Source organism: Streptomyces sp. CBMA291 (assembly GCF_014596525.1).
GTDB lineage: Bacteria > Actinomycetota > Actinomycetes > Streptomycetales > Streptomycetaceae > Streptomyces.
The window spans coordinates 57672-104686 of sequence record NZ_MSJP01000026.1 but is presented as its reverse complement, the minus strand read 5'-3'; the positions used below and the strand labels follow the sequence as shown (position 1 = coordinate 104686).

Here is a 47015-nt window from a genome sequence, read left to right as displayed (position 1 = left end):
CCGCCGCCGGTGCGCCCCTGCCCGGAGCCCGCGCCGACGCGGCCCGCGCGCTGCTGCCGCTGGTCCGACGCGACCGGACCGTCGGCGTGGCCCTGGTGGGCTGGCCGGGCCCCGCCGTCCTCGACGCCACGGTACGGCGGGCCGTCCTCGGGCTCCTGGACGTGGCGGGCACGGTCCTGGACGTCCCCGATCCCGGCCTTCCCCCGCTCCCCGTCCTCGTCGACGTACTCGACTCCCTCGGCCACCCCGCCGCGCTCCTGCACCTCAGAGACGGTTCCGGGCCGATCACCGTGGACCACCTCAACGCGAGGGCGGTCGCCGTGCTCGGCGCCATGGACCCCGCCGTCACCCTCGCCCGCGCCTTCCCGCCGGCCCACGCCGAACTCGCCCGCCTCGCCCGCGCCGCGCTGGCCGTCACCCGCGTCCAGCGGGCCGGACGGCTGCCCGCTTCGGCCGTACCAGGAGAGCCCCCGCCGCTGCTCGACGTACGCCTGCTGCCCGCCGGAGAGGACCGGGCCGTGCTGCTCTGGCACACCGAGGGCGCACCCGGTCCCGCCACCGCCCGCGCGGTCGCGGGGCTGCGGGACGTGGCGCCCTTCCAGGACAGCCTGACCGGCGCCGGGACGGTGTGGTCACCCCAGGCGTACGCCGTCTTCGGCCGGGACCGGGCCGAGCCGCCGGTACCCCTCCTGGGGCTGCGCGGTCTCGTGCACCCGGACGACGGCGAAGCCCTCACCCGGCTGCTGACCACGCTGACCCGGCGGCAGACGGGCGCGCGGGCGGTCCTGCGGATCATGCTCCCCGGGGGCGCCGTACGCCATGTGCGGGTGGCGGCCGAGCCGCTGATCGACGGGGGGACGGTCACCGGCTTCGCCGGGGTCTACCAGGACGTCTCCGGCAGCCGTCGCACCGAGGCCGCGCTGACGGCCACCTTCGACCGCCTCGTCGCCGTCCGCGACCGGGCGGAGCTGCGCCACCAGCTCGCGCTCCAGCTCCAGCAGGCGATCGTGCCCGAGTTCCCCGGTCTCCAGGAACTGCCCGGCGGACTGCTCGCGGCCGCCCGCTACCGGCCGGCCGCCGAGGAGTACCGGGTGGGCGGCGACTGGTACGACGTCCTCGCGCTGCCCGACGGCAAGGTCCTCGTCGCGGTCGGCGACATCGCCGGGCACGGCATCGACTCCGTCACCGGCATGGTCGCGCTCCGCAACGCCCAACGGGCCCTCGCCTTCACCGGCCACCCGCCCCGGCACCTGATGGGCTGGCTCAACGAGGTCACCCTGCGGACCGGCGGCGGCATCACCGCCACGGCGGTCTGCGCGCTGTACGACCCCGAGGACGGAGGGCTGCTCTGGTCGAGCGCCGGACACCTGCCGATGCTGCTCCTGCGGGACGGCCGGGCACGGGTCCTCGTCCCGCCGCACGACATCCTGCTCGGCGCGGTGCCGGACGTCGGATACCGGGAGCAGCGGGTCGGGCTGCGCCCGGGGGACACCCTGCTGCTGTACACCGACGGTCTGGTCGAGCGCCGTCAGGACGGCCTCGACGAGGGGGTGGCCCGGCTCGTCGCCGAGGCCGAGCGGCTCGCGGACCGGGCGCCGGACCGGCTCGTGGACGAACTGCTCGGCTCGGCCCGGGGCGACACCGACGACGACACCAGCATCGTCGCCGTCCGCGTCCTCGACCGGTCGTCCGAGGGGTCCGATCCGGACGGTCGGTTCGGCCCGCCGGATTCCTGAGGGCCCCGCGCCCTCAGAGCGCCAGCCAGGAACCGATCCTGGTGATCAGCTCGTTTCCGTCGACGGGTTTGGAGACGTAGTCGTCCGCGCCCGCGCGCAGGGCCTCGTCGCGGTCGCCCGGCATCGCCTTCGCGGTGACCGCGATGACGGGCAGACGCTCCCGGCCCGGCATCCTCCGGATGGCCCTGATCGCGCTGTAGCCGTCCGTTCCGGCCATCATGACGTCCATCAGGACGAGCCCGATCTCCCGGTGCGCGGCGAGGGCGTCGAGACCGGCCCGCCCGCCGTCGGCGGCGAGGACGCGCAGCCCGTGTCCTTCGAGGATCTCGGTGAGGGCGAAGACGTTACGGGGATCGTCGTCGACGACCAGCACGGTCCCGCCGTCGGGGGAGGAGCCGGACGTACCGGCGGAGGAGGGGGCGGGCACACCGGCCGCACCGCTCGTGCCCGTCGTGCCGTCGTCGCCTTCCGGGTCCGCCGGGCCCGGCTCCGGCCGGGCGGTGGGCAGATAGAACGTGAAGGTGCTGCCGCGCCCCGGACTGCTCGCGGCCTCGATGGCGCCGCCGAGGAGCCCCGCCACCTCCCGGCTGATGGAGAGCCCGAGCCCGGTGCCGCCGTACCGTCGGGCGGTGGTGCCGTCGCCCTGCTGGAAGGCCTCGAAGACATGGCCCAACCGCTCGCCGGGGATGCCGATGCCGGTGTCGGTGACGCGGAAGGCGAGCACGGGCCGGCCGTCGAGGAGCGCGGGAGGCGTCTCGTCGGGGGCGGCGGGCTCCATGGCGAGCGTCACCCGGCCCTCGTCGGTGAACTTCAGGGCGTTGGAGAGCAGATTGCGCAGGATCTGGCGGATCCTCGCCTCGTCGCCGTCCAGGACCTCGGGCAGGTCGTCGGCGAGGGTGACGGTGAACGCGAGCCGCCGTTCGTCGGCGACCGGTCCGAAGGTCGCCTCCAGATAGTCCGCGAGCCGACGGAGCGGGAACGGCTCGCGCCGGATGTCCCTCTTCCCCGCCTCGACCTTCGACAGATCGAGGATGTCGTTGATGAGCTGGAGGAGGTCGGACCCGGCCGAGTGGATGACCTCGGCGTACTCGACCTGCTTCCCGGTCAGGTTCCCGTCCGGGTTGCGGGCGAGCAGCCGGGCCAGGATCAGCAGGCTGTTGAGCGGGGTGCGCAGCTCGTGGCTCATGTTGGCGAGGAACTCGGACTTGTACATGGAGGTGCGGGAGAGCTGCTGGGCGCGCACCTCCAGCTCCCGTCGGCCCTGCTCGATGACGAGGTTCTTGGACTCGATGTCCTTGTTGCGCTGGGCGAGGAGAGCCGCCTTCTCCTTCAGTTCGGCGTTGGAGCGCTGGAGTTCCCGCTGCCTCGACTGCAACTCGGCGGACCGCGAGCGCAGTTCGTCGGCGAGGCGCCGGTACTGCGCGAGGAGTTCATCGGTACGCAGATGGGCGAGCAGGGAACCGAGGACGGCGCCCGCGCTGTCCACGAGCCGGTCGAGGAAGTCGCGCCGCACCCCGGCGAAGGGCTGGAGCGAGGCGAACTCCAGTGCCCCGATGACCTGTTCCTCGACGACGATCGGCAGGATGATCAGCGCGACCGGCTCGCCCGAGCCCGTACCGGAGGCGATGGTGGCGTATCCGGCGGGCACCCGGTCGACGAGGAGGGGGCGCCGGTCGCGGGCGGCCTGCCCCACCAGGGACTGGCCGAGCCGGAAGCGGCGCGGCGCGGCGTCCGGGGAGTCGGGCGAGCCGTAGGCGGCGGTCATGACGAGTCCGGTGCCGTCCTCGCCGTCCTCGGCGAGGAAGAACGCCCCGTACTGGGCGGCCACCAGCGGCGGCACCTCCGTCATGATCAGCCGGGCGATCGCGGGCAGGCTCCGGGTGCCCTGGAGGAGGGTGGTGATCCGGGCGAGGTTGGTCTGGAGCCAGTCCTGGTCCTCGTTGGCCCGGATCGTGGCGCGCAGCGACCCGACCATGGAGTTGATGTTGTCGCGCAGCTCCCCGACCTCGCCGGGCGCCTCGGCGGTGATCGAACGGGTCAGGTCGCCCTCGGCGACGGCGCTGGTCACCTCGGCGATGGCGCGGACCTGCCGGGTCAGGTTGTCGGCCATCGAGTTGACATTGTCGGTGAGGTCCTTCCAGGTGCCGGAGACCCCGTGGACGGTGGCCTGACCGCCGAGCGTGCCCTCCGTGCCGACCTCCCGCGCGACCCGGGTGACCTCCTCTGCGAAGGAGGACAGCCGGTCGACCATGTCGTTGTAGACCCCGGCGATCTCGCCGAGGACACCCTCGCCGTCGCCGGTGAGCAGGACGGAGAGGTCCCCGTCCCGTACGGCGGTGAGTCCGGCGAGCAGCCGGCGGAGGTCCTCCTCGCCCGGCTCCCGGCGCGTCGGTCCGTGGTCCGGGGAGGTTCTGCGCTCTGTCATGGGTGCCTCGCACGGGGCGCTCACGGTACGGGCCCGGAGCCGTGCGCCCCGGGCGTCCCGAGTCCCCCTCCACTGTAGGGCGGGGACGGTCCCGGGGCCCGCGCCCGCCCGTACGGGGCCACCTCCCTCGGGAGTGCGGCGAAGACCTCGCGAGACCGCGTCCGCCGGTGGACCGGATGTTCGAGATCACCGGTGCGCGGGGAGTGTTCCAGGTGTACGGACGCGTCGACGAGGCGCTGTCCGGGCATGGCCGCGACGACGGCGGGAGAGATGAACGAGAGCGGCACCGACCTCCCCCCGGCCCAGATCCGCAGGCTCGTCCTGAGCGGGACCCGGGGCGTGGTGGCACGCTGCCGCGACTTCACGGCCCAGGCCCTGACCGACTGGGGATGGCTCCCCCCGGAGAGCGAGGAGGCGGGACAGCGGGTGGAGGACGTCCTGCTGCTCGTCTCCGAGGTCGTCACCAACGCCTGTCTGCACGCCGGAGGACCGCAGGAGTTCGTCCTGCGCCACGAGCCGGGACGGCTGCGGGTCGAAGTGGCCGATGCCAGCCCCGTACACCCGAGTGCCCGTGTTCCCCGGTCACCCGCCCTGCCCGGAGGCCATGGGCTCATGGTGCTCGACCGGCTCGCGGGAGCCTGGGGCGCCGAGGACAAGGGGCCGGGAGCGGTGGGCAAGGTGGTGTGGCTGGAGGTCGGCCGCCCGTCCCGCCCGCCGTGGCGCCCTTCGGGGACCGGCCTCCGCTGAACGGCGGCCGCATCGACATGCGGCCACAGGGCGAAGGTTCGATTCGGGTGTGCGGGGGAACCCGCAGGGGTGCGACGCGACCGTGCCGGTCGTCGTCACCGGTTCCCCGACCCCGTGACGGAGCCGGGCGGGAGGAGGTGGCCGCGATGAACGAACCCCCGCTCTCCGCGCGTGAGCGACGCGTCCTCGCGGAGATCGAGGAGCAGCTGGAGCGCGACGAGACGCTTGCGCGCAGCCTGCGCACCATGCGCCGGAGCCGGAGGGACCGGCGTTCCCTGTCCGCCGGGGCGCGGCTTGGGCCTTCCTCGGACGGCGGAGCCCGTCACCGGCTGCCCCGGCTCGCCTTCGCCGGGCTCGGGGCGCTGAGCCTGACGCTTTTCGTCCTCGCCGTCGCCACCGAGGCGGCACCGCTGATCTGGCTGTTCGCGGGAGTGTGGATCGTGACCCTGGCCTCGCTGGCGCGCCTCGTCGGCCAGGCGTTCCGCCGCTGGTCGGCGGGGTGGGAAAGATCCGAGACCACGGAGAGGACCGAGAAAACGGACTGAGCGTGTTTGCGCCCCGGCGTACGGGGTGAGGCGCGGACACGGTGGATGTGCCCGTTCCCATGGAAGGAGACACGTCATGCGCAAGAGTGCCATGGACAAGGGCAAGGGCAAGGTCAAGGAGACCGTGGGCAAAGCCACGGGCAACGAACGGATGGAGGCCGAGGGCCAGGCCGACCAGGTGAAGGGCAAGATCAGGGAGATCGGGGAGAAGGCCCGCGAGCGGGCCCGGAAGACCCGCGACGACCTGAAGTGACCGCGCGCTCACCCGCGCGCCGGGGGCCCGTGGCGACAGGACGGGCCCCCGCCGCGTGCCCTGGACGGGGGTCGGGGCTCCGGGGGCGGCCCGGGACTCTGTGGCTGGACGGGGACTCCGTGGGCGTGGAGCCCTGCCCGGATGCCGGGGCCGTACGGGCAGGCGGGGTCGTACGGGCAGGCGGGGCCGCCCTGGGGTGGGGGCTCCCGCACGGGTCGGCCGGATCTGAGGAGTGAGGACCCGTACGGGGTCGGCCGGATCTGAGGAGTGAGGACCCGTACGGGGTTGGCCGGGTCTGGGGAGTGAGGACCTGTACGGGGTCGGCCGGGTCTGGGGGTGAGGGCCCCCGTACGGGTCAGCAGGACCTGAGGGCGAAGGGCCCCGTACGGGACGGGACGGCCGGGCCTGGGGTGAGGGTCCGCGCGGGTCAACCGGGCCTGGGGCGAAGGGCCCCGTACGGGACGGCCGAGCCTGGGGGGTGAGCGCCCCCGTACGGCTCGCCCCTGCATGGCTTTCCCCCCCGTACGGCTCGCCCCCGTCCGAGGACGAGCGCCCCCTACCGGTCGGCCGGGCCGGTCATCCCCGGCCGGGGCGGTCGGTCAAGCCGAGCCGTTCCCGCCGCATGGATCCGTTCGGAGCGGGAAGGGGTCCTCATAGGACGCTCGACCCGACGGACCTCCGCCGTGCACTCCGCGACGTGGGCCCCTGCCCCCGTCGAAGGAGCCCCATGTCCCGTACTCCGGCTCGCACGAGCCGTACCCCCCGCGCAGGGCCCTCCTCGGGGGCCGGGATGCGCCGGGCCGCTCTGGCCGGGCTGCCCGAGATCGACCGCCCGAGCCGGGTCTCCACGGACCGGGCCCAGTCCGTCTCCGTCGCCCTCTTCGCGAGGCTGGCCGAGCTGGAGCCGGGAACGCCCGAGCACGCCTACGTACGCAACACGCTGGTGGAGCTGAACCTGAGCCTGGTGCGGTTCGCCGCCCGGCGCTTCCGCAACCGGCGCGAGCAGCGGGAAGACCTCGTGCAGGTCGGCACCATCGGCCTGATCAAGGCGATCGACCGGTTCGACCCGACCCGGGGCGTGGAGTTCTCCGCCTTCGCACTGCCCACGGTCATCGGCGAGATGAAACGGTTCTTCCGGGACACCACCTGGGCCGTACGGGTGCCCCGACGCCTCCAGGAACTCCGGGTGGACCTCGCCAAGTCCACCGACGCCCTCGAACAGGACCTCGGCCACCGGCCGACCCGGGCCCAGGTCGCCGACCGGATGCACCTCTCCGAGGAGCGCGTCGCCGAGGGCGAGATCGCCGCCCACGGCTACACCGCCCGCTCCCTCGACGTGTCACCCGACGACGAGGACACCCCCCGCGTCTCCGCGCGGCGGCTCGCCGAGGCCGAACCCTGCTACGAGCTGATCGAGGACCTCGCCTCCCTGAAGCCGCTCGTGGCCCGCCTCGACGCCAGGGACCAGCGCATTCTCGCCCTCCGCTTCGGCCAGGACCTCACTCAGGCGCAGATCGGCGAACGCCTCTCCCTCTCCCAGATGCACGTCTCCCGACTGCTGAGACGCATCCTGGACGAACTGCGGGCGGGCCTCGCCGCCGAGGGCCCCGCGCCCACCCCGACGGGCTGAGTCCCGCACCCGCCGTCTCCTCTTCCCCCTCGCCACCGCCCCCGCCGGTCCGTACCGACGGGGACGGTGGCGAGGACGACCGCCCCTGCCACCGCCCCGGCCCCTTCGTCGGTGACCGGCCCCGTCGGCAGGCGTGGGCGCAGGGGCGGTGGCGGGCGCCCTGAGGCGCGGTCCCCGGCCGACGCGCGAGGCGGGTCCCGGGACCGGGTCCGTCGGGCGCACCAGAAGGATCCGGTGGTGTTCCGTGGCCGGCTCGCGGCCCTCGCCGTCGGTGAAGCGGCCGGTCACCGCGTACAGCCCCGGTACGCCTGCCCCATCGGCAGTCGCTCCGTCGGCAGCCGCACCTCGTACGAACCGCCGGGCCTGAAGCCCCCCAGTACCGTGCGCGCGGTCGACAGCACGGTGCCGTTCCTGGCCCGCACCTCCTCGAACGCGAGCCCGTCGATCTCCCGGCCCAGCCGGAAGGTGAGCCCGACGCTGACCACCGTGCCCTCCGGGAGCACCAGCGGCCCGCCGCCCTCCGCACCCCGCAGGGGCACGTCGAGGCGGCCGAGGCCCTCGGTGTGCGGGGAGACGGCTTCCCGCTCGAAACCGTTCACCACGGATCACCACCCTTCGCGGCGGGCTCCGGGACGGTATGCGCCCGGTCCCGGCCCCTGACCTGCGACGGCCCCGACGGCCGAGGAGCAAGCCCGTGCCGCCGCGCCCGGGTGGATTCCAGCCCTCGGGCAGTTTGTCGATACGGGAACGCGTGTCCTGTTCAATGGGGCCGCGACCCGTGGAGAAGACGCCGGTGCCGGGGCGTCACCGGCGCACGCGGTCGTCGGAACACTGAACTCGGGAGGCGCGCTATGCGTTTCGGTCTGCTCGGCCCGCTCACGGCACAGGGCTCCGCCGGTCCTCTGGTCATCGGCAGCGTCAAGGTCCGTACCCTGCTGGCCCTTCTGCTCCTGAGGCGCGGCCAGGTGGTCTCGTCCGACGAACTCAAGGCCGCCCTGTGGGGCTCCGCCCCGCCCGCGACGGCCGCGAGTTCGCTCCACAACCACATCACCCGGCTGCGCAGGGCGCTCGGCCCCGACGGAGCCGCCCGGCTGCGCTCCGTACCGCCCGGATACGTCCTGGACGCGGACCGGGGCACGCTCGACGCCGACGTCCACGAGGACCTGCTGAGCACCGCCCGCGCCGCACGCCGTCAGGAGGACTGGCAGGCCGTGCGCCGCGCCTGCGTGGCGGCGCTCGGGCTGTGGCGGGGGAGCCCGCTCGCGGACCTCCCCGGACTCTGCCTGAGCCCCCGGTACGCGCCGGGGCTCCAGGTCTTCGAGGAGGCCAGGCTCGTCGCGCTGGAGTGGCGCTGCGAGGCGGACCTGCGACTCGGCCGGTACGACGGGCTGGCCGCCGAACTGTACGCGCTGACCGAGCAGCACCCGCTGCGGGAGGGCTTCCACCGGCATCTGATGCTCGCCCTGCACCGCACCGACCGGCAGGCCGAGGCCCTGGCCGTCTTCCACCGGCTCCGGAGAACCCTCGCGGACGAACTGGGCGTGGAGCCCGCGCGTACCGTGCAGGAGGCGCTGGCCGAGATCCTGCGGGGCCCCGACGAGCCCCTGACGAAGCCCTTCCCGGCCTCGTCCCCCTCTTCCCCCGTCCCCGGTGCCGTCCCGCCCGTATCGGACCGGACCCGGAACCGGCCCCCGACGCCGACGACGAACCCGACCTCGACCTCGGCCCCGGCTTCGGCCCCGGATTCGCCCGAGAGTACGGCCGGGCGGTCGGGTCCGGGCCCGGCCGGTGGCCATGTGCCCGCCCAACTCCCGCCTGCCTCGCGCTACTTCTCGGGCCGCAAGGCCGAACTCGCCCGGCTCGACGCGCTCCTCGGCGACGCCCGCCGGTACGGAGGCGGCGGAATGGTCGTCCTCTCCGGTCCGGGAGGCGTCGGCAAGACGACCCTCGCCGTGCACTGGGCACACCGCGTCCGCGAGCACTTCCCCGACGGCCAACTCCACCTGGACCTACGCGGTTTCGGCCCCGAAGGGTCCGCCGTCACCCCGGACAACGCCCTGCGGAGCCTCCTCGAAGGGCTCGGTGTCCCGCGTGCCCGCGTCCCCGCCTACCAGGAGGCCCGCACCGCTCTCCTCCGCACGCTCACCGACGGGCGCCGGCTGCTGATCCTCCTCGACAACGCCCGCGACGCCGCCCATGTACGGCCGCTGCTGCCCGGCTCCGCCACCAGCCTCACCCTGGTGACCAGCAGGGACCAGCTCCTCGGCCTCGTCGCCGTCGAAGGCGCCCAGCCGGTGGCCCTGGACGTGCTGCCGCCCGACGAGGCACGCGAACTGCTCGCCGCCCGCGTCGGTCACGACCGGGTCGCCGCCGACCCCCGCGCGGCCGACGAAGCCGTCGAACTGACCGCGCGGCTCCCGCTGGCGCTGGCCGTCGTCGGCGCGCGGGCCGCCGTCACCCCCGCCCTCAGCCTGACCCGGCTCGTCGAACGGCTGCGCCGCTCCCGGGGGCTCGACGCCTTCACCGGAAGCGACGCCCTCAGCGACGTCCGCGCGGTCCTCTCCTGGTCCTACGAGACGCTGAGCCCCGAAGCGGCGGGCCTCTTCCGGATGCTGGCCGTCCACCCCGGGCCCAGGGTCACGGTGGCCGTGGCCGCCAGCCTCGCCGCCGTACCGCCGTCACGGGTGGAGGAACTCCTCACCGAACTGGCACGGGCCAACCTCGTCACCGAGGACGCCGAAGGGCGGTACGCCTTCCACGACCTGCTGCGCTCGTACGCGACCGAGCTGGGCGAACAGCAGGACTCCGGGGCACGACGGCTCTCCGCCCTGCGCCGCCTCGCCGAGCACTATCTGCGCACCGCGCAGGTGGCCAGCCTGTTCATGGACCCCTCGCTGAGCCCCGCCGGTCTGCCCGACAAGACGGGGCGCGGGGTGCGCCCGGAGGTGATCGCGGACGTCACGGCGGCCAGAGAGTGGTTCACCGGGGAGCACGCGGCCCTGGTGCAGACCGTCTCCCGGCTCGGCGACGCCGGACTCGACCTCGCCTGCTGGCAGCTGGCCCACCTCCTCAAGACGTACCTCTTCTGGGGCGGGCACTGGGACGACGGGGTCGTCGTCCAGACCGCCGCGCTGCGGGCTGCGGAGCGGCTCGACGACCCGACGGCCCAGGCGAAGGCGCTCAGGAGCCTGGCCTCGGCACTGCGCTGGAACGTCCGGGAGGCTGCGGGCGAGGCCCATCTGCGCAGGGCTCTCGCCCTGTTCACCGCCGAGGAGGACCTGTACGGCCAGGCGGACGTCCATCTCGACCTCGCGGGCCGGTACGAGCGGCGGGAACGCCCCGAGGAGGCACTGCACCACAACGAGCAGGCGCTCGCGCTCTTCCGGGCCCTGGGCAACCGCAGCGGAGAGGCCAAGGCCCTCAACAACGTGGGGTACTTCTACGCCCTGCTCGGCAACCACGCGGAAGCCCTGGCCATGTGCGAGGCCGCCCGGGTGGTCTTCGAGGAACTCGGCGACCTGCGCAGCCTCGCCCTCACCTGGGACAGCATCGGCGTGGTGCACCAGGAGACCGGCGACCTCGACCGGGCGGTGCGCTGCTTCCGCCTCTCGGCGGACGGTCTGCGCGAGGTCGGCGCCCCCCACTACGAGGCCCTCTCCCTGGACCATCTGGGCGACGCGGAACAGTCCTCGGGCCACCCCGAAGCCGCCCAGGACGCCTGGCGGCGAGCCTGGGAACTCCTGGACGCGCTCGGGCACGACGACGCGGAAGGGATCAGACTCAAGCTCAGGGAGGCGGAATCGTCCTGACGGTCCGGCGCCCGGAACCGGCGCCCGGTCCCGATTCCGGCCCCGATCCCGGCACCGGACCCGGCCGGGAGTGCGGGGTCCGGGGCGCCGTACCGCCCTCCCAGGGCGGAGCACCCGGTTCGGCCATCCGGCCGTCCGCCCTTCACGCGTGGCGGTGATGACGGGCCACGGGCGGATCAACACCGGTCACCGTGCGTGGTTCGGGACCCCTCGGGAACCGAGACTCGCGCCATGACACAGCACACCACCGAGCGCCGCCGTCGCCGTCGGCGGCCCGGCTCGGCCGTACTCTCCTCAGCCGTCGCCCTGGCGTCGCTGCCCGCGCTGCTTCTCGGGCCGGCAGCCCAGGTCGCCAGTGCGGCGCCGCTGCCCGGGGGACTCGGCCCCTGCGTCCCCGGGGACTGCCCCGACCCGTTCCCCGGGATCAACAACCTGCCGTTCGCCGGGCGGGACGACGCGATCAACGTCTTCGTCGGCGACGACTTCCTGGTCCGCAGCCGTGCCGCCGAGGCCGAGGGGCGGGTCGTCGTCCTCGACAACTTCGACCAGAACAAGGACCCCGAGGCCGGTCTCTACAACCTCGGCATCGTCGGCGTGGGCTCCCGCGTCCCCCCGTCCAGGGACGCGGACTTCCTCACCACCGGCGGGGACATCACGATCGCTCCGGAGCAGCGCCTGGAGACCACCGGCGGCCTTCCCGACGAGATCGGGACCGTACGGCACGCGGGCTCGGTCACCGGCACCGTGATCGGCACCCTCGTCCAGGACGCGAACGCCATCGTGCCGTACATCGGACTGCGCGACCAGCTCACCGCGGCCAGCCGCTGCTACGCGCGGGTCGACGGCGTGCCGAGGACCCCCACGGGCACCGCCGACAACCAGGGCGGCCAGACGGTCTTCACGGGTGACGGCACCTCGGCCCTCCAGGTCTTCAACGTCGACTTCGACCTCGCGGGGCCGACCGGCGGCCAGCAGGGTCTGGTCTTCGAGAACATCCCGGACGGGGCGACGATCCTCGTCAACATCCTCGGCACCGACCGTACGATCAACACCTACAGCGGTGGCATCGACGACGCCATCGACCCGCTGAACGCCTACCGCGAGCGGCTGCTGTGGAACTTCCCCGACGCCACGTCGATGACCCTTGAGGGCACGGGCCAGTTCCAGGGCAGCGTCCTCGTCGGCGAGCAGACGTCGATGTCGACGGTCTCGGTCCCGGGCTCCAACGGGCGCTTCTTCACGACGGGTTCGCTCACCCACACCAGCTCGGCCACGGGCGGCGGCGGCCAGGAGTTCCACGCCTACCCCTTCAACGGCGACCTGCCGGACTGCGGCACCCCCATCCCCACCACCGGTGACGTCCGTGTGGTGAAGACGGACGCGGGGACGGGCGCGGTGTTGCAGGGGGCGACCTTCCGTCTGTGGGAGGAGACGAACGGTGTGGCCGGTCTCCAGACGACCGGGGCGAATCCCGACACGCAGGTCGGTGCGGACTGTGTGACGGGTGCGGATGGTGTGTGCTCGCGGACGGTGGAGACGGGTACGTACTACTGGCAGGAGACGGCGGCTCCACCTGGGTACGATCTGCCGTCGCCCGCCGTGTTCGGTCCGCTGGTCCTGACGGAGGGCAACGCGGAGGCAGGGGTGTCCGTGACGGCGGAGGACACGCGTTCCGTCGTTCCGCCGACGACCGGTGACGTCCGTGTGGTGAAGACGGACGCCGACACGGGTGCGGTGTTGCAGGGGGCGACCTTCCGCTTGTGGGAGGAGACCAATGGTGTGGCCGGTTTGCAGACGACCGGGGCGAACCCTGACACGCAGGTCGGTGCGGACTGTGTGACGGGTGCGGATGGTGTGTGCTCGCGGACGGTGGAGACGGGTACGTACTACTGGCAGGAGACCGTGGCCCCGCCTGGTTACGAGCTGCCGTCGCCCGCGGTCTTCGGTCCGTTGGTCCTGACGGACGCGAACGCCTCCGAGGGTGTCTCGGTGACGGCGGAGGACACGCGTTCCGTCGTTCCGCCGGGCACCGGTGACGTCCGTGTGGTGAAGACGGACGCCGAGACGGGCGCGGTGCTGCAAGGAGCGACCTTCCGCCTGTGGGAGGAGACCAACGGCGTGGCCGGTTTGCAGACGACCGGGATCAACCCCGACACGCAGGTCGGTGCGGACTGTGTGACCGGTGCGGACGGTGTGTGTTCCCGGACGGTGGAGACGGGTACGTACTACTGGCAGGAGACGGCGGCTCCGCCTGGTTACGATCTGCCGTCGCCCGCCGTGTTCGGTCCGCTGGTCCTGACGGACGCGAACGCCTCCGAGGGCGTCTCCGTGACGGCGGAGGACACGCGTTCCGTCGTTCCGCCGGGCACCGGCACGATCGAGCTGATCAAGACCGACGCCGACAACCACGCCCCGCTGCCGGGCGCGACCTTCGAGCTGTGGGAGGAGACCAACGGAGTTCCCGGTCTCCAGACCGGCGGCGCCGACCCCGACAGCCGCGTCGGGACCGCGTGCACGACCGGCACCAACGGTCTGTGCACCTTCGACGACCTCGACCACGGCACGTACTACCTGCGCGAGACCGGTGTGCCGGACGGCTTCGTCCTGCCCGCCGACCCGGTGACGGGCCCGTACGTGATCGGCGAGGGCCACGAGGTCGTGGTCGCCCGCCTCGCCAACCGGCGCGAGGAGGAGCCCTGCGAGCCGGGTTACGGCGACGAGGGCTACGGCTCCCAGGGATACGGTTCCCACGGTCACGGCACCTGCCGTAAGACCGCCTGACCGGCACCCCGCGCAAGCCGGAAAAGCGCCCGCCCCGGACGGTTCGACCGTCCGGGGCGGGCGCCGCCGTTCCGCCACCCGGACTCAGCGGGGCTTTGCGGGTGCCGGAGGGCCCGACGTGGCGGGGGCGTCGAGGAAGCCGCCCGACTGGTGCCGCCACAGACGCGCGTAGGACCCCTCGGCGTCCAGCAACTCCTGGTGCGTGCCCTGCTCGACGATCCGGCCCCGGTCCAGGACGACGAGCCGGTCCATCGTGGCGACGGTACTGAGCCGGTGCGCCACCACCAGCGCCGTACGGCCCTCCATCAGCCGCCACAGCGCGTCCTGGACCAGCACCTCGCTCTCGGAGTCCAGGGCGCTGGTCGCCTCGTCGAGCAGCAGCACCGGCGCGTCCCGCAGGATCGCGCGGGCGAGCGCGACCCGCTGGCGCTGGCCGCCGGACAGCTTCACGCCCCGCTCGCCCACCAGCGTGCCGAAGCCCTCGGGCAGTCCGTCGGCGAACTCCGTCACATGCGCCGCCTCCGCCGCGCGCCGGACCTCGGCGTCGGTGGCGTCGGGGCGGGCGAACGCGATGTTGTCCCGCAGCGTCCGGTGGAACATCACCGGCTCCTGCGGCACATAGGAGATGAGCCCGCGCAGATCCGTCTGCCGCAGCCGGCTGATGTCCTGCCCGCCGATCAGGATCCGCCCGCCGTCGACGTCCGTCATCCGCAGCAGCAACCGCGTCAGCGTGGTCTTGCCGCCGCCGGACCGCCCGACGAGCCCCACCCTCGTACCGCTGGGCACGTCGAGTTCCAGACCGTCGAAGAGCTTCTTCCCGCCGTACGAGAAGCGCACCGTCTCGAAGCGGACGTCGGCGGGGCCCTTCCGCAGCGGATCGGGCGACGGCGGGTCGACCACGGTGGGCGGGTCGAGCAGCAACTCGGTGAACTGCGCCGCCTCCGTCACCGAGCTTTCGAGCCGCCGGTAGATCTGGTTGAACTCGAACATGATCCGGGTGGCGTTGGCGTAGTACGTGAAGGCCACGATGACCACCTCCACGCCGTGGTCCGCCGCCCCGAGCCCGAGCGCCAGGACGAGCCCCAGGACATTGGTGAGGACCGACATCGGGGCGACGATCGTGTCGATCCGCAGATTGCCGTAGTCCCACGAACGCAGCGTCAGACGCCGTGACTCCGCGACCCGTGAGCGGTGCTCGGCCGCCTCCTGCCTCTCGGCGGCGAACGCCCGTACGGTGTCCATGTTCGTCAGACTGTCGGCGACGTGCCCGGAGACACGGGCGATCGCCTGTTCGCGCTCGGCGACCAGCCGTTGCCGCCGCCGGATCAGCGGCACCACGCAGAGCGCCGTGAGCGCGATCAGCGTGAGCAGTCCGGCCACCAGGACGGGGTCGTAGCGCCACAGCACCACCGAGGCGAACAGCAGCGGCACGAGACTGCCGAGGACGGAGAACGTCAGCGTGTCGACGACGTCCTCGAAACGCCCGGCGAAGCTCAGGACCCGCTTGGTCAGCGACCCGGCGAAGTTGTCGTGGAAGAAGGCGGCGTCCTTGGCGAACAGCTCGTCCATCCCCGTCACGTACAGGTTCTCCAGACCCCGCGCGTCGAGCCTGTTCAGACAGTGGAAGCCGAGCCGCCACAGCGCCTCCCCGAACAGCAGGACTCCCGCGAAGGCGAGGACGTACGGCAGGAGCGGACCGAGGGCGAGGGCGCCGCCCCCCTCGGCGATCCGGCCCACGAGCTTGGCGACGATCAACGGGGAGACGTAGCCGAGGAAGATGTTCCCGACGGCGGGCAGCAGCATCGCGGGCACGGTCAGCCGGCGCAGCCGGAGCAGCTCCCGCCCGTAGAAGCGCAGGGCGAGGGCCACCGAGCCTTTCCTGGGGGCCCCTTCGAGTGAGGCGGGGGGTTCGTCCGATCCGGTGGCCGTGTCGGATGCGGCGGGGGAGTCCGATCCGGTGGGGGCGGTGGATTCGGTGAGGGTGTCGGATCCGGAGGAGCGGGATTTCTCTGGTGTTTCAGGAGATTCCATACCCAACCCTGAGGTGTCGGTCTGGTCGGAGAATCCTCGGAGTCTCCCGCGACGACCCCCGCCCGGTCCAAGCGTTTTCCCCCTCCGCAACCCGGGGGGCCGGGGCCCGTGGTCACAGCGGCTGGTCGGGCCAGTCCAGGAGCCGGGCGCCGATGACGGCCGTCTGAAGGGTGTACCGCTGCACCGGATCGGCCGGATCCGCGCCGGTGAGACGGTAGATGCGGTCGAGCCGGTACGTCATGGCCCGGACGCTCAGACTGAGTTGCCGCGCCGCCTGCGCGCTGACGCAGCCCGTGTCGAAGTACGCCGTCAGCGTGTCCAGAAGCGGCCGCGCGCCCCCGCGCGCCCCCTGGAGCGGGCCGAGCACCGTCCGTACGAGGTCGGCCATGGCCTGCCGGTCGCGGGTCAGCACCGGATAGACGAGGAGGTCGGCCGCGTACAGGACGGGGGCGTCCAACTCCATGCGGGCGGCGAGATCGAGCGCGTTCAGGGCCTCCTCGTACGAGTGGACGACACCGCCGGGACCCGGGTGCGGACGGCCCACCGCCACCTGGCCGCCGTCGGTCGCCGCGTACGCCTGCTTCGCGAAGTGCGTGAGCACCTCGGGCTCGTCGGAGGGCGCCACGCAGATCAGCCGCCCGTCCTTGGTGGTGAGCAGGATGCGCCGGTTGCCGAACCGCGCGAGCAGGGAGGACTCGACCCGCCGGGTCACCTCGTAGCCGTCGCCGTACGGCTCCGCGCCCTGGGCGACGGCCACGGCGTGCGCGTGGGAGAGGAGCAGCCCGAAGTGCTCGGCGCGCTCCGCTATCCGCCCCGGGCCGCTGCCGCCGTGGAGCAGGTCGTCGATGAACTCGCGCCGCGCCGCCTCCTCCTGGCGCACCGCGAGGCGCTGGGCGCGCTCATGGCCCTCGGCGAAGGCGTCCACGGCCTGTTCGACGGCGGCGAGGAGATGTTCGGCCTCGGTGCGCCGCAGACCGGCCCGGACCTCCTGCGCGGCGGAGAGCAGATCCCGTACGAGGGCGCGCAGCCCGAGACCCCGCTCGGCCGCCCGCTCGCCGCGTGAGCGCAACGACTCCCGCTCCTCGCGGGTGAGCCCCCGGCCCGTCGCGCAGATCCCCGCCAGGATCTCGGCGTACCCCTCCAGGTGGTCCGCCGCCCTCTCCTGCTCCTTCACGGTTCCTCCCCGCTTCCCGCCTTTTTTCTTGACTTCCCCTTGACGTTCTCTTGACGTCCGGCACCAGCGTGCCATGCGGCTCCAGGGTGCTTGCCACCGGCATCGGAGAGGTGCCGAAGACTGCCGGATTCCGGCAGTGAACAAGTGCGCCTGAGAGAACAGAATGGCATCGCGGCAGGACGCGGGCCGAGCCCCGGTGCCGGGACACGGAAAAGGCCCCGGTGCTCTCCGGAGCGATCCGTGTCCACGGCGGCGACCGCCCGCCACGCCGTCCGTCCCCGCCCGAACCGCGTGCCCCTCTCACGCGTCCTCTCTCCTGCCTGTGCTCGTCCTCGATCGATAACGGGGTTCTCCATGGATTTCCTGACCGTGGGTGTCGGCGTCCTCGTCGCCGTCGTCCTGCTCGTCGTCGCCGTACTGCTCCTCGCGGTGAGCCGGCTCTTCCGGAAGGTCGAACAGGGCAAGGCCCTGATCGTCTCCAAGACGCGCACCGTCGACGTGACCTTCACCGGACAGATCGTGCTGCCCGTCCTGCACAAGGCCGAGGTGATGGACATCTCGGTGAAGACCATCGAGATCTCCCGCACCGGCCGGGACGGTCTGATCTGCCGTGACAACATCCGTGCCGACATCCGGATCTCGTTCTTCGTACGGGTCAACAAGACCGTCGAGGACGTCATCAAGGTCGCCCAGGCCATCGGCACCGAACGGGCCAGCGACAAGGCCACCCTCCAGGAACTCTTCAACGCCAAGTTCTCCGAGGCGCTGAAGACCGTCGGCAAGCAGCTGGACTTCACCGACCTCTACACCAAGCGCGAGGAACTCCGCTTCCGGATCATCGAGATCATCGGCATCGACCTCAACGGCTACAGCCTGGAGGACGCGGCGATCGACTACCTGGAGCAGACCCCGCTCAGCCAGCTCGACCCCGGCAACATCCTCGACGCCCAGGGCATCCGCAAGATCACCGAGCTGACCGCCGTCGAGAACGTCCGCACCAACGAGTACCGGCAGAACGAGCAGAAGGAGATCACCCGGCAGAACGTCGACGCCCGCGAGGCCATCCTCGAACTGGAGCGCCGTCAGGCCGACGCCGAGATCAAGCAGAAGCGGGAGATCGACACCGTACGGGCCCGCGAGGAGGCGGAGACCGCCCGGGTGGTCGAGGAGGAGCGGCTGCGGTCGCAGAGCGCCTTCCTCAGGACCGAGGAACAGCTCGGCGTCCAGCGGGAGAACCAGGCCCGCGAGGTCGCCGTCGCCCAGAAGAACCGCGAGCGCGTCATCGCCGTCGAGAACGAGCGCATCGAGAAGGACCGCCTCCTTGAGGTCATCGCCCGCGACCGGGAGACCCAGCTCACCCGGATCGCGGCAGAGAAGGAAGTGGAGTCGGAGCGCCGGGACATCGCCGAGGTCATCCGCGAGCGGATCGCGGTGGACCGCACGGTCGCCGAGCAGGAGGAGTCCATCAAGCGGCTGCGTACCGTCGAGGAGGCCGAGCGCGACCGGCAGGCCCTCGTCATCGCCGCCGAGGCCGAGGCGCAGGAGCGGCTCGTCAAGGACATCAAGGCGGCGGAGGCCGCCGAGCAGGCCGCCGTGCACAGGGCGGCCGAGGAACTCACCCTCGCCGAAGCCCGCAGCAAGGCCGCCGACATGGAGGCCCGCTCCAAGATCCGCCTCGCCGAGGGCATCAAGGCACAGGCCGCCGCCGAGGGCCTGGCCGCCGTGGAGGTACGGGACAGGGAGGCCGACGTCATCGGCAAGGCGGGCCGCGCCGAGGCCGAGGCAGCCGAGGCCAAGCTGCGCGCGGAGGCCGAGGGCCTGCGGGCCAAGGCGCTCGCCGAGGCCGCCGCGATCGGCGAGAAGCTGAAGGCCGAGGCCGCGGGCCTGACCGAGAAGGCCGCCGCCATGGCCGCGCTCGACGACGCCTCCCGGGCCCACGAGGAGTACCGACTGCGCCTGGAAGCCGAGAAGGACATCCGGCTCGCGGGGCTCGACGTGCAGCGGCAGGTCGCCGAGGCACAGGCCACCATCCTGGCCACCGGCCTCGAACAGGCCGACATCAACATCGTCGGCGGCGAGTCCGTCTTCCTCGACCGCCTCGTCCAGTCGGTCTCCCTCGGCAAGTCCTTCGACGGCTTCGTGGACCACTCGCGGACCGCGCAGGCCCTCGCCGGTCCCTGGCTGAACGGAGAGGGCTCCTTCACCGAGGACCTCACCAGGATCCTGGGCTCCCTGGGCAGCGGCGACATACAGAACCTCAGCGTCTCCGCGTTCCTCGCCAAGCTCGTGAAGTCCGGCGCCCTCGACGGCGCGGACCCGGCCCTCGTCGCCGCCCTCGGCGCGGCGGCCGGACCCCAGGCCACCGGACCGAAGGCCGTCGCGGCCACCGGCGCCACGCCCAACGGCACCGCACCGCACGGCGCCACCGGGAACTGACCGCCGCGGGGGAGCGGCCACCACGGGCCCGGTGCCGTGCCACGAGCACGGCACCGGGCCACATCACCACATCACAGGGGAGCGGAACGGACATGAACGCCGGAATCGACGGGGACACGTACACCGTGCTGCGGGACCGGCTGGCCGCACAGGGCACCGAACTCGCCCGGCGCGCCGGAGAACTCAACCGAGCACGCACCGCCGCCTTCGGCTCCGGCGAACTCGACCTCGCGGGCACCGGCCGACTGCACACCGAACGCGGCACCCTCGCCCGGGACATCGTCGCCGTCGGCGACGGACTGCTGCTCCTCGGCGCCCACACCGCCGCGTCGGACGCCGAACGGGACGTCGCCGACGTCTTCACCCTCTACGACCGCGACCTGAACCCGCTGCCCCACGACGCCCGGCCCGGACTGCTCGACGACCCCGCCTTCGTCCGCGAGTTCACCGCCCTGCACCGCTACTTCCGAGGCGCCCGCCTCGAACGGCTCCGCCGGGTCGAAGGACGCCTCCTCGCCGTCTTCAGGACCGGCGAGAAGGCCGACGACCTGCGCGTCCTGCGCTGGTCCCTCGGCCCGGCGGGCGAGACCGCCTTCCTCGACGCCCGAGGCGAACGCGACCACGTCCTGCCCCCCTCGCACGACGTCGCCTGGATCCCGGCCACCCGGGACGACCACGTGCCGGGCCGCCACCCGCACGTCTCCCTCGGCGGCCACGCCTACGTCTCCACCATGGGCGGGACGCTGACCGTCAAGACCGCCGACGACACCACCACCGGCGAAGGCGTCCACTCCGAACCCGTCGACGAACCCCTTCAGTCCCTCGCCGACGCCGACATCGCCCACGCCGTCGTCGGCCACCTCCTGCTCATTCGCGTCCGCCCCTACAAGGAGCGCACCCACCGCCACCTCGTCCTGCACACCCTGACCGGCACGGTCGCCCGGCTCGACGGCATCGGCCAGGCCTGCCTGCGCCTGCCGGGCGACGAGGGAATCGTCTTCCCCGGCGGCTACGCCCTCGGCTCCGGCACCGTGAAGACCTTCGGCACCACCACCCCGCACGAGGGCTCCGAAGGCCCGGAAGGCCCCGACTTCGAACGGGTCGTCCGCGCACCCAACGGCGAAGACCTCCTCTACGTCTTCCACGACCGGCACGAACACCGCAGCCACCTCCTGCCGTACAACCTCATCCGCAAGGAAGTCGCCGCCCCCCTCACCGGCGCCGGACACGCCCTCTTCGACGACGGCACCCTCCTCGTCCTGCGGGCCCACACCGGAGAACCCGGCCGCGTCCACCCCGTACAGCGCTGGCACACCCCCTACTGCGCCGACACCCACCCCACCGCCACCGCCGAAGGCCCGCTCACCCGCATCGGCAACCCCGACCTCGTCCGGGGCATCTCCGACTGCCTGGCCATCGCCCGGGGAACCACCGGCCCCGAACCGACCGGCGAGGCGTACGAAGCGCTCGTCGCCGACTGCGTCCGCGCGGGCGACACCCACCACTGGCTCGGCGACCCCGAGACCGGAGACCTCCGCACCGCCCTCGACGAGGTCCGCGCCACCGCCCAGCAGGTCCTGCGCGAGTTCGAGACCGTACGGGTCCTCACCCGGCAGGCGGCCGACGCCACCGAGGAAGCGGCACAGGACATCACCCGGCTCGTCCGGCTCGTCCGCAGCGAAGCCCCCGCCACCGCCGCCGACTGGATCGGCCGCCTCACCGAACTCCGCCGCGCCCAGGGCCGGCTGATCACCCTCAAGGAGATGCGCTACGCGGACACCGAGCGCATCGACACCCTCGCCCACGAGGTCGAGGACGACATCGCGGCGGCCGGCCGACGGGCCGTCGCCTTCCTCCGCGGCGACGACGCCTTCACCGCCCACCACGCCGAGGCCGCCCGCGCCGAGGCCGAAGCCGCCGCCCTCACCACCGTCGCCGAGACCGGCCCCCTGCGCGAACGGCTCGACGACCACGCCACCGGACTGCGCACCCTCAGCGAGGTCGTGACCGGCCTCGACATCGGCGACGCCACCGTCCGCACCTCCATCCTGGAACGGATCGCCGCGGTCCTCGGCGCCGTCAACCGCGCCCGAGCCGTCCTCACCGCCCGCCGCGCCGAACTCCTCGACGGCGAGGGCCGCGCCGAATTCGCCGCCGAGACCGCCCTGTTCGCCCAGGCCGTCACCGGCGCCCTCGCCGCCGCCGACACCCCCGAACACTGCGACGAACACCTCGCCCGGCTGCTGCTCCAACTGGAGAACCTCGAATCCCGCTTCGCCGAACACGACGGACACCTCGCCGGCATCGACGCCCGGCGCACCGAGGTCCACGAGGCCTTCGCCGCCCGCCGCCAAGCCCTCCAGGACGCCCGCGCCCGCCGCGCCGAACGCCTCGCCGACTCGGCCGTCCGCGTCCTGGAAGCCGTCACACGACGCGCCGCCACCCTCGCCGACCTCGACGAGGTGCACACCTACTTCGCCTCCGACCCCATGGTCGCCAGAGTCCGCCGCACCGCCACCGAACTGCGCGCACTCGACGACCAGGTCAGGGCCGAGGAACTGGAGGGCAGACTCGCCGCCGCCCGCCAGGAGGCCGGACGCGCCCTGCGCGACCGCACCGACCTGTTCTCCGACGGCGGCGACACCGTCCGCCTCGGCCGCCACCGCTTCGCCGTCAACAAGCAGAGCACCGAACTCACCCTCGTCCCGCACGGCGACACCCTCGCCTTCGCGGTCACCGGCACCGACTACCGCAACCCCGTCGACGCCCCCGCGTTCGCCGCCACCCGGTCCTGCTGGACCCGCACCCTGCCCTCCGAATCACCCGAGGTCTACCGCTCCGAACACCTCGCCGCCCGCCTCCTCGCCACCCTCGGCCCCGAGGCCCCCACCGGCCCCGACCTCGCCGCACTCGTACGCGAAGCAGCCGCCGGGGCCTACGACGAGGGATACGAGCGCGGAGTCCACGACCACGACGCCACCCTCCTCCTCGAAGCCGCCCTCCGGCTGCGGGCCCACGCGGGACCGCTCGCCCACCCCGCCCCGGCCCGCGCCGCCGCCCAGCTCTTCTGGACCACCACCGCCCCCGGCGCCCGCGAACAGTGGACCCGCAGGGCCGTCTCCCTCACCCGCGCCCGCGACCTCTTCGGCGCCCCCGCAGGGCTCGACGGACTCCGCGCCGAACTGACCGAGGCCACCGGCGACCCGGCCGCCGCCGCGTACCTCGTCGAGGAACTCGCCGCCGAACCGGCCGGATTCGCCGTCTCCGCCGGAGCCCGCGCCTTCCTGGACGACTTCCGCAAGGCCGCCGGAGACTCCCCGTACGAGGACGACCTCGCCGCGCTCACCGATCCGGCCACCCGGCGCCAGCTCGTCGAAAGCTGGCTCGGCGCCTACGCCCACACCCGCGAGGAGAGGCCGGACGACGGCGTCCTCGCCGAGGCCACCGCCCTCGAACTCGCCCCCGGCCTCCTCCGCTACGAGATCGACGCCCCCACCGCCACCACCGTCACCGGACTCCTCGGCAGCCACCCCAGGACCCGGGGCGGCAGCCTCGACCTGCGCCTCGACGAATTCCTCGGCAGGACCGCGCGGTTCGCCGCCGAGGACGCGCCCGCCTTCCGCGCCTACCAGCGCGACCGCACCGCCCTCGTCACCGCCGAGCGCACCCGGCTGCGCCTCGACGAGTACCGGCCCCGCGTGATGTCCTCCTTCGTCCGCAACCGGCTCGTCGACGAGGTCTACCTCCCCCTGATCGGCGACAACCTCGCCAAGCAGCTCGGCGCCGCCGGAGACGCCAAGCGCACCGACTCCCACGGCCTGCTCCTGCTCCTCTCCCCGCCCGGCTACGGCAAGACCACCCTGATCGAGTACGTCGCCGACCGGCTCGGCCTCCTCCTCGTCAAGATCGACGGACCGGCCCTCGGCCGGACCACCACCTCCCTCGACCCGGCCGAGGCACCCGACGCGGCGGCCCGCCGGGAGCTGGAGAAGATCGCCTTCGCCCTGGCCGCCGCCAACAACGTCCTGCTCTACCTCGACGACATCCAGCACTGCTCCGCCGAGCTGCTCCAGAAGTTCATCCCGCTCTGCGACGCCACCCGCACCCTCGACGGGCACGACCTGCGCGGCAAGCGCTTCGCGCTCTGCATGGCGGGCAACCCCTACACCGAGTCCGGACAGCGCTTCCAGGTCCCCGACATGCTCGCCAACCGCGCCGACGTCTGGAACCTCGGCGACGTCCTCACCGGAAAGGAGGAGGCCTTCGCCCTCAGCTTCGTCGAGAACGCCCTCACCTCCCACCCGGTGCTCGCCCCGCTGGCCGGCCGCGACCGCGCCGACCTGGAACTGCTCACCCGCCTCGCGGCCGACGACCCGACCGCGCGGCCCGACCGGCTCGTCCACCCCTACGCCCCGGCCGAACTCGATCCGGTGCTCGCCGTCCTGCGCCATCTGCTGACCGCCCGCGAGACCGTCCTCGCCGTCAACACCGCCTACATCGCCTCGGCCGCCCGGACCGACGCGACCCGCACCGAGCCGCCGTTCCGGCTCCAGGGCTCGTACCGGAACATGAACAAGATCGCGGCCCGCATCGCCCCCGCGATGAACGCCGCCGAGCTGGCCGCCGTCGTCGACGACCACTACACCGCCGAGGCCCAGACCCTCACCGCCGAGGCCGAGACCAACCTCCTCAAACTCGCGCAGCTGCGCGGCACCCTCACCGGGGAGCGGGCCGCGCGCTGGACGGAGATCGTCGCCGCCCACGCCCGGGAGCGGATGCTCGGCGGCTCCGCCGACGACCCGCTGACCCGGGCGGTCGCCGCCCTCGCCCTGCTCGCGGACCGCATCACGGACGTCGAGACGGCGATCACCCGGGCGACCGGCCGGGCGTACCCGGCGGGCGAGGGACCGCCCCCGGTGCGAGGCTGAGCACGTATCCCGGCAGACCCCCGGAGACGTGAAAGGCCAACGCCATGATCACCACCGACTTCGTGCCCGGCTCCCCCTGCTGGCTCGATCTGGGCGCCCCCGACGTCCCGACCGCCGCCGCGTTCTACGGCGCCGTGCTCGGCTGGGACTACGAGCCCATGGGCGGGAACCACAGCGAGGACGGCGAGCACGAGCATGCCGAAGGGGGCATGTTCCGCAAGGACGGGAAGATCGTCGGTGGGCTCGGCAAGCTCACCGAGGAGGGAGCCCGCCCGGCCTGGATGATCTACTACAGCGTCTCCGACGCGGACGCCGCCACCCGGGCGGTGGAGAACGCGGGCGGCACCGTCCGGGTCCCCCCGAGGGACCTCGGCGAGTGGGGCCGGATGGCGCAGTACAGCGATCCGCTCGGCGGAGAGTTCGCCGTCTGGCAGCCGGGCGCCAGCAAGGGCGTCGAACTGCTCGACAAGCCCGGCTCCCTCTCCTGGACCGAGCTGTACACCACCGACACCACGGCGGCGAAGGCCTTCTACGGAGGCGTTCTCGGCTGGCGGTTCTCGGACATGGCCATGCCGGGCGACATGGGGGCGTACACCCTGATCACCCCCGCCGGGCAACCCGAGGAGCGGATGCAGGGCGGTCTCATGGCCCTCTCGGAGGCCGATCTCGCCCTCGCGCACGGACGGCCCTACTGGCACCCGGTCTTCGCGGTCGCCGACTGTGACGACACGGTCGCACGGGTCACCTCGAACGGCGGAAACGTCCAAATGGGACCGGCGGACATGCCCGGAGTCGGGCGGCTCGCCGTCTGTCTCGACCCGGCCGGAGCGGACTTCGTGGCCCTTACACCGTCCACTTCCTGAGACGTCCGTATGGTGAGACGGGCTTCTGCCCTGATTGGTCCGCCGTCTCTCAGTCCAGAGTGACCGGGAGCCCGGCCACCGTAACGGCATCGAAGGTGAATTGGGCCGCTCCGCCGACCGCGACCGTACGGTGTATTGCACGGGACCTCACGGGGATTTCAGCCGTACGGTACGCCGTCGTGACCGGCATCGGGAAAGAGGCTTGCTCCGGCCGGATGCGGGAGCCTCCGCCGGGGAATTCCGGGCCGTTTCCCTCCTTCGCGGGAACAGTGGCGAGAAGGGTCGCCGCGAAGAAGGCGAGCGGGCGAGCCCAGGCCGTGGCGGTCGGCGGCAGGGGCCCCGAGACCCGGACCGGCGGGGGCGCCGCCGAGCCGGGGTGGCCGAGACATGGGGCCGCCGAATCGATCGCCACCACCACCGCGGCGGAGGCCGAAATCGCAGCTCAGCGCGCTGGTCTCAGCATGTGATACGAGCTTGGCGTGCCCCGCGAGTCGTGCCGAGCCCGGCCCGGGACCGGTACGGGCGACGCTCTGGTGGGCGCGACGGCCGCGCGGGCGAAGCGAACGACCGGGTGGACAGGGAGCACCGGGGCATTCCCACCCGCCTCGGCAATCGAAAGGGATTTCGAGTCAACCGCCAAAAGGGTGATAGTCGCCGTCACGATGAACCCGGAGACGGGCCGGATCGCCGTTCTGCGGCACCTTTCGGAGAACCGGAACCGCACCCACCCGCTCCTCTTCGCCGGTGAAATCGAAGAGCGGAGCCGGTGGTTTATCGCGCCCGTGCCGCGATCTTGGCACCGACGCCTTCCGGCCGCCGAAGACCCCCCTCGGCGACGAGTCCCACAGGGGGTACGGAGAGAATGGCCGCATGTCGCCTCAGGCGACGGGACTTTGGGAAGATCAAGGAAGGCGAGAGACACCCATGAACGTCAGCGCACACATGGAAGCCGTTTACACGGAGGTTCGTCGGCGCAACCCCGGGGAAGCGGAGTTCCACCAGGCCGCTGCCGAGGTCCTCGAGTCTCTGGCACCGGCGCTGGAGCGGCACCCCGAGTACGTCGAGATGGGCATCGTGGAGCGCATCGTCGAACCGGAGCGGCAGTTGATATTCCGGGTGCCGTGGGTCGACGACCAGGGCGCCGTGCGAGTGAACCGGGGCTTCCGGGTGGAGTTCAACAGCGCGCTCGGCCCGTACAAGGGCGGACTGCGGTTCCACCCCAGCGTCAACCTCGGCATCGTGAAGTTCCTCGGCTTCGAGCAGATCTTCAAGAACGCCCTGACCGGGATGTCGATCGGCGGAGGCAAGGGCGGCTCCGACTTCGACCCCAAGGGCCGTTCGAACGCCGAGGTCATGCGCTTCTGCCAGTCCTTCATGACCGAGCTGTACCGCCACCTGGGCGAGCACACCGACGTGCCCGCCGGTGACATCGGCGTCGGTGCCCGGGAGATCGGCTACCTGTTCGGCCAGTACAAGCGGATCACCAACCGGTACGAGGCCGGCGTCATCACCGGCAAGGCGGTCGGCTGGGGCGGCTCCGAGGTCCGCACCGAGGCCACCGGCTACGGCGCCGTGTTCTTCGCGGAGGAGATGCTCGCCACGCGTGGCGAGGGCTTCGACGGACGCCGGGTCGTGGTCTCCGGATCCGGGAACGTGGCCGTGTACGCGGTCGAGAAGGTCCATGCCCTCGGTGGCAAGGTCATCGCGTGCAGTGACTCCTCCGGGTACCTCGTCGACGAGGACGGTATCGACCTGGACCTGCTCAAGGACATCAAGGAGGTGCGACGCGACCGGATCTCCGCCTATGTGGACGCCAAGCCGACCGCCCGCTTCTCGGAGCGCGGCACCGTCTACGACGTGCCCTGCGACATCGCGCTGCCCTGCGCGACCCAGAACGAACTCGGTCGCGAGGACGCCGTGGCCCTCGTCAAGCACGGGGTGCGGGCCGTCGCCGAAGGCGCCAACATGCCCTGTACCCCCGACGCCGTCCGGATCTTCCAGGAAGCCGGAGTCCTCTTCGGCCCCGGCAAGGCCGCCAACGCCGGCGGTGTCGCCACCTCGGGCCTGGAGATGCAGCAGAACGCGGCCCGCGACAGCTGGTCCTTCGAGCAGGCAGAGACCCGCCTCGCCGAGGTCATGCGCGATGTCCACGCGCAGTGCCGGAACACCGCCGAGGAGTACGGCGGCAAGGCCGACGACTACGTGACGGGCGCCAACGTCTCCGGCTTCCTTCGGGTCGCCCAGGCGATGGCGGCCCAGGGCGTCATCTGAGGCACCCCCTCCCCGGCCGGCCCGCACCACCGGGCCGGCCCCGGGCGCCGTCACGGCCGGCCCTCCCCGAAGGCGTCGAGCAGACGCCCGGCGGCGGTCGTCGCCGTGACGGCACCCGTGCGGACCTCGCGCTCGATCTCCGGCGCGAGGGCCCGTACGGCGGGATCGGTGCGCAGCCTGCGCAGCAGCTCGTCGGTGACCATCGACCAGGTCCAGTCGACCTGCTGCTCCTGCCGCTTGGCCGCGAGCCTGCCGGTCGAGTCGAGCAGGGCCCGGTGCCGGGTCAGACGCTCCCACACCTCGTCGAGGCCGGTGGACTCGCGGGCGCTGCACCCCAGCACCGGGGGAGTCCAGAAGGTATCGGCGCCGTGCATCAGGCGCAGCGCGCCCGCGAGTTCCCGCGCGGCGGTGTGGGCCTCCCGCTCGTGGGGGCCGTCGGCCTTGTTGACGGCGACCACGTCGGCGAGTTCGAGCACGCCCTTCTTGATGCCCTGGAGCTGGTCCCCGGTGCGGGCCAGGGTGAGCAGCAGGAACGAGTCGACCATGTCGGCGACGGCCGTCTCGGACTGGCCGACGCCCACGGTCTCGACCAGCACCACGTCGTACCCCGCCGCCTCCATCACCACGATCGACTCGCGGGTGGCCTTCGCGACCCCGCCGAGCGTCCCGGCGGTGGGGGAGGGCCGGACGAAGGCGGCGGGATCGACGGCGAGCCGTTCCATCCGGGTCTTGTCGCCGAGGATGGAGCCGCCGGTCCGGTTCGACGAGGGGTCGACGGCGAGCACCGCGACCCGGTGCCCGAGCCCGGTCAGCATCGTCCCGAAGGCGTCGATGAACGTGGACTTGCCGACCCCGGGCACCCCGCTGACCCCGATGCGCACCGCGTTCCCGCTGTGCGGCAGCAGCTCGGTCAGGAGTTCCTGGGCGAGGGCCCGGTGCCGGGGCAGGGTCGACTCGACCAGGGTGACCGCGCGGGCGATCAGCGCCCGCTTCCCCTCGCGCACCCCCCGGACGTAGGTGCCCAGCTCGATCACGGCTCGTGTCCGAGGTCGGCGGAGAGCCGGGTGACCAGGTCGTGGGCCGCCTCGGGGATCACCGTGCCCGGCGGGAACACGGCGGCTGCGCCCATCTCCAGGAGGGTCGCCACGTCCTGCGGGGGGATCACCCCGCCGACCACGACCATGATGTCCTCGCGTCCCTCAGCCGCCAGCTCGTCCCGTAGCGCGGGGACGAGCGTGAGGTGCCCCGCGGCCAGCGAGGAGACGCCGACGATGTGCACGTCCGCCTCCACCGCCTGACGGGCCACCTCGGCGGGGGTCTGGAAGAGCGGGCCGACGTCGACGTCGAAGCCCAGGTCGGCGAAGGCGGTGGCGATCACCTTCTGGCCCCGGTCGTGTCCGTCCTGGCCCATCTTGGCGACCAGGATGCGCGGTCGCCGCCCCTCGGCCTCCGCGAAGGCGTCGACCAGGGTCCGGGTGCGCTGCACGGCGGGGGAGTCGCCGGTCTCGTCGCGGTACACACCGGAGATGGTACGGATCTGGCCGGCGTGCCGCCCGAAGACCGTCTCCAGGGCGTCCGAGATCTCGCCGACGGTGGCCTTGGCGCGGGCCGCGCGCACCGCCAGTTCGAGGAGGTTGCCGTCGCCGCCCGCGGCCCGGGTGAGGGCGTCGAGGGCGTCCCGGCAGGCGGTCTCGTCGCGTTCGGCGCGCAGCCGCCGCAACTTGGCGAGCTGCCGTTCGCGCACGGAGGAGTTGTCGACCTTCAGGACCTCGATCTGCTCGTCGGCCGCCACCCGGTACTTGTTGACGCCGATCACCGGCTGCCGTCCTGAGTCGATCCGGGCCTGGGTACGGGCCGCGGCCTCCTCCACGCGCAGCTTCGGGATGCCCGCGTCGATGGCCGCGGCCATGCCGCCGGCCCGCTCGACCTCCTGGATGTGCCGCCAGGCGCGCTGGGCCAGATCGTGGGTGAGCCGCTCCACGTACGCGCTGCCGCCCCAGGGGTCGATGGTGCGGCAGGTGCCCGACTCCTGCTGGAGGAGCAGCTGGGTGTTGCGGGCGATGCGGGCGGAGAAGTCGGTGGGCAGGGCGAGCGCCTCGTCGAGGGCGTTGGTGTGCAGCGACTGGGTGTGGCCCTGGGTGGCCGCCATCGCCTCCACGCAGGTGCGGGTGACGTTGTTGAAGACGTCCTGCGCGGTGAGGGACCAGCCGGAGGTCTGGGAATGGGTGCGCAGCGAGAGGGACTTGGGGTTCGCCGGGTCGAACTGGCGCACGAGCTTGGCCCAGAGGAGCCGGGCGGCGCGGAGCTTGGCGATCTCCATGAAGAAGTTCATGCCGATCGCCCAGAAGAACGAGAGCCGGGGTGCGAACGCGTCCACGTCCAGTCCGGCCGCCCGGCCCGCCCGCAGGTACTCGACACCGTCGGCGAGCGTGTACGCCAGCTCCAGATCGGCCGTCGCGCCCGCCTCCTGGATGTGGTAGCCGGAGATGGAGATGGAGTTGTAGCGCGGCATCCGCTGCGAGGTGTAGGCGAAGATGTCGGAGATGATCCGCATCGAGGGCCCCGGCGGATAGATGTACGTGTTGCGGACCATGAACTCCTTGAGGATGTCGTTCTGGATGGTCCCGGCGAGCTTCTCCGGCGGTACGCCCTGCTCCTCGGCGGCCACGATGTACAGCGCGAGGACCGGCAGGACGGCGCCGTTCATCGTCATCGACACGGTCATCCGGTCCAGCGGGATGCCGTCGAAGAGCTGCCGCATGTCGAGGATCGAGTCGATGGCCACGCCCGCCATGCCGACGTCGCCGGTGACGCGCGGGTGGTCGCTGTCGTAACCCCGGTGGGTCGGCAGGTCGAAGGCGACGGACAGGCCCTTCTGCCCGGCGGCGAGGTTGCGCCGGTAGAAGGCGTTCGACTCCTCGGCGGTGGAGAAGCCCGCGTACTGCCGGATCGTCCACGGCTGGTTGACGTACATCGTGGGGTACGGGCCCCGCAGGTACGGGGCGGTGCCAGGGAAGGCGTCCAGGAAGTCCAGGCCCTCCAGGTCCCGGCCGGTGTAGAGCGGCTTGACGCCGATGCCCTCGGGGGTCTCCCAGAGCGGTTCGTCGCCGCCCGACGCCTGCTTGAGGGCCGAGCGCCAGGTCTCGGGCGAGCCGTCGGGGGCGGGCGTCCCGAGCGCGATCCCGGTGAAGTCGGGGATGGACATCAGGACACTCCCATGCGGTCGAGGGCGGCGGAGAGCAGGGCGACGGCGTCGCAGCCCGCGAAGAGGTACGTGTCGACGCCCGGGTACGCGGCGGGGCGCCCGGCCAGCAGGACGTGCCCGGCACCCGCCTCCCGCAGCCCGGCGGCGGCTTCCTCGGCCCCCTCCTCGTACAGCGCGTCGCTGGAGCAGAGACAGGCCTCGCGGGCGCCGCTCTCCTCGAACGGCCCCTCGGTGACCGGCTCGACGCCACCGGCCTGGAAGAGGTTCGCGGCGAAGGCGAGCCGGGCCGAATGGGCCGCTGCCGGACCGAGCGCGGCCAGGTACACCCGGGGCCGGGAGCCGGTGGCCGCCAGATGCGCGTCCGAGCGGGCGCGCAGTGCCTCGAAGGCCTCGTCGCGCCGGACCCGGGGGAGCCCGCCGGACGGCTGCTCGGGCGCGGGCTCCCGGTGGACGGGCGCCTCCGCGAGGTGCGGGAACTCGCTGACCCCGGTGATCGGTTCGCGGCGGGTGGCGAGCCGTGCGCCGCGCACCGCCCAGGTCGCGGCGAGCCGCTCGCCGACCATCCCGGAGCGCAGCGCGGCCTCCTGCCCGCCGGCCCGCTCGATCTCCTGGAAGAAGCCCCAGGCGGCGTGGGCGAGTTCGTCGGTGAGCCGCTCCACGTACCAGGAACCGCCCGCCGGGTCGATCACCCGGGACAGATGGGACTCCTCGATGAGGACGGTGGAGGTGTTGCGGGCGATACGGCGGGAGAACGCGTCCGGCAGGCCCAGCGCCTCGTCGAAGGGGAGCACGGTGACGCTGTCGGCGCCGCCGACCCCGGCGGCGAGCGTCGCCACCGTGGTGCGCAGCATGTTCACCCAGGGATCGCGGCGGGTCGTCATCACCGACGAGGTCACCGCGTGCTGGCGCTGCGCGCCCGCCCCGGGGGCGCCGCAGGCCTCGGCGACCCTGGCCCAGAGCCTGCGGGCCGCGCGGAGCTTGGCGATGGTCAGGAACTGGTCGGCGGTGGCCGCGTAGCGGAACTCCAGCTGGCCGCAGGCCTCGGCGACCCCGAGCCCGGCCCCGGTGAGGGCGCGCAGATAGGCGACGCCCGTCGCCAGCGAACAGCCCAGTTCCTCGGCGGCCGAGCCGCCCGCCTCGTGGTACGGCAGGGCGTCCACGGTCAGCGCCCGCAGGCCCGGGTAGCGGTCGGCGCAGCGGCGTGCGAGGTCGGCGGCCGACGCCGGGTCGTACGCCGCGCGGCCGGTGCGGGCCTGGTGGCCCAGCGGGTCGGCGCCCAGATTGCCCCGCGCGGCGCCGTCGGCGATCCCGCGCTCGGCGTACAGCCGGAACAGCTCGTCGGCCGCGGCCGTGGTCTCCTCGCCCGCGTCGAGGACGACGGGGGCGAGGTCGAGGAGGACGCCGTCGAGGGCGGTGGAGAGCGAACCGACCGGGACACGGTCGGCGCCGATGCCGAGCCAGAGGGAGGTGACGCCGTTCTCCAGGTCGGTGAGGACGGCGTCAGGGTCGGCCGTGAGGTGCCGCTGGCGCACGTCCCAGCCGCCCAGGACGTTCCCCTCGGCGCGACCGCCGCGTACGAAGGGCGCGAAGCCGGGGAGACCGGCCTCGGGCGCGGTGTCCTGGGCCGTGTAGAGCGGGCGGGTGCGGATGCCGTCCTCGACGAGGGTGGACAGGGCCTCCTCGGCGGCGTCGTCGGACACGTCCTTGCCCGACTTGCGCAGCACGCCGGCCACGAGGTGCCGCCACTGTGCGCGGGGCACGCCGGGGAACCCGGTGGCCAAGGTGACTTCGTCGTCAGGCAGGACCGTCATGGTCGGATGCTAGGGGAGATCATCAAAGGAGCAAGAGGGGGGATCGCTGTGACCTTCTTCATCTTCGGCCCGGCGAGGGCTGCTCTCCGGCGGATTCGCGGCCGGTCCGCCATCGGTTCGCGGCCCCTCGCCGGTCGGGTTCCGGCCGATCTTCGGCTGGTCTTCGGCTCCTCTCCGGTCGATCTCCGGCATGTCGCCGGTGCCACCGCGGGCTTCGCTCGGGCTTCCCGCCGACTTCCCGCCGGGCCTCTCCTCCGGTTTTCCCTCGGCTTCCCCTTCGGCCGGGGGCCGTTGTCAGTGGCGCCTGGGACGCTGTGCGCCATGGACAGGGACGAGGAGCTGCTGAGAGGCCGGGTGTACGGCCAGGAGCACGACGACCCCCGGCCGGGCCCGAGACCCGGGCGGGTCTACGCCGAGCTGATCGGCGGCCCGCTCGACGGACTGCTGCTCGACGTCACCGGCCGTACGGCGGCCGAACGGGTCTCGGGCGTGGCCCTGGAGACGGAGCTGGGACGGCACGGCACCACGGGGCGTTCCTTCTACGACCCGCGCCCCGGCGACCCCGCCCGGCTCGACTGGGCGGGCGACGGCCCCTGACCGGGCGCGTCCGCTCTCAGCGGGCCGTCGGGCGGCCGTCGAGCCAGCGGGCGGCGAGCAGACCCGAGGCGGCGGTCAGGACGGCGGCGGCGAGCACGGTCGCGTTCAGACCGAGGGCGTCGGCGAGGAGACCGGCGAGGAGGGCTCCGGCCGCGTAGCCGATGTCCCTCCAGAAGCGGTAGGTGCCGAGGGCGTTGGCCCGCCAGGCGGGGTGCGCGTGGTCGGAGACGGCGGCGATGAGGGCCGGGTAGACCATCGCGGTGCCCAGGCCCAGGGCGACGGCTGAGGCGATTCCGGCGAGCAGGGGCCGGTCGAGCAGGGCCAGGGCGAGGAGCAGGCCCACGGCCTGGACGAGCATGCCGCCGACGATGAGCGGCTTGCGGCCGTATCGGTCGGCGAGGTGCCCGGCGGGGATCTGGCCGATGCCCCAGAGCAGAGGGTAGAGGCCCTTGATCAGTCCGACCGCCGCGATGCCGAGGCCGTGATCGGCGAAGAGCAGCGGGAAGACACCCCAGGTCAGACCGTCGTTGAGGTTGTTGACGAGCCCCGCCTGGCTCGCGCCGCGCAGTGAGCGGTCGCGCCAGCTGGTGCGGGCGAAGACGGCGCCGAAGGAGTGCCGCTCCGTCTCGGCGGGTGCGGGGTGCCGGGCGAGTTCGAGTGCCACGTGCCCGGCCGTGTCCCGGGCGAGCAGGGACAGGGCGAGACCGGCGGCGACGAAGACGACACCGATCAGCTCGGGCGCGGGCCGGAGGCCGTAGGCGGTGGCGAGATAGCCGGTGAGCAGGGCCGTCACACCGACGGAGACGTATCCGGCCGCCTCGTTCAGTCCGGTGGCCAGACCCCGACGGGCCGGTCCGACCAGGTCGATCTTCATATTGACGGTCATCGACCAGGTCAGCCCCTGGTTGACACCGAGGAGGACGTTCGCGCCGACGATCCACCACCAGGACGGCCCCCACGCGAGGGCGAAGGGCACCGGTATGCCGACGAGCCAGCCGGCGAGCAGCAGCTGCCGTCGGCGGAAGCGGGCGGTGAGCGCGCCCGCGGCGAGGTTGGTGAGCGCCTTGGTGAGGCCGAAGGCCACGATGAAGGAGAAGACGGCCAGGTTGCTGGTCAGTCCGAAGACCTCGGTGCCCAGGAGCGGGACCGTGGTGCGTTCGAGTCCCACGAGGGCGCCGACCGTCATGGTGACGATCACGAGCAGGGTGAACTGCGCGCGGTTCTCCCGGAGCCCGAGGACGGTGGGCCGGTGCTTCATCGATGCTCCTCCTGAGGGCGGTCGCTCGCGGTGCGTGATGGGTGCTTCCGCTGGGTTCCGGCCGCTCCATCACAGGTGAGAATACCCCTAGGGGTATGAATTCTTCCCGTCGCCGATGTGAGCCTGGATACCTAGGGGGGTATTTGACTTCGCGCGGCGAGCTGCTTACGGTCGAGGACATCAATACCCATGGGGGTATCCATTCAAGGAAGGGTCTCCCCGGGTTCACCCGCTTCGGACGGAGGGTCCGCCGTGTTCTTCGCGCAGTACTACCTCGACTGCCTCTCCCAGGCGTCCTACATGATCGCCGACGAGAAGACCGGGCAGGCGGTGGTCGTCGACCCGCGCCGTGACGTCTCGGAGTACCTGGCCGACGTCAGGGCGCACGGCTTCACCGTGGTCGGCGTGATCAACACCCACTTCCACGCCGACTTCATCGCCGGTCACCTGGAGATGGCGGACGAGACCGGCGCCTGGATCGGCTACGGCTCGCGCGCCGAGACCGAGTACCCGATCCGCAAGCTCGCCGACGGCGAGCGGATCACCCTCGGAGATGTCGTCCTGGAGATCATGGAGACCCCCGGGCACACCCCCGAGTCGATCAGCGTCCTCGTCCACGAGCACGCCGAGGACACCGTCCCGTACGGCGTCCTGACCGGCGACGCGCTGTTCATCGGCGACGTCGGCCGCCCCGACCTGCTCGCCTCGGTCGGCGTGACCGCCGAGGAGCTGGGCGGAATGCTCCACGACAGCGTCCAGAACAAGCTGATGGGCCTGCCCGACGAGGTCCGCGTCTTCCCCGCGCACGGCGCCGGATCGGCTTGCGGCAAGAACCTCTCCACCGAGAAGCAGTCCACCATCGGCGAGCAGCGCGCCACCAACTACGCCTGCGCCCCGATGAGCCGCGAGGAGTTCGTCGCGCTCGTCACCGCAGGTCAGGCCGCCGCGCCCGGCTACTTCGCCTACGACGCCGACCTGAACCGCAGGGAGCGCCCGCTGTACGACGGCGCCTCCGCGCCCCGCCCGCTGGCCCTCGACGAGTTCGCCGGGCTGCGCGAGGGCGGCGCGGTGGTCGTCGACGCCCGCGACCCGCAGGAGTTCGCCGCCGGGCACCTGCGCGGCGCGGTCAACGTGCCCGCCGACGGCCGGTTCGCCGAGCAGGCGGGCACCGTCCTCGACCCGGCCGACGAGCTGGTCGTCATGGCCCCGCAGAACCGCGAGGAGGAGATCGTCACCCGCCTCGCCCGCATCGGCTTCGACCGGGTCGTGGGCTACCTGCGCAACCCCGAGGACGCCCTGCGGGCCATGGAGGACGAGGTCGCCCCCGCCAGCCGCGTCACCGCCGCCCACCTCAAGACCGCCCTCGCCGGGGAGAACCCGCCGCTCGTCGTCGACGTGCGCACCTGCGGCGAGCGTCAGGCCAACGGCTTCATCCCCGAGGCCCTGCACATCTCGCTGAGCGAGCTGCCCGCCCGCGCCGCCGAACTCCCCGCCGACCGGCCCCTGGTCCTGCACTGCGCGGGCGGCCACCGCTCCTCCATCGCCGCCAGCCTGCTGCGCCACCGCGGCTTCGAGGACGTCTCCGACATCCTCGGCGGCTGGGCCGCCTGGGCCCTCGCCGCCGAGCCCGCCCACGCCTGACCCCTCCCACCCCCTCGTACGCAGGGGAGGACGCGCCCCCGTCCGTCCCCTGCGCCCCGAGGGCCCCTGACCCTTTACATACCCCTCTGGGTATCTTGCTCCGTGAACGGAATTCCCCCCATGGCACAGAAGACCGCCGCCGCCTCGATCACCTCCGCCGTCCTGAACCGTCTCGTGACGGAAGGACGCACCCCGCGCCTGCTCGACGTACGCACCCCCGCCGAGTTCCGTACGGCCCACATCCCCGGCGCGTACAACGTGCCCGTCGCCATCCTGCGCGAGCACCGGGACGAACTGCGGAACCTCCTCGACGAGGACGTCGTCCTGGTCTGCCGCTCCGGCGCCCGCGCCCAGCAGGCCGAACAGGCGCTCGCCGAGGCCGGACTGCCCGGACTCCGCGTCCTGGAAGGCGGCATGAACGCCTGGGAAGCGGCCGGCGCGCCCGTCGACCGGGGGCCCGAGCGCTGGGACATGGAGCGTCAGGTCCGGCTCGTCGCGGGCTCGATCGTGCTCGTCACCGGCGTCGCGGGGATCTTCCTGCCCGGCACCCACCTCGTCGGCACGGCGGTCGGCGCCGGACTGACCTTCGCGGCGCTCAGCAACTCCTGCGCCATGGGCGTCCTGCTCTCCAAGCTCCCCTACAACCGGGGGCCGCGTGCCGACATCCGTACGGTGATCGCCGGACTCTGGGACGAACGGTGACCGCGCTGATCATCGCGGCTTCCGTCCTCGTCGGCGTCAGCCTCGGCATCCTCGGCGGCGGAGGCTCGATCCTCACCGTCCCGATCCTGGTCTACCTCGCCGGGCAGGACACCAAGGAGGCCATCGCCACCTCCCTGTTCGTCGTCGGCGTCACCAGCGCCGCCGCCCTGATCCCGCACGCCCGCGCCCACCGGGTCCGCTGGCGGACCGGACTGCTCTTCGGCGCCTTCAGCATGGTCGGCGCCTACGGTGGCGGCAGGCTCGCCGAGTACCTCCCCGGCACCGCCCTGCTCGTCGCCTTCGCCCTGATGATGCTCGCCACGGCCTTCGCCATGCTGCGAAAGCCCCGGCGGGCCAAGGAGCCCAAGGTCCGCCACGGCGACCTGCCCCTGAAGCACATCGCGGTCGAGGGGCTCGTGGTCGGCGCGGTGACGGGTCTGGTGGGCTCCGGCGGCGGATTCCTGGTCGTCCCGGCGCTCGCGATCCTGGGCGGGCTGCCGATGAGCATCGCCGTCGGCACCTCGCTGCTCGTCATCGCCATGAAGTCCTTCGCGGGACTCGCCGGACACCTCTCCGGCGTGTCGATCGACTGGGGTCTCGCCCTGACCGTCACGGCCATGGCCGTCCTCGGCAGCCTCGTCGGCGCCCGCCTCGCGGGCCGCATCCCGCAGGACGCCCTGCGCAAGGCCTTCGGCTGGTTCGTCGTCGTCATGGGCGTCTTCGTACTCACCCAGCAGCTCGACACCGCCGTATGGACCCACCCCGCCACCTGGGCGGTCGCCGGAGCGGCCCTGACCGCCCTGATCGCGGCCAGGCCCGCCCGGTGCCTCGCCCGGCGGCGGCGCGAACGACCGAATGCATACCCCTTGGGGTATTCTGGAATCCGGGGGCGGAGCGAAGGAGAACTCCCGTGCAGGTGGAAGAAACAGCCGTCACGCCCGTCCTGAACCGGCTGCGCCGGGCCCAGGGCCAACTCGCCGGAGTCATCGCGATGATCGAGGCGGGCCGCGACTGCAAGGACGTCGTCACCCAACTCGCCGCCGTCTCCCGCGCCCTCGACCGCGCCGGATTCAAGATCGTGGCCAGCGGGATGCGCCAGTGCCTCGCGGACGGCGACGCCGACGCCCGCCCCATGACCGAGGAAGAACTGGAGAAGCTCTTCCTGGCACTCGCCTGAACGGGCGAGCCCCGACGCCCGCTCGACCGGGCGAGCCCCGACAGCCGACTGAACGGGCGAACCCCGGCACCCATCCGAACGGGCGAGCCCCGACGATCGACTGAACGGGCGAGCCTCGAAGCCCGCCCCGAACGGACACCCGCCGCCCGTCCTGGACGCGCGCACCCCGTCGCCCGTCCTGGACAGGCGCACCCCGACGCCCGCCCCTCCCGCGCTCGACCGAGCCGGGGGAGGGGCGGGCCTCTCGTCTTTCCGGGCACAATCGGATCGCCCCGGCCGGCCGGGGCGGGCTCCTCGCCTCCCCGGGGCGACCGCACCGGCCCCCTCCCGCTGTGACCCGGGTCACGGGAACCCCTCCCCGGGGCCGGACAGACGAGAGACGTGAACATCGACCTGCGCGCACGCATCCGGGACGGAGACTCCTCGGCCTTCGCCGAACTCTTCGACGCCTTCGCCCGAAGCGTCTACAACCACGCCTTCCGGCTGACCGGGGACTGGTCCGTCGCCGAGGACGTGATGGCGGCCACCTACCTCGAAGCCTGGCGGCTCCGGCACAAGGTGGACCCGGAGGGAGGCTCGCTCCGGCCCTGGCTCCTCGGCGTCGCCACCAACGTGGCCCGCAACCACTGCCGGGGCAACCGCCGCTACCGGGCAGCCGCCCTCGCCTACGCCATGGCGGGCCCGCCCGAAGCCTCGGTGCCCGACCACGCCCCGGAGGTCGCCGGACGCCTCGACGACCGGAACCGCATCGCCGCCACCCTCCGCGCACTCGGCGCCCTGCGCCGCACCGAGCGCGAGATCCTCGTGCTCTGCCTCTGGGAAGGCCTCGCCTACACCGAAGCCGCCGAAGCCCTCGGCCTGCCCGTCGGCACCGTCCGCTCCCGGCTCTCCCGCGCCCGCGCCAAGCTCCGTACCGGCGCCGAGGAGGAACTCTCCCGCGCACACGGCACACGAACCGCCGCCCCGGAGCGACGCGGACGGCTCGCCGCCCCGGAGCGGGAACCCGCCCGCGAACATCGCGGACGATTCGCAGCCCCGGAACGGGAACCCGCCCCCCGCTCCCGACAGAGAACAGGTGACCGCGTCAAGGCGGTCCGGCCCGCGCAGGAAGGAACCCGATGAACCCCGAGCCGAACCAGTCGCCCACGGCGCACCGGAACGAGAGCGGCGACCTCCCCGCGATCGAGGAGCGCGAACTCCCCCCGGGCCGCCACCAGTTCCACAAGGAGCGCCTGATGAACCTGATCCACGAAGACCGCCGCACCGCCGAGCGGCCCGCCCGACGCAACCCCTTCCTCAGGAAGGCGATCCTCCTGCCCGCCGCGACCGCCCTCGCCGGAGCCCTCGCCGTCGGCGTCCTCGTCCTCGCCCCCGGCGGCTCGCAGGCCCCGGACGACCGGGCGGCCGGCCCCGTCCTCACCACCCGGATCGGCACCGTCGACACCCAGGGCGCGCCCCGGCTCCTCGACCGGATCTCCCTCGCCGCCGCCGAAGCGGGCGGCTCCGGCCGCCACACCGGCTCGTACGTCTACATCGAGTCCCGTGTCGCCGGCACCCACATCAGGGTCGCCGACGGCGTCAGCGGTCTCGTCGGCACCCCCCTGCACACCCGCCGCTCCTGGCGTTCCCCCGACGGCCTCAAGGGCTGGCTGACCGAACCCGGCAACACCGGCCCCGAGGGCATCCCCCTCGGAGGGCGCGACGAGCAGGGCAATGTCGTGAAGCCGCACCTCGGCGCGCCCTCGCACGACTACCTCGCCACCCTGCCCACCGACCCCGACGCGCTGCTGAGCAAGATCTACACGGAGACCGCGGGCCAGGGCCGCGACAAGGACCAGGAGGCCTTCACCACCATCGGCGACCTCCTCGGCGAGAGCTGGCCCTCGCCGAAGCTCACCGCCGCGCTCTACCGGGCGGCCGCGAAGATCCCCGGCGTCGTCACCGTCGACAGCGCCACCGACGCCGCCGGACGCAAGGGCGTCGCCGTCGCCCGGCTCGACGCCCCCACCGGCCAGCGCACCGAGTGGATCTTCGACGAGACGACCCTCGCCTTCCTCGGCGAGCGGACCGTCCAGGTGAGCGAGGGACACGGCGACGACCGGCTGCTCAAGCCCGGCACGGTCGTCTACACCCAGGCGGTCATGGTCCGTGCCTTCGTCGACGGCATCAAGGTCACGCCGTAACGGACGGGTCCCGGGCCGGGGCCGGGGTGCTCAGCCCCGGCCCGAGGCCCAACCGGCAAGCTGCGTCGGACGGTTGGTGATGAGCCCGTCCACCCCGAGCGCGTCAAGCGCCTTCCAGCGGGCCGGGGTGTCGACCGTCCACACGTTCACGGCCACCCCCGCCGCGTGCAGCTCCCGGACCAGCTCCGGACGGGTGCCGAGCGCGGTGTCCGAGACGTTGTACGCGGCGAGGCCGAGCTGCCTGGCCAGCGCGACCGGATCGGGGTCGAGGGTGCCCCGCAGCAGCCCCAGCGGCAGCTTGGGCGCCAGCTGGTGGACGTACCGCAGGGACGGCACGTCGAAGCTCTGGACGAAGACCCGGCCGGTCATGTCCTGGTCCCGGACCTCCCGGACGATCCGGGCCACCTCGGCCAGGCTGTGCGGGCCCTTGACTTCGAGGAGCAGCTTTCCGCCGCGCTCCCTCAGATCCGCGAGCTGGGCGGCGAGCGTGGGGACCCGGGTGCCCGCGTAGGCCGGGGCGAACCAGGAACCCGCGTCGAGCGCGTCGATCTGGGCCGAGGTCAGCGAACGGATCGGGCCCGTGCCGTCGGTGGTCCGGTCCACCGTCGTGTCGTGGAGGACGTACGGCACGCCGTCCTTGCTGGGCTGGACGTCGTTCTCGATCCAGACGGCCCCGCCCCGCCGGGCCACCTCGTCGGAGATCAGGGTGTTCTCGGGGGCGAGGGAGGCGGCGCCCCGGTGGGCGATCACCGTCGGCGGCGCCCCCGCCGCACGCATCCAGACGGTGGCCCGCCCGGTGGCGGGCCCCGCCACCGAATGCGAAGGCGGGGCGGCGACCACGAACACGGCCGCGACACCCGCCACGGCGGTGGCCGCGGCGACCAGAGTGGCCGTACGGCGACGAAGGGGCCGGGAGGCGGCGGACGGAGAAGCGTCTCTCATATCCGAGCACTCTAGGGGCCGCCCTCCGGCGACACGACCGTGCCGGCCCGATCCCGTCACCGGAAGACACCCGTGTGCCGAGCCCCTCCCGGTCCGGCACGCTTCACCGTCACCGGAACGGCCCCTCGCCGCCACGGGAACGGCCCCCGGCCGTCACCGGGACGGCCCCGCCGCCCGGCCCGCCCCGCCGCCGGAGGAACAGCCCCCGCCGTCCGTCAGCCCGCGTCGGGCGCGGTCAGCTCACCCGACCTGGCCACCCGCGCGTACCAGAGCGCACTGGACTTCGGCGTCCGCTCCAGCGTGTCGTAGTCCACCCGCACCGCGCCGAACCGCTTCGCATAGCCGTACGCCCACTCGAAGTTGTCCAGAAGCGACCAGAGGAAGTAGCCGCGCACATCGGCCCCGTCCTCCATCGCCCGGTGCACCGCCTCCAGATGCGCGTGGACGTAGGCGGCACGCTCCGGGTCGTGCACCGAGCCGTCCGGGGACACCACGTCCTCGTACGCCGCCCCGTTCTCGCTGATCACCATCGGCAGCTCGGGGTACGCCGCCGACACCCGCAGGAGCAGGTCGTACAGGGCGCTCGCGTCGACCGGCCAGCCCATCGCCGTCCGCTCGCCCGGCGCCCGGTGGAAGGCGACCCGGTCCGCGCCCGGCCACGGCGAGTGCTCGCTGTCGCCGTGCCCGTCGTCCTGCGGCTTCACCGTCCCCTCCGGAACCTCCGACACCAGCGTCGGCGTGTAGAAGTTGACCGCGAGCAGATCGAGCGGCTGCCGCGCGGTCGCCGTGTCGCCGTCCCGGACGAAGGACCAGTCGGTCAGCCGTGCCGTGTCCGCGAGCAGATCCTCGGGGTAGGCGCCCTCCAGCATCGGCCCGAGCCAGATCCGGTTGCCGACCGCGTCGATCCGGCGGACCGCGTCCAGATCCCCGGCGGAGCCGGTCAGCGGCCGCACCTCGTGCAGATTGAGCGAGACCGAGAGCTGCCGGTCGGCCGGGAGCGCGGCGCGCAGCGCCTGGACGGCGAGCCCGTGCCCCAGATTGAGGTGGTGCGCGGCCCGCAGCGACGCCACCGGATCGGTACGGCCCGGCGCGTGCACCCCGGAGCCGTACCCCAGGAAGGCGGTGCACCAGGGCTCGTTGAGGGTGGTCCAGCGGGTCACCCGGTCACCGAGGGCGTCGGCGACGATCCCCGCGTACACGGCGAACCGCTCGGCGGTCGCCCGCTCCGGCCAGCCGCCCGCGTCCTCCAACTCCTGCGGCAGGTCCCAGTGGTAGAGCGTGAGAGCGGGCTCGATCCCGGCGGCGAGCAGCTCGTCGACGAGCGCCCGGTAGAAGTCGAGCCCCTTCTGCACGGCCGGACCCCGCCCGGTGGGCTGCACCCGGGACCAGGAGACGGAGAACCGGTAGGAGTTCAGGCCCAGTTCGGACATGATCCGGACGTCCTCGCGGAACCGGTGGTAGTGGTCCACGGCCACATCGCCTGTATGGCCCTCGAAGACCTTGCCGGGCGTGTGCGAGAAGGTGTCCCAGATGGACGGGGTACGGCCGTCCTCCGCCGCCGCTCCCTCGATCTGGTACGCGGCGGTGGCCGCGCCCCAGAGGAAGCCGGGCGGGAACGAACGGGTGGCGGTGAGCGGCCGGGCTTCGGACGCGGTCATGGAAGAGCGCTCCCAACACGGGTACGGGGTCGGTACGTTCGGTACAGCGGTGGAACGGGAGTGGGGCGGTGGAGCCGGTCAGCTCTTGACGGCGCCGGCCGTGATCCCGCCGACGATGTGCTTGCCGAGGAAGGCGAAGACCAGCAGCAGCGGCACGGTCGATATGAGGGCGCCGGTCAGCACGACGGCATGGTCCACGGTGTGGTTGCCCGCGCCGAGTCCGGCGAGCGCCACCTGGAGGGTGGGGTTGCCGTCCGGGGTGAGTGCGATGAAAGGCCAGAAGAAGTCGTTCCAGGCCTGGACGAAGACCAGCATGCCGAGCACCGCCATGGCGGGCCGGGCCACCGGGAAGACCACGTGCCAGATGATCCGGAGACTGTGCGCGCCGTCCATCCGGGCCGCCTCCACCAGCTCGACGGGCAGCGCCTCGACGAGGAACTGACGCATGAAGAACACGCCGAAGGCGGCGACCAAGGAGGGAAGCACCACCGACTGGAGCTGGTCGACCCAGCCGAGGTCGGTGACGATCTGGTAGAGCGGGATGACGCTGAGCTGCGGCGGGATCGTCATCGTGGCGACCACGAGCGAGAGCAGCACCCCCCGGCCCCGGAAGGGCAGTTTGGCGAAGGCGAACCCGGCGAGGGTGGAGAAGACGACGGTGGACGCGGCCACCAGACTCGCCACGATCGTCGTGTTGACCAGCGCCTCGCCCATGTCCACCTGGTTCCAGGCGAAGGTGAGGTTGTCCAGGAGACGGGAGCCGGGCAGCAGCGGTGCCGGGGCCTCCACCACCCGCTCGCCGGTGTGCGAGGCGGCCACCACGTTCCAGTACAGCGGGAAGAGCGAGACCACCGCCGCCACGGTGAGCAGGACGTAGGTCAGCGGCCCCGCGTGGTGCTGGCGTCCCGCGGCCGAGCGCGGGCGGCGGCCGGACGGGGCCGTCCCGGGCGCGGGGCGCACCGGGCGGGGCGGGTCGAGAGTGCGGGCCATGGGCTCAGCCCCCCAGCTTCTTGCGGTGGTGGCGGGAGACGAGGGCCTGGACGCCGCCGACGAGCAGCAGGAGCAGCAGCATGACCCATGCGATGGCCGAGGCCTGGCCCAGCGCGCCGGTCACCCACCCCTTCTCGTACATCAGCAGGCTCAGCGTCTGGAACTGGTTGCCGCTGCCGCCGCTGATGCCGACGCTGCCGCCGTAGAGCATCGGCTCGCCGAAGAGCTGGGTGGCGCCGATGGTGGAGACGACGATCGTGAACAGGACGGTCGGGCGGATGGAGGGGATGGTGACGCTCAGGAACTGGCGCCAGCGCGAGGCCCCGTCGAGGGCGGCGGCCTCGTACAGGTCCTGCGGCACGGCCTGCATCGCGGCCAGGTAGATCAGCGCGTTGTAGCCGGTCCAGCGCCAGGTGACGATGGCGGAGATGGCGATCTGGGCCGGCCACCGGGAGGCCTCCCAGTCGACCGGGCCGATCCCGACCACGTCGAGGAAGGTGTTGATCAGCCCGTAGTCGGTGTTGAACAGCTGGGCGAAGACCAGGGTCGCCGCCGCGATGGAGGTGGCGTACGGGGCGAGGATCGCGACCCGGAAGAAGCCGCGCCCCCGGAGCCTGTAGTTGAGGAGATGCGCCAGGCCCAGGGCCATGAGCAGCTGGGGAACGGTCGCGATCACCCCGATGGTGAAGGTGTTGAGGAGCGCGTTCCAGAAGAACTCGCTGGTCGCGAGGTCCGTGTAGTTCTCAAGGCCCTTCCACTGCGCGCTGCCGCCCAGCTCCACCCGGTTCAGGGAGAGCCAGCCGGTGTAGATCAGGGGGAAGAGGCCGAAGGCGGCGAAGGTGAGGAAGAAGGGGGCGACGAAGACGTACGGGACGGCCTTGAGGTCCCAGCGGTAGAGGGCGGACCGCAGGCCGCCCGGGGCCGGGCGGCGGCCGGGGGAGGAGGGCGGTTCCGCGGGCGGCGCTGAGCCGTCGAGTCCCGCCCGGACGGAGGTGGCCACGGGGGCTTCCTTCCAGGTCGATGCGTGCCGTGGTGCGGACGGTGCCGGTCCTCCGCCGCCCGGGGACGGCGGAGGACCGGCACGCGGTCCCCCTTACTGGGCGATCTTGTCGGCGACCAGCTTCTTGACGTTCTCCCAGGCCTTGGCCGGGTCGGTGCCGCGCTGCTCGATGTCGAGGATGCCGTTGTCGGTGAGGAAGGTCTTCACCTGGCCGTCGTAGCGGCTGATCGTGGCGGGGGTGATCCCGGCCGCCGCGCTGGAGAAGATCCGGCCGACCGGGGTGTCGCCGAAGTAGGGGAGCTTCGCGTTCTGGACGGCGGGCGAGGTCAGGGTGTCCTTGGACGAGGGGATGTTGCCGTTGACCGCGAACACCTTGGCGTGCTGTGCGGGGGCGGTCAGCCAGGCGGCCAGTTCGGCGGCCTCCTTGGTGTGCTTGCCGGACTTCGGCACGGCGAGGAAGGCGCCGCCCCAGTTGCCCGCCACCGGCGGCGCGGCGATGTCCCACTTGCCCTGGTTGGCCGTGCCCGCCTGGTCCTTGATGATGCCGGTCATCCAGCTGGGGCAGGCGACGGTGGCGAACTTCGAGTTCTTGAAGGCCGCGTTCCAGGTGCCCTTCTCGTCGAACTGGCGCAGCTTGGCGGTGAGTCCGCCCTGGGCCGCCTCGACGGCGGTGTCCCAGGCCTTCTTCACTCCGGGGCTGTTCTCCCAGTCGAGCTTCCCGCTCGCGTCGGCGTACTGCACCGGGTCGCTGGAGACGACGGCGTTGAAGAGCCCGCTCGCCGAGTCGTGGAAGAAGGTGCCCGCGGGCGCGCTCTTCTGGTAAGTCCGGCCGGTCTCAAGGAACTTGGCCCAGTCGCCCGCCCACAGCTTGCCGACGGCTTCACGGTCGGTGGGCAGCTTGGCCTTGGCGAACAGGTCCTTGTTGTAGCAGATGGCCATGGGGCCGATGTCGGTGCCGAGGCCGATGACCTTGCCCTCGGCCGTGGTCGCCTGCTTGACCTTCCAGTCGAGGAAGGCGCCGAGGTTCGCGCCGCCCTCCTTGCCCAGGTCGACCCACTTGTCGGCCATGGTCGCGCCGGTCGCCTCGGCGATGAAGCCGACCTCGACCGCCTGGATGTCCGCGAGACCGCTGTTGCGGGAGAGGCGCAGCTTCAGCGTGTCCCAGTACTTCTGGCCGTCGGCGACGTTCGATTCCTCGATCTTGATGTTCGGGTGGGCCTTCTCGTACTCGGCGTAGAGCTTGGCGCCGGTCTTGTCGTCGTAGCCGAAGGAACCGAAGGTCCCCACCCGCAGGGTGATCCTGCCGTCTCCCTTGGCGTCGTCACCGTCGCTGCCGCAGCCGGTGAGCAGGGTCGTGCCGGTCACGACGACGGCGACCGCCGAGATCGCCGCCCGGCGTCCACGTCTGCTCCTTGAAGTGCGCATTCCACTCTCCTCGTCCCCAGGTGGTGCTCGTGGTGCGGCAGAAGGCCCGGCCGGTCTCGGCTCGGCGGCGCCCGCCAGGATCTGACGCAAGGCTTCACGGCCCCCGGATGGGAGCGCTCCCACGTCGTTGCCGGAAGGTTGCTGCCTGGCGGGTGCGGGTGTCAAGACATGAACGCGGTTTCGTTACCGGAAGGTTTTCCCGGGGTTTCACGGGCCCTCGCGGGGGTGGACGCGTCACCTCCTGAACGCATCACCCGTCGCCCGAAGGGGTCGCCGTGGCGCGGAGAGGGATGGTTCGACTATTGTGGGAGCGCTCCCATTGCCGTATTCCCTTCCGGGCGGGCATCGGATGGGCGGCGCGTCGTCCTCTGAGGGGAGTTCGGAAGTCGTGGGCGTACGGCGGAGCGGCAGGCCCACTCTCGAAGAGGTGGCCGCCAGGGCGGGAGTCGGCCGGGGGACGGTCTCCCGGGTCGTCAACGGCTCTCCCCGGGTGAGCGAGCGGACCAGAGCCGCCGTCGCCCGCGCCGTCGCCGAACTGGGCTACGTACCCAACCAGGCGGCCCGCGCGCTGGCCGGAAGCCGCACCGACGCCGTGGCGCTCGTCATCCCCGAAGCCGAGGCGCGTCTGTTCGCGGAGCCGTACTTCCTCGACCTCATCCGGGGAGTCGGCGCCGAACTCGCGGAAGCCGACATGCAGTTGCTCCTCACCCTGGTCCGCAGCGAGCAGGAGCGGCAGCGCTTCGAGCAGTATCTCGCCGCCCAGCGCGTCGACGGGGTGCTGCTCGCCTCCGTCCACG

General features: G+C 72.6%; 32 protein-coding genes (1 of these 32 only partly in view). 19 read left to right on the top strand and 13 right to left on the bottom strand.

Annotated features, from left to right (window positions below):
- On the top strand, positions 1 to 1736 hold a 1736-nt coding region (locus BU197_RS07565), incomplete at its 5' end, for a PP2C family protein-serine/threonine phosphatase (protein WP_188267440.1).
- Positions 1737 to 1749: 13 nt separating this feature from the next.
- On the opposite strand, the gene BU197_RS07560 is transcribed toward BU197_RS07565, so the two are convergent.
- Positions 1750 to 4161: an ATP-binding protein gene (locus BU197_RS07560; protein ID WP_188267439.1), complete on the bottom strand. Its 2412-nt coding sequence runs from the start codon at positions 4159 to 4161 to the stop codon at positions 1750 to 1752.
- A 246-nt stretch (positions 4162 to 4407) separates the two neighbouring features.
- Between BU197_RS07560 and BU197_RS07555 the strand changes: the two genes are divergently transcribed.
- The 4 genes from BU197_RS07555 to BU197_RS07540 all read left to right on the top strand — a co-directional run bounded on the left by BU197_RS07555 (position 4408) and on the right by BU197_RS07540 (position 7336).
- The gene (locus tag BU197_RS07555) at positions 4408 to 4908 is read left to right on the top strand and encodes an ATP-binding protein (protein ID WP_223183516.1); all 501 of its coding nucleotides are present in this window, start codon (positions 4408 to 4410) and stop codon (positions 4906 to 4908) included.
- A 146-nt stretch (positions 4909 to 5054) separates the two neighbouring features.
- The gene (locus tag BU197_RS07550; protein WP_188267438.1) at positions 5055 to 5453 is read left to right on the top strand and encodes a hypothetical protein; all 399 of its coding nucleotides are present in this window, start codon (positions 5055 to 5057) and stop codon (positions 5451 to 5453) included.
- 76 nt (positions 5454 to 5529) lie between these two features.
- Positions 5530 to 5706 (top strand): CsbD family protein, encoded by a 177-nt coding sequence (locus BU197_RS07545; protein WP_188267437.1) that lies wholly within the window; start codon positions 5530 to 5532, stop codon positions 5704 to 5706.
- 727 nt (positions 5707 to 6433) lie between these two features.
- Entirely contained in the window at positions 6434 to 7336 is a 903-nt protein-coding gene (locus BU197_RS07540; protein ID WP_188267436.1) for a SigB/SigF/SigG family RNA polymerase sigma factor, read from the top strand.
- A 284-nt stretch (positions 7337 to 7620) separates the two neighbouring features.
- Here BU197_RS07540 and BU197_RS07535 read toward each other — a convergent pair whose 3' ends face one another.
- On the bottom strand, positions 7621 to 7938 hold the full coding sequence (locus BU197_RS07535; protein WP_188267435.1) for a hypothetical protein: 318 nt from the start codon (positions 7936 to 7938) through the stop codon (positions 7621 to 7623).
- A gap of 249 nt (positions 7939 to 8187) precedes the next feature.
- Here BU197_RS07535 and BU197_RS07530 point away from each other — a divergent pair, with 249 nt between their 5' ends.
- Positions 8188 to 11145: an AfsR/SARP family transcriptional regulator gene (locus BU197_RS07530; protein ID WP_188267434.1), complete on the top strand. Its 2958-nt coding sequence runs from the start codon at positions 8188 to 8190 to the stop codon at positions 11143 to 11145.
- Between the two features lie 231 nt (positions 11146 to 11376).
- Positions 11377 to 13926 (top strand): SpaA isopeptide-forming pilin-related protein, encoded by a 2550-nt coding sequence (locus tag BU197_RS07525; RefSeq protein WP_188267433.1) that lies wholly within the window; start codon positions 11377 to 11379, stop codon positions 13924 to 13926.
- A gap of 84 nt (positions 13927 to 14010) precedes the next feature.
- Here BU197_RS07525 and BU197_RS07520 read toward each other — a convergent pair whose 3' ends face one another.
- Positions 14011 to 15795, bottom strand: coding sequence for an ABC transporter ATP-binding protein (locus tag BU197_RS07520; RefSeq protein ID WP_317452232.1), 1785 nt, complete (start codon positions 15793 to 15795; stop codon positions 14011 to 14013).
- Between the two features lie 274 nt (positions 15796 to 16069).
- Complete coding sequence (locus BU197_RS07515; protein ID WP_317452231.1) at positions 16070 to 17131, bottom strand: PucR family transcriptional regulator; 1062 nt, start codon at positions 17129 to 17131, stop codon at positions 16070 to 16072.
- Between the two features lie 354 nt (positions 17132 to 17485).
- Here BU197_RS07515 and BU197_RS07510 point away from each other — a divergent pair, with 354 nt between their 5' ends.
- From BU197_RS07510 to gdhA, 4 genes are all read left to right on the top strand, one after another.
- On the top strand, positions 17486 to 19567 hold the full coding sequence (locus BU197_RS07510) for a flotillin family protein (RefSeq protein WP_188267430.1): 2082 nt from the start codon (positions 17486 to 17488) through the stop codon (positions 19565 to 19567).
- 92 nt (positions 19568 to 19659) lie between these two features.
- A complete protein-coding gene (locus tag BU197_RS07505) occupies positions 19660 to 24495 on the top strand; it encodes a DNA repair ATPase (RefSeq protein WP_188267429.1) in 4836 nt (1611 codons plus the stop codon).
- A 44-nt stretch (positions 24496 to 24539) separates the two neighbouring features.
- Positions 24540 to 25358, top strand: a complete 819-nt coding sequence (locus tag BU197_RS07500) for a VOC family protein (RefSeq protein WP_188267428.1) — start codon at positions 24540 to 24542, stop codon at positions 25356 to 25358.
- A gap of 924 nt (positions 25359 to 26282) precedes the next feature.
- On the top strand, positions 26283 to 27629 hold the full coding sequence (gene gdhA / locus BU197_RS07495; RefSeq protein ID WP_188267427.1) for an NADP-specific glutamate dehydrogenase: 1347 nt from the start codon (positions 26283 to 26285) through the stop codon (positions 27627 to 27629).
- 50 nt (positions 27630 to 27679) lie between these two features.
- On the opposite strand, the gene meaB is transcribed toward gdhA, so the two are convergent.
- The 3 genes from meaB to BU197_RS07480 are packed head-to-tail and all read right to left on the bottom strand — an operon-like array spanning position 27680 to position 32645.
- Positions 27680 to 28663, bottom strand: coding sequence for a methylmalonyl Co-A mutase-associated GTPase MeaB (meaB, locus tag BU197_RS07490; RefSeq protein ID WP_188267426.1), 984 nt, complete (start codon positions 28661 to 28663; stop codon positions 27680 to 27682).
- Positions 28660 to 30834, bottom strand: coding sequence for a methylmalonyl-CoA mutase (gene scpA, locus BU197_RS07485; RefSeq protein WP_188267425.1), 2175 nt, complete (start codon positions 30832 to 30834; stop codon positions 28660 to 28662). Before scpA ends, meaB begins: the two co-directional genes overlap by 4 nt.
- Complete coding sequence (locus BU197_RS07480; RefSeq protein ID WP_188267424.1) at positions 30834 to 32645, bottom strand: methylmalonyl-CoA mutase family protein; 1812 nt, start codon at positions 32643 to 32645, stop codon at positions 30834 to 30836. The genes scpA and BU197_RS07480 overlap by 1 nt, the downstream gene beginning before the upstream one ends.
- 321 nt (positions 32646 to 32966) lie before the next feature.
- Here BU197_RS07480 and BU197_RS07475 point away from each other — a divergent pair, with 321 nt between their 5' ends.
- Positions 32967 to 33242 (top strand): hypothetical protein, encoded by a 276-nt coding sequence (locus BU197_RS07475; protein ID WP_188267423.1) that lies wholly within the window; start codon positions 32967 to 32969, stop codon positions 33240 to 33242.
- 16 nt (positions 33243 to 33258) lie between these two features.
- Here the strand turns inward: BU197_RS07475 and BU197_RS07470 are convergent, their stop codons facing one another.
- A complete protein-coding gene (locus BU197_RS07470) occupies positions 33259 to 34500 on the bottom strand; it encodes an MFS transporter (RefSeq protein ID WP_188267422.1) in 1242 nt (413 codons plus the stop codon).
- Positions 34501 to 34752: 252 nt separating this feature from the next.
- Between BU197_RS07470 and BU197_RS07465 the strand changes: the two genes are divergently transcribed.
- From BU197_RS07465 to BU197_RS07440, 6 genes are all read left to right on the top strand, one after another.
- Positions 34753 to 36141, top strand: coding sequence for an MBL fold metallo-hydrolase (locus tag BU197_RS07465; protein ID WP_188267421.1), 1389 nt, complete (start codon positions 34753 to 34755; stop codon positions 36139 to 36141).
- A gap of 120 nt (positions 36142 to 36261) precedes the next feature.
- Positions 36262 to 36843, top strand: a complete 582-nt coding sequence (locus BU197_RS07460) for a rhodanese-like domain-containing protein (protein WP_188267420.1) — start codon at positions 36262 to 36264, stop codon at positions 36841 to 36843.
- Entirely contained in the window at positions 36840 to 37790 is a 951-nt protein-coding gene (locus BU197_RS07455; protein ID WP_188267419.1) for a sulfite exporter TauE/SafE family protein, read from the top strand. Before BU197_RS07460 ends, BU197_RS07455 begins: the two co-directional genes overlap by 4 nt.
- Positions 37754 to 38020, top strand: coding sequence for a metal-sensitive transcriptional regulator (locus BU197_RS07450; RefSeq protein WP_188267418.1), 267 nt, complete (start codon positions 37754 to 37756; stop codon positions 38018 to 38020). Before BU197_RS07455 ends, BU197_RS07450 begins: the two co-directional genes overlap by 37 nt.
- Positions 38021 to 38401: 381 nt before the next feature.
- Positions 38402 to 39142, top strand: a complete 741-nt coding sequence (locus tag BU197_RS07445) for an RNA polymerase sigma factor (RefSeq protein ID WP_188267417.1) — start codon at positions 38402 to 38404, stop codon at positions 39140 to 39142.
- Positions 39139 to 40203 carry a CU044_5270 family protein gene (locus tag BU197_RS07440; RefSeq protein ID WP_188267416.1) on the top strand — a complete coding sequence of 355 codons (1065 nt, stop codon included), beginning with the start codon at positions 39139 to 39141 and terminating at the stop codon, positions 40201 to 40203. Before BU197_RS07445 ends, BU197_RS07440 begins: the two co-directional genes overlap by 4 nt.
- A gap of 30 nt (positions 40204 to 40233) precedes the next feature.
- Here BU197_RS07440 and BU197_RS07435 read toward each other — a convergent pair whose 3' ends face one another.
- The 5 genes from BU197_RS07435 to BU197_RS07415 all read right to left on the bottom strand — a co-directional run bounded on the left by BU197_RS07435 (position 40234) and on the right by BU197_RS07415 (position 46218).
- Complete coding sequence (locus tag BU197_RS07435) at positions 40234 to 41145, bottom strand: glycerophosphodiester phosphodiesterase (protein ID WP_188267415.1); 912 nt, start codon at positions 41143 to 41145, stop codon at positions 40234 to 40236.
- Between the two features lie 215 nt (positions 41146 to 41360).
- Positions 41361 to 42803 (bottom strand): GH1 family beta-glucosidase, encoded by a 1443-nt coding sequence (locus tag BU197_RS07430; RefSeq protein ID WP_188267414.1) that lies wholly within the window; start codon positions 42801 to 42803, stop codon positions 41361 to 41363.
- Between the two features lie 78 nt (positions 42804 to 42881).
- Complete coding sequence (locus tag BU197_RS07425; protein ID WP_188267413.1) at positions 42882 to 43793, bottom strand: carbohydrate ABC transporter permease; 912 nt, start codon at positions 43791 to 43793, stop codon at positions 42882 to 42884.
- Positions 43794 to 43797: 4 nt separating this feature from the next.
- Positions 43798 to 44793 (bottom strand): carbohydrate ABC transporter permease, encoded by a 996-nt coding sequence (locus tag BU197_RS07420; protein ID WP_188267412.1) that lies wholly within the window; start codon positions 44791 to 44793, stop codon positions 43798 to 43800.
- Positions 44794 to 44886: 93 nt separating this feature from the next.
- Positions 44887 to 46218 carry an ABC transporter substrate-binding protein gene (locus tag BU197_RS07415; protein WP_188267411.1) on the bottom strand — a complete coding sequence of 444 codons (1332 nt, stop codon included), beginning with the start codon at positions 46216 to 46218 and terminating at the stop codon, positions 44887 to 44889.
- A 349-nt stretch (positions 46219 to 46567) separates the two neighbouring features.
- Between BU197_RS07415 and BU197_RS07410 the strand changes: the two genes are divergently transcribed.
- On the top strand, positions 46568 to 47015 hold the 5' portion of the coding sequence (locus BU197_RS07410) for a LacI family DNA-binding transcriptional regulator (RefSeq protein ID WP_188267444.1). 614 nt of this gene lie beyond the right edge of the window; only the first 448 of its 1062 coding nucleotides appear in the window; the start codon lies at positions 46568 to 46570; its stop codon lies beyond the right edge, outside the window.

Bases quoted from the DNA above. Each gene is read 5' to 3' on its own strand.
- BU197_RS07480 (WP_188267424.1), bottom strand. From the start codon at position 32,645: ATGACGGTCCTGCCTGACGACGAAGTCACCTTGGCCACCGGGTTCCCC.
- scpA (WP_188267425.1), bottom strand. From the start codon at position 30,834: ATGTCCATCCCCGACTTCACCGGGATCGCGCTCGGGACGCCCGCCCCC.
- BU197_RS07525 (WP_188267433.1), top strand. From the start codon at position 11,377: ATGACACAGCACACCACCGAGCGCCGCCGTCGCCGTCGGCGGCCCGGC.
- gdhA (WP_188267427.1), top strand. From the start codon at position 26,283: ATGAACGTCAGCGCACACATGGAAGCCGTTTACACGGAGGTTCGTCGG.
- BU197_RS07505 (WP_188267429.1), top strand. From the start codon at position 19,660: ATGAACGCCGGAATCGACGGGGACACGTACACCGTGCTGCGGGACCGG.
- BU197_RS07510 (WP_188267430.1), top strand. From the start codon at position 17,486: ATGGATTTCCTGACCGTGGGTGTCGGCGTCCTCGTCGCCGTCGTCCTG.
- BU197_RS07440 (WP_188267416.1), top strand. From the start codon at position 39,139: ATGAACCCCGAGCCGAACCAGTCGCCCACGGCGCACCGGAACGAGAGC.
- BU197_RS07545 (WP_188267437.1), top strand. From the start codon at position 5,530: ATGCGCAAGAGTGCCATGGACAAGGGCAAGGGCAAGGTCAAGGAGACC.
- BU197_RS07500 (WP_188267428.1), top strand. From the start codon at position 24,540: ATGATCACCACCGACTTCGTGCCCGGCTCCCCCTGCTGGCTCGATCTG.
- BU197_RS07425 (WP_188267413.1), bottom strand. From the start codon at position 43,793: ATGGCCCGCACTCTCGACCCGCCCCGCCCGGTGCGCCCCGCGCCCGGG.
- BU197_RS07550 (WP_188267438.1), top strand. From the start codon at position 5,055: ATGAACGAACCCCCGCTCTCCGCGCGTGAGCGACGCGTCCTCGCGGAG.
- BU197_RS07555 (WP_223183516.1), top strand. From the start codon at position 4,408: ATGGCCGCGACGACGGCGGGAGAGATGAACGAGAGCGGCACCGACCTC.
- BU197_RS07560 (WP_188267439.1), bottom strand. From the start codon at position 4,161: ATGACAGAGCGCAGAACCTCCCCGGACCACGGACCGACGCGCCGGGAG.
- BU197_RS07475 (WP_188267423.1), top strand. From the start codon at position 32,967: ATGGACAGGGACGAGGAGCTGCTGAGAGGCCGGGTGTACGGCCAGGAG.
- BU197_RS07470 (WP_188267422.1), bottom strand. From the start codon at position 34,500: ATGAAGCACCGGCCCACCGTCCTCGGGCTCCGGGAGAACCGCGCGCAG.
- BU197_RS07415 (WP_188267411.1), bottom strand. From the start codon at position 46,218: ATGCGCACTTCAAGGAGCAGACGTGGACGCCGGGCGGCGATCTCGGCG.
- BU197_RS07460 (WP_188267420.1), top strand. From the start codon at position 36,262: ATGGCACAGAAGACCGCCGCCGCCTCGATCACCTCCGCCGTCCTGAAC.
- BU197_RS07540 (WP_188267436.1), top strand. From the start codon at position 6,434: ATGTCCCGTACTCCGGCTCGCACGAGCCGTACCCCCCGCGCAGGGCCC.
- BU197_RS07435 (WP_188267415.1), bottom strand. From the start codon at position 41,145: ATGAGAGACGCTTCTCCGTCCGCCGCCTCCCGGCCCCTTCGTCGCCGT.
- BU197_RS07530 (WP_188267434.1), top strand. From the start codon at position 8,188: ATGCGTTTCGGTCTGCTCGGCCCGCTCACGGCACAGGGCTCCGCCGGT.
- BU197_RS07430 (WP_188267414.1), bottom strand. From the start codon at position 42,803: ATGACCGCGTCCGAAGCCCGGCCGCTCACCGCCACCCGTTCGTTCCCG.